The following is a 56,385-nucleotide window of genomic DNA, read 5'->3' as shown; positions in this document are numbered from 1 at the left end:
TCGACAGCCTGGCGGTACGGCACTAAAAAACGCTCCCATTGTTTGTCATCCATCATACATCCCCCAATTCCGAACCAGTTTCTATAAAAACACGCGTTTCACTTTTTCTTCCATTTCTTCTCCGTAGTTTGCATTATCCTTTATATTTTCTAAAAGATATTCCAGCTCCTCATGCAGGCCTGCCAGTTCAATTGTTTGGTCTCCTGCCTCTAAAACAACCGGTATTTTTTGTGCATGGGCCTGCTTCAGTTCCGGCCATACATGTTCCTTTATAATGACATATTCAAAAGAATCAGCTAATTCAAGTATGTATACAAAAGCAAAGTGGTCAGAATCAACAAGCATTTGACCTGACGGCTTACGTTCCGCTTCGTTTCCTTCTGTCTGACAGGCAAGGCGAAGCTGATCATCCGATAATGTTGCATTCAAAATTTCGATTCTGTTTTGCATAATGCTCTCCTTTTTTAAACAAAGTACAGATTCATTTTATCATATCGAGCTCGATATTGATAAACCTAACATCTAAAGAGATAATAGTAAAAATAAGATTTACAGGGCGGAAAGGAAGAGCATCATGAGCCAAGAAATTGAAATCGAATTTAAAAACATGCTGACCAAACAAGAATTCAAAAACATAGCAGCGGCACTCCAGCTGACAGAAAAAGATTTTACAGATCAAAAGAATCATTATTTTGATACAGACAGCTTCGCGCTGAAACAAAAACAAGCTGCGCTTCGTATCCGCAGAAAAAACGGAAAGTATGTCCTTACATTAAAGGAGCCTGCTGATGTGGGGCTTCTGGAAACGCACCAGCAGCTTTCAGAGGTATCAGATCTCGCTGGATTTTCAGTTCCCGAGGGCCCCGTGAAGGACCAGCTGCACAAGCTTCAGATCGATACGGATGCCATTCAATACTTTGGATCTTTAGCAACAAACCGTGCGGAAAAAGAAACAGAAAAAGGCTTAATAGTTTTAGACCACAGCCGATATTTAAATAAAGAGGACTTTGAAATTGAATTTGAGGCGGCGGATTGGCATGAGGGCAGACAAGCCTTCGAAAAGCTGCTTCAGCAATTCAGCATTCCTCAGCGCGAAACCAAAAATAAAATTCTGCGTTTTTATGAAGAAAAACGAAAGTCTATATAAGGTGGAATGACATCGTGAATGTAACGAATTGGGCAGCTTTACTTCAGCTTCAGGCACTACAGTCCATATCTAATGCACGCAGCAGCTCGGACACTCAGAATACGGAAAGCCCGCTTTCAAGTTTTAGCTCTTTGCTCAGCCAATATACAAACGGCCTGGCATCTCAGCAATCAGCACCTTCTTCATCGCCAAGCCCGCTCAGCATGCTGAACAGCGCGAATACAACAGCGCCGTCACTGCTTTCAGCGTATGGGCTTAACTCATATACGAGCAGCAATTCAGGTTCAATCACAAAAGCGGCAGAAAGCACTGAAACAGCTGCTGCAGATTCAGCTTCAAACAAACATGAAGCAAATCAGATCAGTTCGGGAGACTTTTCTATTGACAGTGCGATTAAAAAAGCCGCTGATAAATATGGCGTTGATGAAAAACTGATCCGCGCCGTCATCAAACAGGAATCAGGCTTTAATGCAAAAGCGGTCAGCGGAGCAGGTGCGATGGGCCTCATGCAGCTGATGCCGTCAACAGCAAGCTCACTTGGCGTTTCCAATCCGCTTGATCCGCAGCAAAATGTGGAAGGCGGAACGAAATATTTAAAACAAATGCTGGATAAATACGACGGCAATGTGTCTATGGCATTAGCGGCTTACAACGCCGGACCGGGGAATGTTGACCGATACGGAGGCATTCCTCCTTTCCAAGAAACGCAAAACTATGTAAAAAAAATAACTTCAGCTTATTACGCGTAACCAGAGGTGCTCTTTCCCTCTGGTTTTTTTGCGAAGTGAAATCTTACGCATTCCTGATTTTTATGTGATATGATATGAAATACAAACCCCGGCTGTTAGCCGAAATGAGTCATCAAACGCATAAAAGGCAGTTTGTTTGTAGAAATGATGCCTTGTTGCTAAAATAAATCTAGATGAAACAATGAAATACAGAAAATTACTTTTTGCAATAGGATTTATGATTCCTATTAGCCATATTTAAAGGAGTAGTCAACATGGGACAATCGTTTAACGCACCTTATGAAGCGATTGGAGAGGAACTTCTATCGCAACTTGTTGATACTTTTTATGAGCGTGTCGCGTCTCATCCTTTGCTGAAGCCGATTTTTCCAAGCGATTTGACAGAAACCGCCAGGAAACAGAAGCAATTCTTAACTCAGTATTTAGGCGGGCCTCCTCTTTATACTGAGGAGCACGGCCATCCTATGCTCAGAGCAAGGCATCTTCCCTTTCCAATTACAAACGAGAGAGCTGATGCGTGGCTCAGCTGTATGAAGGACGCAATGGACCATGTAGGGCTGGAGGGCGAAATTCGTGAGTTTTTGTTTGGCCGGCTGGAGTTGACAGCAAGGCATATGGTGAATCAAACGGAAGCGGAGGATCGATCATCTTGACAAACTATCAGCATGAGCTATACTTCGCCCATTGCCACGGTCATCCAAAAAAACCGCTTGAAATTTATATGTTTGTAGACCCTTTATGTCCTGAATGCTGGTCCTTAGAGCCCGTCATCAAAAAGCTGAAAATCAGATACGGACGTTTTTTCACCTTACGCATTATCGCTTCCGCAAGCCTTACCGCTTTAAATAAAAAGCGAAAAAAACATCTTCTCGCAGAAGCATGGGAAAAGATCGCGAGCCGCTCTGGCATGTCATGTGACGGCAATGTCTGGTTCGAACAGGATCAGCCGCTTTCATCGCCTTATATGGCTGCTCTCGCTTTTAAAGCAGCCGAACTGCAAGGACGAAAAGCCGGCATGCAATTTCTCAGAAATATGCAGGAGAGCCTATTTGTTTCAAAGAAAAATATTACGGATGAAAACGTGCTTTTGGAGATTGCTGAAAATACAAGTCTCGATCTTGAAGAATTCAAAAAAGATCTGCATTCTCAAAGCGCGGTCAAGGCGCTTCAATGTGACATGAAAATTGCTGCTGAGATGGATGTTTCTGTTAATCCGACACTGACGTTTTTTAATACGCAGCATGAGGATGAAGGGCTTAAAGTTCCTGGCAGCTACTCATATGATGTATATGAAGAAATTTTATTTGAGATGCTTGGCGACGAGCCGAAGCCGTCGGAAACACCGCCTTTAGAATGTTTTATTGAATATTTCCGCTTCGTTGCCTCGAAGGAAATTGCTCTTGTATATGACCTGAGCCTTGAAGAGGTAGAAAAAGAAATGAAAAAACTGGCGTTTGCTAAAAAGGTTGCCAAAGTGGAAGCCAAACACGGAATGTTTTGGAAGTCTCTCAGCACTTATTCTGATGAATATCAATCATGTGAAAAATAGCCGCAGGCGTGCATATGCTTGAGGCTGTTTTTTTATGCCATAACCAAACGTACGTTCTATTTTTAGCACTAAAGAAACCGCGCCGGGATAAGCGCGGTTTCATATGTCTTAACGACAACAAAGGGGATGGGAGAAATTTTTCACGGTCAAACAAAGGGGTAATGTTTGTTTGTGATCAATTTCACATCCTTATGATAACAAAAGATGTCGACTTTTGACAACCTCTATGCTTAATGTTCATATTTTTGTCACAAAACATAACGAAGTGCATTCACTCATATCCTTATAAGGAAAAAGGACGAGGAGGACCGCCATGATGTCTACTTTGATCTCAATTGTGTGCATTGCCGTTTTTTTCTGCTTGAATATCTTAGGCATGATGCATATGCTGCCGCTTTATATTACCTCTCCTCTGCTGTTTCTGTCTATTTTGTTTACCCTCTACCGCTTGAATCACCGGAAAACCTTTAAAGGGTTTTAAAAAAGCCTGTGCGTCATTTCCGCACAGGCTTACTTTTTTAAGACTGCTTGACTTTCATCAGCAGCTCTTCCATTTCATCAAGTTTTTCTTCAAACATTTTGCACGCGGCTTCGATTGGCTCTGGGGACGTCATATCAACACCCGCTTTTTTCAAGACATCAATCGGGTATTGTGAGCTTCCTGCTTTCAGGAATTCAATATAACGGTCAACCGCCGGCTTTCCTTCCTTCAAAATCTGGCTGCTTAATGCTTGGGCAGCGCTGTACCCTGTCGCATACTGATACACATAGTAATTGTAATAGAAGTGCGGAATACGCGACCATTCAAGGCCGATTTCCTTATCAATCACCATGCCGTCTCCAAAATACTTTTTATTCAGGTCGTAATAGACATTTGTCAGAAGCTCAGGTGTAAGCGGCTCGCCTTCTTGAGCCTTTGTATGGATCAGATGTTCAAATTCAGCGAACATCGTTTGTCTGAAGACCGTTCCCCTGAAGCCCTCAAGCATATGGTTGAGAATATATAAGCGCTGTTTTTCATCCTCTAAATTGTTCAGCAAATATTCGCCAAGGAGCGCTTCATTTGTCGTAGAGGCAACTTCCGCGACAAAGATACTGTAATTGCCGTATGGATAAGGCTGGTGCTTTCTCGTATAGTAGCTGTGTACGGAATGTCCAAACTCGTGCACGAGCGTAAAGAGATTATTGACGTTATTATGCCAGTTCATCAAAATATACGGATTCGTGCCGTAAGCTCCTGATGAATAAGCCCCATTGCGTTTGCCTTTATTCTCGTAAACGTCCACCCAGCGGTTTTCCAGTCCTTCTTTTAGGATAGAGGCATATTCTTCCCCTAAAGGTTCAAGGCCTTTCAGCATGTAATCTTTGGCTTCCTCGTATGTCACCTTCATCCCAGCATCTTTCACAAGCGGTGTATACAGGTCATAGATATGCACTTCATCAAGCTCAAGCACTTTCTTTCTTAGCGCAATATAGCGGTGCAGGAGCGGCAAATGCTTATTAATCGTCTTAACAAGGTTATCGTATACTTCCTCAGGAATACTGTTGTTAGAAAGCGCAGCCTCACGCGCGGACTTGTACTTTTTCACTCTCGCGTAGAAGTTGTCCTTTTTCACAGTGCCGCTTAGCGTCGTGGCCATTGTGTTTTTATATTGTCCGTACGTTTTATACACTGCGTCAAACGCATTTTTGCGGACTTCACGGTTTTCACTTTCCAAGAAATTAATAAAGTTGCCGTGAGTGATCTGTTTCTCATTCCCATCTTCGTCTTTAATGGACGGAAACGTTATATCTGCGTTATTTAACACGCTGAATGTATTTGAAGATGACCCCAGTACCTCGGAGGCTTCAGCAAGCAGTGCCTCTTCCTTCTCGCTCAGCACATGCGGACGTTCCTTTGTAATCTCCTCAATCGCATGAGAGTACAGCTTTAATTCTTCTTTTTCAAGAATGAACTGCTGCAGTTTGTCTTCTTCTATGGATAAAATCTCCGGAACCAAATAAGCTGTCGCGCTTGCGGCCTGTGTATACAGGTTTCCCGCCTTGTCATTCAGCCCCTGGTAAAAGGAGTTCCCAGTATCCTGGTCAGAGCGCATATGCGCATATGTGTACAGCCTACCCAGCCGCTCCATCACTTTATCTTGATACGTAAGAGCCTCGTATAAATGATCAGCTGAATCTGCCAGCTTTCCTTTATACTTAGATAAATTCGGAATTAATTCTTTTACAGCTTGAAATTCTTTATTCCAGGCCTCATCACTAGGAAAAATATCCTCAAGTCTCCATGTGTCTTCTGCCTTTACCTCACTTCTGTCAGGCAGTTGGTTTGCTTTTTTTTCCTCAGCCATGGTGATCCCCCTCGTCTTCTTTGATTCAAGCCAATTGAAAAAACAGCTGTTTCTCAATAAACTTGTATTGTGAATATCTTCCGGTTTTTCACTGCCTTTTGTCAAATCATATGCAGTAATGAAGAGAACGAATGCCAAAAAAGCAGTAAAAACACGAAAAACCTTTCCTTTTGTGCCTTTCACAGCCTGCCCACCACCTTTGTCTTAGGGTGAGCCAAATAAGACAAACTCATTCTATAAAACAGCTGCGGTCTCTTTCTATGAGATCCTGCATGGAGTGTATGCCACCTGCAGGCTGATTCAGCACATATACTTCTTTCTGAGTCTCCCTTAAAAATCCCTTCTTGCACAAAAAATCAATATACTGTTTAACCGCTTCTGAAAGACACTCTTCGCTGCATTCGAACCTGAGTGCAATGTTCTTATTATGAATGTGCAGTTTGCACTGCTGCAAAACGGCTGAAAAACGAATTGGCGCACGTTTATCTCCAAGATCCGTCATAAACAAATAAAGAAATCCTTGCCACACAAAAACCGGACTCTTAAAAACTGCCCCTTTTCTAACAGGAACAAACACTTCAGTCGGCAGAAAAGAAAAAGGCGTCTGCCGTTTCTCATAAAACAGCAGCCTAAGGCGATTTGTTTCCTTTGAGTTAAACCGATGGGGTTTATGGCGAAAACGGTGAATCGCTTTCGTCCAGCCTGAATATTGAATTGAGGGTTTCGGTTCAGTGAAAAAAAGATCGCCTACACCTGCCCGATGAATAGGGATCGTTTGGACTGAGGAATAAGAATGGTTTGTGTAGAATGGAATGATGTGGCTGAGCCGGAGAAAAGAACGCCTTTCAGGACAATAACATATCAGTTCTCTGTATGGACTTGCATTGATAAACTGCCAATGAAAAGTTGAAAGCTGATAAAAGGACGAAGCAGTCCGTTTTAAGCGGCTGTATCCCATAATCCACTGCGGGATGATTCCTTCTTGTTTGAAGCTCTCTGTCCGCTTTTGAAAGACATCTGGAGCGATAGTGGCGCATTGATATTCAACAGCAAGCATATGCTCCTTGATTCTTGCCATGACGTCCGGTCTTTGGTTGATTGTCCTTATATACGGCTCCAATATTGGTGAAGCCCGTTGTGTTTTCAGCCATACATACAGCTGTCTTTTTCCTTCTAAGTGGTAGGCGCTTTCCGGTTCGATGTCTATGGAGCAGGACTTGTTCTGTTTATGGGCAAAATGCGGCGCTTTTTGAAGTCCGAGCTTCACAGCTAGCTCTCCTCCGCATACCGGACAGAAGAACCGTCTCCGCTTTAATTTCTGGTTTTGCTGAGCGCCTAGAAGGTGAAACATTTGGCCGTCTTCAGTCACAGCACTAAACAATTGTCATCTCTCCTTTCCAGATGAAGTATACTTTCTGGAAAAGATGATCAACTCCTGTTCGCTGTATTTTCTGCTTGTCTATATGTTTTTGATTTTTCACATCTCTAAAATGGCATTTTCGTGCATAAAAAAAACCGATTTCCGGAAGGAAATCGGTTTGCTATGATGCAAAGTGTTTTTTTATCGTTTCTAGAGCATGCTCTGAAATAATCAGCTTGCCGTACTCTTCAAGACGGTGTATGCTGATTGAGGATTCATTTGCGTACTCCAGCAGGATGCTTAGCTGATTTTCAACCTCTTCATCAGTCATATTGCAAAAATCTACATATAAATAATATCGGTTCTCAAACGAATATAAAGTCGTTTTGCTTCCGTTAACGTTCAAATTAGATAGAGAAATAACATCCTCAAAATCGCCAAATCGCAAGACAAATTGAAGCTTTTGCTCCTTCTCTTCCTGATTGACGGCTTGCTCTTCTTTCTGGAAATCATCCAGCAAGGCGTCAAGATCCTCAGATGCTGGTTCTTGCTTTTTATCCTCAGGAATCGGCAGTTCGAGCTTTTGTCCGTCTTTGGAAAGCTGGGCTTTTGTGACGATGATTTCTAATCCTTTGTCCAGTGCCTGAACTTGAATCCAAAGTGGGCCTTCCACAGCGAATTCCTCTTCTTCATGAACTTCATCCATGACTTCCCAGAATAGTTCTTCACTGCGCTCACGGTTATACCAAATTTCTTCTCTGTCAAAACCGCGATCTTCAATATCTCCGTAAGACATATAAAATTTTACTGTATGCTCGTTAATTCTTTCAATTTCCATTTGCCAACCTTCCCTTCTATATAAGATGTTGAAGGGACATCTAAGCTCCCGATTAATTGTACTTTACTACACTTTACCCATTCCGTCCACATCTTAACCTTAACCAAGGCCAGTGTGAATTCCTTTGTATTTCTATTTTATGATAAAACAGTCACAAAAGAAATAAAAATGCACCTTTGCCTAAAAAACGGCAGTTCAGGCGGCTGATATCATAAAATACGACCTGTCTCATATAGTAGTAGTACAAGCGAAGGACTGAAAGCGAGGTGCCGCTTCATGGAGCATGACTATCTGATTTCTCTGCTTGTCATTGTTGGGATTGACCTGATCCTCGGCGGAGATAATGCGGTTGTCATTGCCATGGCCAGCAGACATTTGCCGGACAAGCAAAGACAGCAAGCCATTATTCTCGGAACATTTATTGCCGTTGCCATGAGAATCGGATTAACAAGTGCAGCTGTATATCTTTTGAACATTCCGTTCTTGCAGTGCGCCGGCGGAATTTTCCTGCTGTATTTAGGATATCAGCTGCTGATTGAAAAAAAAGACACGAAACACATTAAAAGCAGCACCTCCCTGTGGAGAGCGATACGAACGATTGTGCTTGCAGATCTCTTTATGTCGCTGGACAACGTCATCGCAGTTGCGGGAGCTTCACACGGTGAGTTTTCTCTCGTTGTTATAGGTTTGTGTGTATCGGTTCCGGTTATTATTTGGGGCAGCAAACTCATCCATATTGCACTAGAGAAAATACCGCTTCTGATTTACGCGGGAAGCGGGCTGCTTGCTTATACTGGCGGAGAAATGATTGTCAGAGACAAAAAGCTGTCTCTTTTTATGGCGCAGCACGGCACAGTTGAAACGCTCCTCCCCATTTTGACGGTTGCGTTTGTCATCCTTGCGAGCATTTATTACCAGCAGGTTGAAAAATAAAAGAAGGCTGATCACTCAGCCTTCTTTCAGCGTGTCGACAAACCTTTGCATTCGTTGTCAGACCTGCGCGTCGGTGCTCACGAATAAACATATTCGTTGTGCTCCAATGCTCGGCCTTCCTAGACTTCAAAGGTTTTCAATCACGCTGAACTGAAAAGGTAACAAAATCCTAAAACAAAAAACCGTTTTAGGATTTTGTCAACTATCTAAAAAAGAAGGCTGATGACTCAGCCTTCTTTTGATGATACGATCTATTAGTTTGCCAAACGCTGTGCTTCTCTTAATTGGAAAGAGCGAACTTTTCTTGGCAGGAAACGTCTGATTTCGTCTTCGTTATATCCGACCTGCAAACGTTTTTCGTCAATGATGATCGGACGGCGAAGCAACCCTGGATGCTCGTTGATCAAGCGGTACAAATCTTGCAGCGGCATAGATTCAACGTTCACATTCAGTTTTTGGAATACTTTTGAACGGGTTGAGATGATTTCATCTGTACCATCCTCAGTCATTCGAAGAATTTGTTTTATTTCATCAATTGATAAAGGTTCAGAGAAAATATTTCTTTCTACAAATGGAATATCGTGCTCCTCGAGCCACGCTCTCGCCTTTCTGCATGAAGTACAGCTTGGTGATGTGTATAGTGTAACCATTCATCTTCACTCCTCTAATTAGTAGGATGAACATCTATTTTATTCTTAAATTGAAATTACTCTAAAAAAGGAATCTTTACAGGTATTATACTATAAAAAAGTAAGTGTGAACAGTATCCTAAGAAAAAAATGTGTCAATCCAGCAAATTTTTAATGTTCATGATATGTTCTAATTCTCAATTAGCTTAACTGATCGAAAATATTTTTTTGTTTTTCTTCATCAATGAGTTTCAGGACTTCATCCGTTTTTTCGTACGATTCCCCGTACCATTTCTCGTCTTTATAAGTATGAATGTTTTCATATGTCTGTTTCATGGCTTCAAGAATTTCTTCTTCTGATTCTGTTTTTGGTGACCAGTACAGAATCTCCATCTTGTTTACTTCATTCGTAGCCAATGACCGGCGTCGGTACCCAATTGACTGAGCATGCTTGAAATGCTCTCTTTGATAAAACCTCAGGCGTTTTTCTGTATCAGTATCATCTTCATCCACAGGTTCCACCTCGAGCAATATGGGCTTATTTTTCTTTTTCAGCTTCGCGATCAATTTGCCGCCAAGCCCCTGCCCTCTTGCATCCTTAGACACATACAGATAATCAACGAAGATAAAAGAATCGAATTCCGCAAACATTAAAATATGATGTTTGCCTTCATCTTTATGATAAATATCGCTTCGCTCTTTCAGAAGAGCTTCCATATGCGCTTTTGATTTCATTTCTTCAATTGGAAAGTACTCGCTAAGCTTTTCATACCAGTTCATTGATTTGCTCCTTATGAGTTCGTTGTCTTCATACTTTTAGATATACCCCATTTCTTCTTGTTTAAACAGCCTTACATCTATAAAGACGTGCGAACTTCCTCCATGGTTTCATTTTTTTTCAGCAAAAACCGAGCCATCTGCTCCGTTCATTTTGAATTGTTTCTCATTGAACTCGATTTTCCCGCCTGTAATGAACCAGGCGGGGCTGCGCCAGTGCAATCAGAAATGTCATGATATATAATGCAGCAGCCGCGATAAAAGCTATTTTCGCACCAGCAGCATCAGCTACTAGCCCCATAATGGAGTAGGTGACGCCTGACCAAGGAGTCAAAATCGCATTTTTTGCAGCCATGATTCCGATTCGTTTCTGCTCGGGAATAACCTCCTGCAGCATGGTTTCCTGGCAAATATCACGCACCTGATAAAAAGGCCCCATTGCAGCACAAGCCAGAGCGCATAAAAATGGGACTGGAGAAAATGAAAACAAAAGGGTCAGCGCCGACATTACAAGCGAGCTGAACATAATGGCATAGCCCATATTCCGCTCAAAAAAAGAAGAAAAACGAATGGCAATCACACTGCCGACAATTGCGCCTATAAAATAGGAAGCGTTAAACATCCCCCACCACACCTCTGTTTCATGCAAAACAGCCGCAGTAAATGCGAGGAGAATAGCAGATGACCATACGGAACCCGCCAAAGCTTCTATCATGTCCATTACAGTAATGTCTCTTACAATAGGGATGATCATTAAATCCTTCCATATACTTCTGGCAGATGCTGTTTCAGCAGTTCCTACAGCCTCTTCTTCATTTACATGCAGCACACTGATGGAAGCTCCCGATAGAACAAACAGGCAAATGGCAGCGCCGACAACGAGTTCAAAAGGGACGGCATACGTCAGAAGGCCTCCAAGGCCCCAGCCTGCTGTTAAGAACAATTGATTCGAGAGGGAGATCACACCATTCGCTTTTACATATTGCTTCTTTGGAACAATAATCGGCAGCAGCGCAAATCTTGCCGGCTGAAAAAAAGCGCCCGCGAAGGAAAAACAAAACACAAACAGCAGCGTAATCCAAAAGAATGCCTGTCCGTGATGAGTGACGCTGTATGCCATCAGGATTGTAAAGACCGCTCTCAGCAGATTCGCTCCCGCAAGCACCTTTTTAAAACCGAGAATGCGAAGCACCGGAGAGACGCAAAAGCTTGCTGCTATACTCGCAAACGACATGAACGATAAAATAAGGCCTGCCAAAAAAACGGAGTCAGTCATTTGATAGACCCGGACCATTAAAACGATTGTGACAAGAACTCCTGCTAAGGATTGAAGAGATTGAGACAGCAATAGCGCAAAAACATTTTTGTTATGCAGAAATTGAATTGTATTTCGCCTCCGCTTTTTTCCTCTAATTGTAAATGTCATCATTCTCACTTTCTATGATGCCGTAAAAAAATCCTTCAAGAGATTTCTCTTGAAGGATTGATAAATCATGAAAAAGCTTTAAATTCGGCTTCCGTGCACATCACAAAATGTCCCGGTTTGACTTCACGGAATTCCATCGTTTCCCCATCCTTTAATTGATGGACAGACGGATCATATTTCTGGCGAACGCGATTTCTCTCATAGTCCGGATCAGGAAGCGGAATCGCAGAAAGCAATGATTTTGTATACGGGTGAAGCGGATTCTCATACAGCTCATCTGCCGGCGCAAGCTCAACCAGTTTCCCGAAATACATGACTCCAATGCGGTCACTGATGTATTTGACCATCGATAAATCGTGGGCAATAAACAGGTATGTGAGCCCTTTTTCTTTTTGCAGTTCTTTCATTAAATTCACGACCTGCGCTTGAATGGATACATCCAAAGCGGAAATCGGCTCATCCGCGATAATGAATTCCGGATCAACAGCAAGAGCTCTGGCAATCCCGATTCTTTGGCGCTGGCCGCCGGAAAATTCATGCGGATAGCGGTTCGCGTGTTCCTTGTTTAAACCAACTGTTTCCAATAGTTCATGAACTCGCTGCATCCGCTCTTTTTTCGTTTTCGCCAGCTTATGAATATCAAGGCCTTCAGCAATAATATCAGCAACTGTCATTCTCGGATTTAGGGATGCATAGGGGTCTTGGAAAATCATCTGCATTTTGCGGTTGAATTCCAGCAGCTTTTTCCGCGATTTTCTCCCGTGCACATTTTCACCGTTAAACAGCACCTCACCATCGGTTGCTTCGTACAGCCGGATAATGCTTCGGCCTGTTGTCGATTTACCGCAGCCAGATTCACCAACCAGCCCTAATGTTTCACCTTTATAGATATCAAATGATAAATCATCTACAGCCTTGACCGTTCCCCTTGGTGTGACAAAGTGCTGTTTTAAATGTTTGATTTCTAATAATTTTTCAGTCAATTCATTCACCTTCTCTCACTAAGACAGGTTTTTCATACGTATTTGCCAGTTTACGCATTTTCGCTTTTACCGCTTCAGGCGGCTCTACCTTTGGCGCGTCAGGATGAAGCAGCCACGATTTGACATAATGAGTATCAGATACCTTAAACATTGGCGGCTCCTGTTCAAAATCGATTTTCATCGCATAAGGGCTCCGCAGGGCAAAAGCATCTCCTTTTGGCGGGTTTGTCAAATCAGGCGGTGTGCCCGGAATGGCAGTCAGCTCTTCCTCTCCTGAACTTTCCAGTGTCGGCATGGATGCAAGAAGCCCCCAAGTGTACGGATGTCTCGGATCGTAGAAGATTTCGTCTACCGTACCGGTTTCTACAATCTGTCCCGCGTACATGACAGCGACCCGGTCAGCAACGTTAGCCACAACACCAAGATCGTGTGTGATAAAGATGATGGACGTGTCAATTTTCTTTTGCAAATCCTTCATTAATTCCAGAATTTGCGCTTGAATCGTTACATCAAGTGCAGTGGTCGGCTCGTCGGCGATCAGAAGCTTCGGATTCGCCGCAAGCGCCATCGCAATGACAACCCGCTGCCTCATACCGCCTGAAAATTCGTGCGGAAATTGGTTCACCCGCTTTTCCGGCATTGGGATACCGACTAATTCCAGCAGTTCAACCGCGCGTTTTTTAGCCGCTTCCTTTGAGATCTTTTCGTGTTTAAAAAGCACTTCCGTAATTTGTTTACCGACCTTCATCGTTGGATTTAAAGAGGTCATCGGATCTTGGAATATCATGCCGATCTCTTTTCCCCGGACATTTTGCATTTCTTTTTCGGACAGCGGCACCAGATCCTTTCCTTCAAACAGGATCTCACCGCGTTTGAAATAACCCGGAGGCATTGGAATCAGCTTCATAATCGCTTGAGAGGTTACACTTTTTCCGGAACCTGATTCTCCAACAATGGCCAGCGTCTCCCCTTTATCCAGATGGAAATTCACTCCGCGGATCGCCTGGACCTCTCCGCCATATGTTTTAAATGAAATTGCTAAATCTTTTACTTCTAATAGGCGTGTCACCCGTATCACTCCCTTATTTACGTAACTTAGGATCCAATGCGTCTCTTAATCCGTCGCCGACAACGTTGAAACCAAACATTGTAATGCAGATAAATCCGGCAGGGAAGAATAAACGCCACGGATAATAGGTCAATGCAGGCAATCCGTCAGAAGCCATCGTTCCCCAGCTTGCCAGCGGAGCCGGAACACCAAGTCCCAAATAGCTTAAAAAGGCTTCTGTGAAAATCGCAGTAGGAACTGTCAGTGTCATCGTGACCAAAATAGAACCCATCGCGTTTGGCACGATATGTTTAAACAGAAGACGGGATGTTTTTGCACCCAGTGTCTGTGAAGCAAGCACATACTCCTGATTCTTCAGCTGCAGCACTTGTCCGCGCACGATTCTGGCCATATTAATCCAGCCTGTAATCGTCATGGCAATAATAATCGTAAATAGACCTTTCGGAAGAACAACCATCAGTAAGATAACCATTAATAATGAAGGAACTGCCCAAAGGATATCAGCGATACGCATCATGATTTCGTCCGTTCTGCCTCCGCGGAAGCCTGAAATGCTCCCCCAAATGACGCCGATCAGCAAATCGAGAACAGCAGCTGCAACACCGATAAAGATTGAGATTCGAGCCCCTACCCATGTACGGACGAAAATGTCTCGTCCAAGATCATCTGTTCCGAACCAGTGATCTTTTGAAGGCGGCTTATCCGCATTTAAGAGATTAGTAGTTGAATAATCATACCTTGAGAACATCGGCGCAAAAATTGCCATAAGGATAATAAGTACGATAATGATAAGCCCGACCATTGCAAGCTTATTGCTGCGGAAGCGAAGCATCGCATCTTTCCAGAGGGAAAGGCTCTTTTTACTTATTTTTTCTGCATCGCCGGCATTCGCTGCGGCTGGTTCAAACATGTTTTTTGGAATGTTCTGCATGGCCTAGGCTCCTTTCTTTGCTTTGGAAAGCTTGATTCTTGGATCAATAATGCCGTATAACACATCTACGATTAATACACACAATAGCAGGATGACACTGAAGAACACCGTTACACCCATAATGACCGTATAATCACGGTTTGTAATACTGTTGACGAAGTGTGCACCAAGCCCCGGGATCCCAAAAATGGTTTCAATAATGAAGCTCCCCGTTAAGACCTGTGCGGCCATCGGGCCCATATATGTAACAACCGGCAAAAGCGCGTTTCGAATGGCGTGCCGCACTGTAACCGCTGGGCGGGACAGCCCTTTCGCTTTCGCTGTGCGGATATAATCACTGTTTAACACTTCGATCATGCTTGAACGGGAAAGTCTGGCAATAAACGCCATCGGCATGGAAGCAAGTGCGATTGAAGGCAAAAAGGTGTATGCCCAGGAATCCCACCCCGCGACCGGAAACAGCCCAAGCTTCATGGAGAACACATATTGCAGAACAGCCGCCATGATAAAGCTCGGAACCGAAATACCAAATATCGTTAAAATCGCGACGGTATAATCCTGCCACTTATTATGGTAAAGGGCTGCAATGACCCCAAACAATACACCTAACGCTAAAGCGAGGAGAATAGCTTCTGCTCCAAGAGTAAATGAAACGGGGAAACCTGAACTGATCAGGTCGTTAACACTCTGACCTTTATATTTAAATGACGGTCCGAAATCCCACATTGCAACTGATTTCAAATAACTGACATATTGTACAAACAGCGGCTTGTCCAAGCCATAATGCGCATTTAAATTTGCTTCAATTTCAGGCGGAAGCTTTTTCTCACCTGAAAATGGCCCGCCCGGTGCTGCTTGCATTAAGAAGAATGTCACAGTTACAATCACAAATAGTGTGATAATCATATAGACTAAACGTCTTCCGATATATTTTAGCAAGGGGGAACACCTCCATGGTTTTTACATTTTTATACTCCATCAGTAAGAAAGGTATATGGGGCTTTTCTCCCCATATACCTTGAGGTCTTTTATTTTCAGACGTAGCCTTATTTAAAATATGCGTTTCTGAAATAAACCTCACCAGTACCTGGCATGATAACACCTTTTAGGTTTTCATCCTGTACCCAAGTATCAGTATAGAAATAGATTGGGGCAACCGGCATTTCATCAATGAAAATACCTTCTGCTTTTTTCAGCAGCTCTGCACGTTTTGTTTTATCTGTTTCAGTTTGTGACTGATTCAGAAGCTTTTTGAATTCTGGATTTTCCCAGCCTGTATCGTTATTTCCTCCGTTTTTGTCGCGGAACAATTCAAGGAAGTTGATAGGATCATTGAAGTCGCCGAGCCAGCCCATACGGCCGATTTGATAATCTTGGCTGTGGAGCTTATCAATATAGACATTCCACTCTGAGTTATCAAGCTCAACATCAACGCCTAAATTTTTCTTCCACATTTCTTGTACTGCTTGAGCGATTTTCGCGTGTGCGTCATCAGTGTTGTAAGACAATTTGATTTTTGGCAAATCAGATGCCTTGCTTAAGCCCATTTCTTTTAGGCCTTTATCAAGGTATTCTTTTGCTGTTTTGACATCATTGTCTTTGAAGTATCCTTCTTTGTTATCCTCAAATCCCTTCATTGTAGGCGGCACTGCAGCCATTGCCGGGATTTGCTCTCCTTGCGTAACGTTTTTAACAATCGACTGACGGTCAAGCGAATATGTTAAAGCTTTACGGATATTTACGTTGTCTAATGGCTTAGCTTCAGTGTTGAATTTGTACCAATACACACCTGCAATCGGCTCAACATGTAAAGAACCGTCTTTTTTCAGGGTCGGCAGGGATTCTGTCGGAAGCTGTCCGAGCGGCATACCGGCCCAATCAAGTTCGCCAGCTTGGAATTTTTTCAGTTCCGTATTGTTATTGTTGATCATAACCATATCGATTTTCTTCAGTTTGACTTTGTCTTTATCCCAATACTGGTCATTTTTTTCGAGAGTAATAGAGCCGCTGTGTTTCCATGCCGTCATTTTGAACGGCCCGTTTGATACATAATCATCTCCGGCATTTGTATTCCACTTTTTATTTTTCTCTGCAATTTTCTTATTGATCGGCATATACGTATAGAACGCAGTTAATTCAGTGAAATATGGAGTCGGGTTATTTAATTCAACCTTCAGCGTTTTGTCATTCACAGCTTTTACTGCCACATCATCTAGGCTGCCTTTGCCGGTATTCGCCGCTTCAGCACCTTTTATGTAGTAGAGCTGGTAAGCGTATTGTGATTCGTTATTAGGGTCAAGCGCCCATTTCCAAGCATATTCAAAATCTTGTGCAGTTACAGGGTCTCCATTAGACCATTTCACACCATCACGAATGGTAAATGTATATGTCTTTCCGTCCTTGCTCGTTTCAATTTTAGAAGCCATGCCTTCTTCAGGCTCACCATCTGCATTGATACGTGTCAATCCTTCAAAAGTCTGACGGATAACACCGCCTGATACTGAATCATTTGCCAATCCCGGATGTAAGGAGAACGGCTCAGTTTTAATATTAATGTTAAGTGTCGTCTTTCCTTTACTGTCCTTTTTCCCTTCACCGTTTGATCCGCTGCCGCCAAAGCCGCACGCGCTCAGCACGAGAGTGAAAATGAGCATCAACGTGACAATCGACCAACGTTTTTTCATATTCGCAAACCCCCTAATAATAATTTTCAGCTCCTTACGGCTAAATCCTCAGAAATATCAGACAAATGAACCTGAGTTTCCACAACTTTTATTCTGTTCCGTCTTTTCTGATTATTTTTGTAAAAAAGCTGTAACAATAGAGTGAACAAGTTCATTATAATGAAACAAATAATTTATTGCAATATTATTTTATCAATTTAAAATATTTAAACTTCGTTAGTTTTTCTTCCATGAACATAATATCCTTCTACCATTTAAAGCATAAATTGATTAAAAACTTTTTCATGTGTTTTCTGCCCATATTGCTTTTTACATATAATATCTGCCTGTTTTTACGCTGATAGCAGTTATCATTTAAGGATTTTACAGCACTCGTGTTATTTATATTATTACAATTTTACTGGAAAAAAGAATGTTTTTTCATGATGACAATTGGTTATAATTGATTTATAATGAAGCAATCAAAAGAAAAGCTTGCTATGAAAAAGAGTAGTACACGTTTCACCTGTTTGAAGAGAGTCTGCGGTGCTGGGAGCAGATAACGGGCAATGTGGAATGGACTTTGGAGCAGCTGACCGAACTGGAAAAAAGTAGGCTCAGCCGGAGCAGTCTCCGTTACAAACGTCAGAGTGATTCCATTTTAATGGAATAATCAGGGTGGTACCACGGTTCATTCGTCCCTTTTTCACAGGGGAAGAATGAGCCTTTTTTATTATGTTTTAAGAAATGAGGTTGATGTTTTCATGAAACAAACGATTTTTTCAGGTATTCAGCCAAGCGGCTCAGTGACGCTCGGCAACTATATCGGTGCAATGAAGCAGTTTGTCGAACTGCAGCATGATTATAACAGCTATTTTTGCATCGTCGATCAGCATGCGATAACTGTTCCTCAAGACCGGCTTGAGCTTAGAAAGAATATCCGCAATCTCGCGGCGCTTTACTTAGCTGTCGGACTTGATCCAGAAAAAGCAACATTGTTTATTCAGTCAGAGGTCCCCGCGCATGCGCAGGCCGGATGGATGATGCAGTGTGTCGCCTATATCGGCGAGCTTGAGCGGATGACTCAATTTAAGGACAAATCCAAAGGCAATGAATCTGTCGTCTCCGGCCTGTTAACATATCCGCCGCTGATGGCCGCTGATATTCTGCTGTACGGAACGGATCTTGTACCTGTCGGCGAGGATCAAAAGCAGCACCTTGAGCTGACGCGGAATCTTGCAGAACGCTTCAACAAAAAATACAACGACATCTTTACGATTCCGGAAGTGAAAATTCCAAAAGTCGGTGCACGTATCATGTCTCTGAATGATCCGCTGAAGAAAATGAGCAAATCTGATCCGAATCAGAAAGCTTATATTACATTGCTGGATGAGCCGAAGCAGCTTGAAAAGAAAATCAAAAGCGCTGTAACGGATTCTGAAGGCATTGTGAAATTTGATAAGGAAAACAAACCGGGCGTTTCAAACCTTCTTACAATTTATTCAATCCTCGGCAATACGACAATTGAAGAGCTTGAAGCAAAGTACGAAGGAAAAGGCTACGGCGAGTTTAAAGGTGATTTGGCAGAAGTCGTGGTGAACGCATTAAAACCGATCCAGGACCGCTATTATGAGCTAATAGAATCTGAAGAATTAGACCGGATTCTTGATGAAGGCGCGGAACGAGCGAACCGGACAGCAAACAAAATGCTGAAAAAAATGGAGAATGCCATGGGTCTTGGAAGAAAAAGACGCTAATCAAAAAACCGCTCTTTGCAAAGAGCGGTTTTTTTTAGTTGACCTTTGATTCGTTTTCCATTTCCCACAGCTTTTCGAAAAAAGGCTGTCCTTTTATTAGGTTTTCGCAAAAAGCTAGGTGCTTGTCCGACCAGCCTTCAATTGTTTCGTTATACAGCATGTCCCAAATCTCTTCAAAGCTCATCCTTTTGATTTGTTCATACATATGCGGATTCCACTCTGTGTACCAGTAGCCGATTTCCGCCCGGTTTTTCAGCCCTTTCAATTGGTCAAGCGCCATAAACATCAGCTGCTTGATTTGCCGTTCTTTTCTCGTCAGTCCTCTGACATGTTCTGGTGCTAATGATAAGATGTGATATTCCTTAGAGGATTCCAGCTTCTTTGGCTCAAATTCATATGCTTCAGGCTCTACATCTTTTACCATTTCATAAACGAGCTGCTCCTGTCTTGGGATCAGACGGCTTTTTCTGACAGGGATCGTGTAGCCGATCGTGTCGACAGCTAAAATGCCGATTCCGTCTGTTACGACAAAACAATACTCAAGCTTTGTCCGCTCATGATTTTTCCGAATGTACGATTTCTGATGTACGTCTTCAAGCAAACCTTCCGGAAGCTCTGACAAATCGTTTTCTATGTAATGAAACAGTACTGACGGCACCCTTAACAGCGGCACCTGATCCAAAAGCTCAACCGTATCTTCCTTGCGCCATTCGTGAAAGTGGCATACATTGTAGCCATTTTCTTCCCCTTCAAACCAATTGACCCACACATCATGAAGAAATAACATCTCTAACCCCTCACTTTTATAAAAACTGTTGTCCACAGTATAGGCAAGGGATAGAGAAATTATTCCAAAGAGATTGAGGAAATCTGGAATCACTGGGTTTATGTAAGAATCATAAAAAGCAGATCTCTTTGTATATTTTCTGACAAAAGAAGATCTGCTTTTTTCTGATTTGGTGATATTTTATCACAGATATGATATTCATTTTTATTTAATATTTTTCGGGTCAAGCGCATCCCGCAGGCCATCACCGACAAAGTTGAAGCATAAAACGGTCATTAAAATAAATAGCCCGGGAAATAACGGGTACCACCATGCTTGAATCATTAATGTAAAGTTTTGAGCATCCTGAAGCATGTTTCCCCAGCTAGCAATTGGCGGCTGGATACCGAAACCCAAATAGCTTAGCGTTGATTCAGCTAGAATGACACTGCCTACTTTTAGAGTAGCGGAAACAATAATTGGCCCAATACAATTCGGCAATATATGCGAAAAAATAATTTTGTGATTTTTTGTGCCTATTGTTTTAGCAGCCAATACAAATTCCCTTGACCTTAGAGATAAAAACTCACCTCTGACTAGTCTCGCTGTTGTAGTCCAACCCGTCAAAGAAAAAATCAAAATTAACTTATCCATTCCGGGTTGAAAAATTGTAACCAAGGTAATAAGCAGAAAAATATCAGGAATAGATAAGACTACGTCGACAGCCCTCATTAATACAGCATCTACTATTCCTTTAAAGTACCCTGCTACAGCTCCAACAACCGTACCTATAGTAATCGCACCAATTACGGAAGCAAAACCGACTAATAAAGACACACGAGCTCCATATAACACCCTTGTAAATATATCTCGCCCAAACTTATCCGTTCCCATTAGATTTTTAGGGCTTGGCGGCTTCAGTTTGTTTAAAAGTGATTGACTCTCAGGTGAGTAAGGCGCAATAAAAGGGGCAAAGACTGCCATTAAAATAATAACTGTTAATATGATACCCCCAACAACAGCAAGCTTATTTTTGAAAAATTTCTCAAAAAAGATCCTAGTCATTGTTTCTGGTTTTTTTCTAATATTTTCTTTTAGCTTTACCTCATTAGAGGGAGCCGCAGTGTTTGGATGTGCCATATGTGTCTCCCCCTTTTAATATTCAATTCTCGGATCAACTAATGCATACAAAATATCTGCAATCAAGTTCCCCAGTACAACCAACACAGCAGAAATCACAGTCATGGCCATAATAACCGGATAATCTCGAGAGAATGCCGAATCAATAAATAACTTTCCTAATCCTGGCCAAGTAAAAATCTGTTCCACCACGACCGCACCGCCAATAAATGACGGAATCATCAATCCGAAAATTGTAATAACAGGAAGCAGGCCATTTCTCAAACCATGTTTGAAAATCACTTTATTTTCTTTGAATCCTTTGGCTCGAGCTGTTCTTATATAATCTTGCTTTAATACATCAAGCATACTTGATCTTGTATAACGAGTAATACCTGCCATATCCGCAGTTGCTAAAACAAACGCAGGTAAAATTAAATGATGGAGCCTATCAAAAATGTTAAAGTCAGCGTTTAAAGTGCCGACACCTCCCGTAGGAAACCAACCGAGATTTACGGAAAGAACCATAATAAGAATTAATCCGAACCAGAAATTTGGTATTGCCAGCCCCAAAAATGACGTGACGGTTATACCATAGTCAAGCTTAGAATAAGGGCGTTTTGCAGAAAGAACACCGAAAGGAATTGAAATCAGAAGAGCAACAAGAGTTGAAAAAACCATAAGCACCAGAGTATTTGGCAAACGTGAAAGGATTAGATCGGAAACTGGTGTCCCCTTTTTCACAATAGATGTCCCAAAGTCGCCTTGGAGCATGTTCCCAAGCCATTTTAAGTACTGAACAGGTTCTGGATCATTGAGCCCGTACTTTTCAATAAATTTGGCTCTGTCAGCTTGGCTGATTGTCGGATCCATCATAAGTGACATCGGATCACCTGGTGCCGCTTTCATTATCGCAAATGATAAAATTGTAATGCCCAAAAGAATTGGCAGAGACATTAATGTTCGACGAACAATATATGTAACCATATTCTTGTCCCCTTTTCTAAAATAGGATAAAGAGGAAAGGATGCATAATCCTCACCTCTCTAGGGATTTAACTATTATTGTTCAAGCCACCATTTTTCAATATGATATAAGTCATTTTTCGGATGGAATACATATCCATGCATGTTTGTCGGGATTGCCCTATGATAATTGTAATAAAACAGGAATGAATAAGGCTGGTCCTCAGCAATCAATTTATAGATTTCTTCATATTTTTTCTGATATTCTTCTCTGTTTGTAATTGACTTTGCCTCAACCAAAAGTTTATCAACCTCAGGGTTTTTGTACCAAATATTGTTCAATCCATTTTTAGACTGACTTGAATGGAAGATCGTGTATTGGTCAGGGAACGTAGCTAGACTCCATCCGAGCAACAATGCATCATAATCCCAATTTGGTGGATTTGTCTGTTCGATTAGAGCACTAAATTCCACAATTTGCGGTTTTGCTTCAATTCCTACTTCTTTAAGTTGCTGCTGAACAACAACTGCTAAATCCTCCCGAATCTTATTACCCTGGTTAGTTTTAATGGTAAATGAGAATTTTTTTCCGTCCTTATCAAGGTAACCGTCTCCATCTGTATCTTTCCATCCTGCTTCTCCCAAGAGCTTTTTAGCTTTTTTAGGATTGTAATCAAATGTAGGTACATCACCTTTTGGATAGTTCCAAGAAAGCGGACTTTCAGGAACGTTTGCAACTTTACCATCACCATTTAACACCTGATCTACCATTGCTTTTCGATCAAGCGCATACGTAAGAGCTTGGCGGACTTTTTTGTCTTTAAATAATTCGTTTTTTTCATTCCATCCAATATAGCTGTAGTTCAAACCAAGATCTGATTTAACTTGAACATTATCAAATGTTTTAACTGTCTCAATGTCTGTGCCCGGTACAACAAAGAAGTCAATATCCCCAGCTTTTAACTGAGCAACAGCGGCATTAGAATCAGGAATCGTCTTAACTGTCACTGTATCTAAATATGGTCTTCCGCCATAATAGTCATCATTTGCTTCAAGTTTTACATAATCGCCCTTCTTCCATTCAACAAACTTGAATGGACCCGAACCAATTGGATTCTTCCTGTTAAATTCATTTTCGCCTAAATCTGCAACTGGCACTTTCCCTAAAATGTGTTTAGGCAGAATACCGTAACTGCCTAAAACAACATTGTAAAAATACGCATCCTTTTTCTTTAATTTAAATTCAATTTCATAATCACCTTTTTTTGTAACAGATTTTAGTGATTCAAAACCAGAACCGCGTTCACCATTATAGTCCTTGTTTAAAGGGATGCTATAAGTGAAAACAACGTCATCGGCTGTAAGTTCTTTTCCATCATGGAATTTTACACCTTTTCTAATTTTGACATCATAAGTCAGGCCATCTTTGGATTCCGTTACTTTCTCAGCTAAAGCAGGTTTCACATTTAGTTTTTCATCCGTTTCTAATAATGTACTATAGATCATCCCTTCAATATCTGAACTGGAAACGTCTGTAGAATAGAGTGGATTAAACAACGTTGGCTCCCCAGTAGAACCAACAACCAAATCCCCGCCTTGCTGCGGTTTGCCTGCTGATTTTTTCTCACTGCTGCTGCTCGATTTTGAGCCCGAACAGGCTGATAAAAAGATGGCCAGGACCATCAATACACTTAGCATCATCAGTGCGGTTTTCCGTCTTTTCATTAGATATTCCCCCTCTTGAAATGTTCGTTCTTCTCAGCTGTTGTTTATGTAGTGTGCATACCCCCTCTCAAAGCTGTGCGGGCAACATTAGCTATAAAGGTGACAAGCCACAAAGTGGCTGGGAGCAGCTTCTTTAAATTCTGGTATTTGTTCCTTGCATATCGGTTTTGCAACAGGACATCTTGTGTGGAATACGCAGCCTTTTGGCGGGTTGGCCGGACTAGGCAGTTCTCCCTTCAGGACAATGCGCTCACGTTTGACAGATCCTCTTTTTCTTGTAACCGGAACGGAGGATAAAAGCGCTTGGGTATATGGGTGAAGCGGGTTGTCATAAAGCTCATGCTTGCCGGTCAGTTCCATCATTTTGCCAAGATACATTACTCCGACTCTGTCGCTGATATGGCGTACGACACTCAGATCATGAGAGATAAATAGATACGTAAGATTAAATTCTTCCTGTAATTCCTCCATCAAGTTAATCACTTGGGCCTGAATGGATACATCAAGTGCGGAAACCGGCTCATCTGCAATGATCAGCTCTGGATTCAAAGTGAGTGCTCTGGCAATGCCGATCCGCTGGCGCTGGCCGCCGGAAAACTCATGGGGATAACGGCTGGCAAACGACGGGTGAAGCCCTACTCTTGCAAGCAGCTCTTCAACTTTTTCGTTTCGTTCACGCATGGTATACATGTTGTGCGTATTAAACGGCTCCTTTATGATGGAACGCAGGGTCTTTCTCGGGTTTAACGAAGCAAATGGATCTTGGAAAACCATTTGAATATTTTTGCGGACACTCTTCCGCAGCTTCTCCTCTGAGAGATTGGAAATATCCTGCCCTTTAAAAAGAATTTGGCCCTCTGTCGGTTTGTACAGTCTGATCATCGTTCTGCCGGCAGTCGATTTTCCGCAGCCCGACTCTCCAACGATTCCGAGTGTTTCTCCTTTTTTTAACGAAAATGAAACACCATCCACCGCTTTTACATCACCGACTTTTCTTTGAAAAAGGCCTGACCGGATCGGAAAGTATTTTTTTACGTCACGAAGCTCTAAGATTGTTTCTTGATTAGCTGCTGTCATGATTGTTCGGCACCCTCTTCCTCATATAAAAAGCATCTCACCGTTCTTCCGCTTTTGTGTGTCAAAAGCGAAGGCTGATTTGTCCAGCACTTATCCATAGCTTTCGGGCACCTTGGGGCAAAACGGCATCCCGGCGGCAGATTATCCGGTGTAGGCACACTGCCTTTAATCGCATTTAATTTATCAATCTCTCCATCTATAACAGGAATTGACGTAAGCAGGCCTTCTGTATACGGATGAAGCGGTTCTAAAAATAAGTCATCAACGGTAGCGTTTTCTACGACTTGTCCGCAGTACATGACAATTACTCTATCGGCAGCCTCAGACACGACACCTAAGTCGTGTGTGATCAGAAGAATCGATGTATTGAACTTCTGACAGAGATCTTTCATGAGCTCCAGCACTTGGGCTTGTATTGTCACGTCCAGCGCTGTCGTTGGTTCATCAGCAATGAGCAGTTTAGGATTACAGCTCAGTGCGATGGCAATCATCACCCTCTGTCTCATACCGCCGGACAGCCGATGCGGGTACTCTTTCATAATTTGCTCCGCCCGGGAAAAACCGACCATCTGCAAGAGTTCAACAGCTCGTTGACGGGCTTCTTTTTTCTTCATGTTTTTATGGTAAATCAGCACTTCGGTAATTTGTTCTCCGATTGTTAACACCGGATTAAGGGAGGTCATTGGTTCCTGAAAGATCATGGATACTTCGTTACCGCGGATTTTGCAATAATCGTTTTCAGTGAATGAGGTGAGGTCTTTGTCTTCGAGTTTAATAGAGCCGTCCATGATTTTTCCGCCTGAGCTTTGGACGAGGCCCATAATTGATAAAGAAGTAATGCTTTTTCCGGAGCCCGATTCACCTACAAGCGCGACGGTTTCGCCTTTGCTGATGTGAAAATCGACTCCGTCAACCGCAGGGATCGGCTCCTTTTTCCTGAAAAAATAAGTCTTTAAATTATTCACTTCTAAAAGTGTGCTCATGCTAGCTCCCCTTTCCCCCCTCTTGTTGTCAAACGTTTTCAAGAGAAAGCAATCCCTTTATTCAGAAATAATAAATAATATTGAATTATCGAAAAATTTTATAGTTGTATATTATTACAATCATTTTGCAAAATCAAGAATTTTTTAGGATAAATGTAATATTATTAATGAAATTCCATTATTTTATCCTTTTAAAGCATTGCATCCAAAAAGGTTTCAGCAGGAATGGACAGTCCGTCTGCGGTGCTTGCCTTACTGGCAGTTAAATATTTTTTTACAATATTGAATCCAACTGCGTATCCAAGCATTTTTGGCTGATATCCTTTGCCGAATAACAGCTGGGGAAATAATCGATTATCCCGTTTGATATCCCGATGGGGCGCAATCTTTTTTTCATATAAAGCCTGAAGCTGCTCCGGTGTATACCAAGTCGTCCATTCAGCCGTTTGACTTCGGCCGAACCTCTCATAAACAGCATATTCCGCCAGCCCTTCCATGATGATTGTATCAAGTAATGTGACATCCTTTTCCTCTTTTGTCAGATGACCTAACCGGCAAACGTGATGATACTCATGCGTCATAAGGGCAGATACCGACCCAAAATCTAAATCTGACGAAAGAAAAAGGAACATTTTGTCTTGAAAGGCGAGTCCTGATTTTGATCCGAATTCTAAACGGATTCTCCTGTTTCGTTCATCAACCGGCAGCGTAACAATTGGTACATCAGGACCTTGCCATTTGTTTTTGAGGTACTGTTCTTCCTTTTGGATATGTCCGTAAAAACCTTTTTCCTTCAGCTTGGAAACCGTCTGAATACCCTCTTTTATGTTTTTAAACATCCCATGATGCTGAAGGTGTCCCAGAATGCCCTTCCAGTTCTTTTTCTCCGCACCTGAAAAAAGCGGGATAATATAGTGCGCCAAATCATCTATTGAACCGGCCTTCCTGAGCCAGCTATATGTTTGTTCTACACTCATGTGATCGCCTCCTCTTTTAATCCTATGCACACAAAAAAAACCGGCTACCCTTTAAGGGCAGCCGGTTTGGCTTGATTATGATTGATATTTCTTAAAGATTAATGTTGCGTTATGTCCGCCGAATCCTAATGAGTTGCTGAGAACATAATTAAGTTCCTGTCTGCGGGCTTCATCAGGCACATAATCCAAATCACATTCTTCGTCAGGTGTTTGAATATTGATTGTCGGCGGAATCACGCCTTCTTTAATGGCAAGGATAGAGAAAATGGCTTCAATACCGCCGGCTGCTCCTAAGAGGTGGCCTGTCATCGATTTTGTAGAGCTTACCGCAAGTTTATGCGCATGCTCGCCAAAAACGGTCTTAATCGCCATTGTTTCGTATTTGTCGTTGTAATACGTGCTTGTCCCGTGAGCATTGATGTAATCAATTTCCTCCGGTGCAATGCCTGCATCTTTAATGGCTTCTTGCATCGCTCTCGCTCCGCCTTCGCCGTCTTGGGCCGGCGCTGTGATGTGATAAGCGTCTCCGGTTGAGCCGTAGCCGACAATTTCTCCGTAAATTTTAGCGCCGCGGGCCAGGGCATGCTCAAGTTCTTCAAGAACGATAATCCCTGCACCTTCCCCCATGACAAAGCCATCACGGTTTTTATCAAACGGGCGGCTCGCTGTTTTCGGATCTGGATTAGTAGACAGCGCTTTGTTGGCACTAAAGCCGGCGAATGACATTCTTGTCAGCGGCGCTTCTGTTCCGCCTGTGACCATCACGTCTGCATCACCGCGCTGAATAACCTTAAACGCGTCACCGATGGAGTTCGTTCCTGTAGCACATGCTGTAACCGTACAAGAGTTCACCCCTTTTGCTCCTAATGCAATAGAAATCTGGCCTGTCGCCATGTCAGGAATCATCATTGGCACGAAAAACGGGCTTACCCGTCTTGGGCCTTTTGTTAAGAAGATTTCAAATTGAGACTCTAATGTTTCAAGTCCTCCGATACCGGAGCCTACCCAAACACCGACTCTCGGCGCGATCTCATCGGTAATGTTAAGATCTGCATCTTCAACCGCCATTTTCGCAGCCACAACCGCATATTGTGTAAAGCGGTCCATTTTTCTGGCTTCTTTTTTATCCATATAATCTTCAACATTAAAATCTTTTAATTCAGCGGCAACTTTTGCCGGATATTCTTCAGCGTCAACACGAGTGATCGGACCGATTCCGGACACACCGTTGATTGCGTTATTCCAACTTGTATCGACGTCGTTGCCAAGTGGAGATAATGCTCCAAGTCCTGTAACAACTACTCTTTTTTTAGTCATCTTGTGTGCACCTCACCTTTTTTTATCGGCCCCAGCGGATTGCAATGGCGCCCCATGTTAGTCCTCCGCCGAACCCTACCATAACGACCACATCGCCGTCTTTGATTTTACCGGCTTCCAATTCTTCTACAAGAGAGATCGGAATGGATGCGGCAGAAGTATTTCCATATTTATGAACAGTTTTAGACATCTTTTCGACAGGAAGCTCTAAACGCTCGCGAGCAGCTTCCATGATGCGGATGTTCGCCTGATGCGGAATCAAAAAGTCGACATCCTCTTTTGAAAGTCCGGCTTTTTCAATGACATTTACGCATGATTCTCCCATTTGGCGGACTGCAAATTTGAAAACTTCTCGTCCATTCATGATTGTATGTCGTTTTTCATTCAGATACAAGTGCTGACCGCCTGTGCCGTCGGCTCCTAGTTCAAATGAAAGGATTCCTCTGTCATCACTGACTGGCCCGACTACCGCAGCGCCTGCTCCGTCTCCAAACAGAACGGCTGTATTGCGGTCTTCCCAGTCGGTAATGCTTGAGAGCTTCTCTACACCGACAACTAGAACATGCTTGTAGGTTCCGGATTCAATAAATTGTTTACCGGTTACAACCCCGTACATGAAGCCCGCACAAGCCGCGCTGATATCCATAGCACACGCTTTCTTCGCGCCGAGCTGTTCTTGAATCATACAAGAGACCGTAGGAAATGACTGATCAGGTGTAACAGTTGCAACCAAGATCATATCCAGATCCTCAGCAGCCACTTCAGCTTGTTCCAGCGCATTTTTCGCTGCTGCAACAGCCATATGTGATGAAAACACATCATCTGCTGCGATTCTTCTTTCTTCTATTCCTGTTCTTGTACGAATCCACTCGTCAGAAGTTTCAACCATTTTTTCAAGATCATGATTTGTTAAAACCTTCTCAGGAATGTAACGTCCAACACCAAGTATTCCAGCTTTCATAAGGGAAGACTCCTTTATATCTTAAATTTAGAAGATCAATCAGGTTGTGATCAATTATTAGTATCAGGTACTAATTCTATCCTATTTTTTTTCACATGGCAATATATTCGTCTAAACTATCAGTTCATCTTACTCATAGAGTATGGTATATGGAAAGGAGGCGTATGCAGTTGGATGTGTTTTCAAGAATGATGTTCGGCGATGCAGCAAAACCAACAGAAGAGAAGGAGGAGGAACAGCAAGAGGAAGTTTCTCAGGTTTCTCAGACAAACGACGAAGAGACGATTAATTACATGCATATTATGGACCAAATCGGTTCAATTATGAACTCTCTTGATCAAATCAAGCCCGCTTTAAAGGAGCTTGCGCCCATGCTCTCCGCTATTAAAAAGAAAATCATGTGAAAAGCCACTTTCAAAAAAGTGGCTTCTTCTTATTCTGTTTCAGATTTAGCGTCAGACTTGCCAAGCTCATAAGCTTCCGCCATTACCGTTGTAAATAGATTCATAAACGGCTGGATGGCCTCCATTGAGAGCTCAATGCCTGATTTCTCAAGCTGTTCTTTCGCTTCAGGGAGATATTTCATGGCAATTTGCAAGAATTCAAGTGATTTTTCGTGCTGCATGTGACGTCACTCCATTACTCGTTTTTTGGCAGCTCGCCTGTTTTGTTGTATGTTTTGATCAGCTTGGCGATTCTTTGCTGAAAGTCTTTGTCGACGAGCGGGCTGAATGTTCCCATCTCAACGACTCCCGTATTCAGGTCGTAGTAATGATCGCCGCCCTCAAGGGTGCCTTTATTAAATTGTTCAGCAATGATTTCATAGGCCTTGTCCACATTTTGCACCGTGCTGGTTAATACGGTATTCTCGCCCAGATCCGATTGATCTGTGACGTAGCCAATGGCATAAAGACCGTCTTTTTTGATTTGCTGAATAACAGGAACATTATACCCGTCTCCGGCGGGATACACAACATCCGCGCCTTCGTTCTTCATTTTCTGATAAAGCTTTACTGCTGTTGTATCATCATCCCAATGATCCGTATATTTCGTATTTACCTCTATATCCGGATTTTCATACTTGGCCCCTTTGATAAAACCGTCAACCTCAGGCTGCCACGTAAAGGAAGCAATTACACCGACCTGATTCGTTTTCGACATATGGGCAGCAGTCATTCCTCCAAAAAAGCCCATTGCTTCCCCGCTAAAATGGACACTCGTTACATTATCAGCTTTCGCTTTCGCATTGGAAATGACGAATTCCATATCTGGATAATCTTCGCCGACCAAGTTAAACACCTCAGCATATTCACTCCCATGGCCGTAGAGCAGATTGACGCCCCTCTTATGAAAATCCTCAATCGCATTTATGATATCTTCTTCTGTTTTAACGCCTTCTTTATAATAGACGTCCACATTGTATTTGGATTGTATATTCAGTAATCCTTTATACCCTTTTGTACCCCATACGAGGTCATTAATCGTATCAGGAAAGAGCATGCCGACCTTCTCAATTTTTCCTTTGAACGGAGTTTGTCCACATCCACTCAATAAAAGGAGGACAGAAAAGATCATGACAAGCCTTGTGATCAAGTCATGTTCAACTCCTTTTGACAAGCTATAACATGTTTATTTTTATACGTTTATTGTATCTAGAAAACTCGAAACATGGAAGGTTTTTCTTAATATTTGTCGAAAATTGATGAAAATTGTCTTTTCCACTCGATAATTTTTGTTTTTGCTTCATCTTTTGAGGTTTTTTCTGTGACTTGCAATTCAAAAAGCTGATCTTTGCTATGACGACTTGGTTCTAACAGGAATCTCAGCAACTCGTCAGCGACGTCGTTTGTGTAATAGCCGTCTTCCTCTGTTTCTTCTTTCCATGGCCCATACATTTTCGGCAGGATCACGGTTTTTTCCGAGCCTGTTTTTTCACGTTTTTCCCATTCTTTTCGGTCTTCTTCATATACTAAAATATAAGGAGAATCACATTGGTCTAAAGGCAAAAAACTTCCGAACTGGATACAAATTGTATCATACTTTTGATCTCCAATGTGTTCAAGCTGGCGAAAGAGTTCATTTCTCCCAAGCCACATGAGTCTTTCTTCTAAGTACATTTGTCTCATTTTATCTTCTGTTTCCGCCAGAACAACGTCAACATGTATGCCTTCATCCATCATTCGCTCACATAATGAAAGGCCGAAAAATTCGTCCGCACCTACAATCAGCGTTGATTCCATTGCATCTGCCGCCCTTCCGGTTTTTCATTTCCCAAAACAAAACAGCCTCCGCAAAAGAGAAGGCTGTTGTCATTATATTCTCTATAATTCTTTTTCATGACTATGAAAGAATTTGCAAATTGATGCATAAATTCTGCTTGGATGCTCAAATAAATGAAATGTCATGTCGACCGGTGAGCCTTGCTTTTGCTGTTTTTCCTTGAAAACTTCCGCATGTACGCTGTAGGGATATGGAGCTCCGGTCATACGCTGCCATATATGAACCGGTACGCCGCTCGGGTAGCTTTGAATTGTTTTATAACGAATCGCTTCCGCTTCTTTTTCAGAAATTCCGTAGCTTTTCGATACTTCTTTCAAAAATTGCTTATAGAAAAATTTATTTTCTTTTTCCGATTCATAATGTGCCTGAAGATCGAGACAAGGATTCAACATTGCGGCTGAGCGGATATGATCCGGGGAAAAACGAAGCAGTTCATCGGCCACGAGAGCACCCATGCCTTCTGCTAAAATATGAATCTTCGGATTGAGGATTTCCTGCTTCAGCACAGAATGTATCAGCTGTTTGGCATAGGTGACTGCTTTTTCCGCCCCCCAATGCCTTCCGAACAGATTGCTGTTAAAAAGAGTGTATCCTTCATTCATCAACATGCTCAGAAGCTGATTTCTGCCATAATGCTGCTGCCAAAAGCTTGAATCATGTCCGACAAAGTGGGTTCTGTCCCCCAAGATAAAGATGCCGAAGCCGTTCGGGCGATAGGGCAGATGAATGACATTATGCTCCGTTCCCAGTTGAAAGTATCTTTCCGTTATTCCCATCGCTTGCCCGCCTCCTTTCACACTTCATCTCACGCTATCTTATGTAAATAGAAAAGAAACGAATAAGGTAAAGTCCTAGCCTTTTACATTTTTGGCTATTATACTGATTGACGTTTTATATTTTACCATTAAAGTGTGACGAATCAGACTCTTTTGTCACCTCACTTTCTGCTAAAATTGGATTCCCCCTTCGCTTTTTGTATGGTATGATAACTTTTAGAATAGAATGAGAAGGACGAGGTGGAAACGTGCGATATATTATTGCCTTTATTTGGACGTTCCTTTTATCACATATGGCATGCTACTTGGTTGCAAGCATGAACAGCGTTACGTATAATTTCAAAACATCATCTGTCATTGCTGTTGTACTGTATGTCTTAATCATGGTTTTAGCAGAAATCATGCCTATGAACAAAAATGCAAGCCAGCATTAAAAAGCCAAAAACCCAAAACATTTATTGTTTTGGGTTTTTTAGTGGTCACGGCTTTCTTTTGTAGGTCCACAGCCGGTTGTGGTTTGATGTTTCGGGGAACATTTCCCCTGCTGACAGATGGACCTTTTGAGGGTTTTTAACCATGCTCCCTGTCTCGCCGATTTCTACGTAGACACCGTTATTAGGCGCTTTCTGTCCGGGCCGGAATTGGTGCTGCTGTCCCACTGTTTTTCCTCCTTTTCCTTTTTGCTGTAGTATGCGCCTAAGCGGCTGTGAATATGTTGCCATCAAAAAAACTGCTGAGTTTGGCTCAGCAGTTTTTTGATGATTCCCCTTTATATAAAATGGCCTTCAGCAGTGCTTTTTGCACATGAAGACGGTTTTCCGCCTGCTGGAACACTGCAGAGTTCGGCCCGTCAATAACCTCTGCAGTCACTTCTTCCTCACGATGCGCAGGGAGACAATGTAAAAATGTATAGTCAGGCTTGGCATGGCTGACCAGCGCCGCATTTACCTGATAAGGCGCAAAGACAGCAAGACGTTCTTGCTCTTCCGCTTCCTGCCCCATGCTTGTAAACACATCAGAATAAATCACGTCCGCGTCTTTTACAGCTTCAACCGGATCATCTGTCAGTGTGATAGAAGAGCCGGATTGAAGTGCGTATGTTTTTGCCGCTTCAGCTGCTTCATCTAACACTTCATATCCCTTTGGCGAAGCGATCGAGATATCACAGCCCATTTTCGCACAGCCGATCATCAAGGAGTGCGCCACGTTATTTCCGTCACCGATGTATGCGACTTTTACGCCTTTAAGCTTCCCTTTTATCTCCTTAATCGTCAAGAGATCCGCCAGCGCCTGGCATGGGTGGTATTTATCGGTAAGTCCATTGATCACCGGAATGTCAGCTTCTTTGGCAAGTTCCTCCACCTTTTCATGTTCAAAGGTCCGGATCATAATGGCATCCACATAGCCTGACAGCACTTTCGCCGTATCAGCGACAGTCTCACCGCGCCCCAGCTGCAGATCTTTCTGGCTTAGAAAGAGGGCGTTCCCGCCGAGCTGCGCCATGCCCGCTTCAAATGAAACACGGGTCCGCGTTGATGATTTTTCAAAAATCATCGCCAAGGTTTTGCCATGGAATATAGGCTGAATTTTGTTTTGTTTCAGCTCACTGGCTTCTGTGAGCAAGGCGTTTATATCCTCTTCACTAAGGTCCTTTAACGTTAATAAATCTTTTCCGTATAAACTGGTTTGCGTCACTGTGTGCATGATGCCACTTCCTTTTTATAGAGGTCTTTGAGAGATACAGGCTGCGGATGGCCTGAACCGCTTTGTAAAAACGCCCGCACAGTTTCTTCTTCTGTAAAGACGGGGATGCCGTGCGTCATGGCTTCCAAACGTTCTTTGCGTGCTTCTTCAGAACCGCTCAGATTAATGTGGAGCGAGTTTCCTTCCTGTTCCATCCATGAGGCAAATGTTCCTTCATGTATTGTAAAACCTGCGTTTTCTGCTAACTCCTTCACATCTTCCGGAACGTTTTGCAAATAAATGCTTCCTTTTTGACTCCAGACTCTTGTATAGATTTTTTTCAAGGCGCTGTTAGCATCATATGCGACACACATGCCTTCTCCCGTTGATTTCATTTCCGGCCCAAGCTTGACATCCACATCCTGGATCGCATGAGAAGAAAAAACAGGGAACTTCACGGCAACTCCATGATGATTTTGAACTGCCGGATCTAGATCTTTTAAGGACGCTCCCGCCAGCAGACGTGTGGCGAGCGGAATCATCGGAACGCCCATTACTTTGCTGACGACAGGAACCGTGCGGCTCGCTCTCGGATTCACTTCAAGAACGAGTATGTTTCCATTGTCGATCACAAATTGAATGTTCATGATGCCTTTAAATGAAAGTTTTCGGGCAATTTTTTGTGCCGCATCTTTCATGCCCTGCTGCAGCCCGCTCATGATGGACGGCCCGGGAAGAATGGCAAAGCTGTCCCCTGAATGGACACCTGCCCGTTCAATATGCTCGGTATATGTCGGGATAAAGACATCCTCGCCGTCGGAAATCAAATCAATTTCGACTTCCTTTCCAGACACATACTGATCAATCAAAATCGGGTATGGCATGCTGTCCTCATCATTCAGCAGCTGAGAAAGCTGGGCTTGCGAGTCAACAATGATCATGCCCATACCGCCGATAACGTAAGATGGGCGGATTAACACCGGATAGCCGATCTCACTCGCTTTTGAAGCGGCTTCTTCTTTTGTATAAGCAATTTCTCCTTTTGCGTGCTTCAATCCCAGCTCGTCAAGAAGCTGATAAAATTGATCCCGATCCTCTAACACGTCGAGCGTTTGAAATGATGTGCCAAGAAGAGTAATGCCGGCTTTTTCGAGCGCTTCAGCAGCATTGATTGCAGTTTGGCCGCCGAATTGCACAATTGCAAAATCAATATTTTCCTGCTCCGCCACGTTTACAATATGCTCCGTTGTCATCGGTTCAAAATACAGGCGATCCGCAATTTCATAATCGGTGCTGACCGTTTCCGGGTTATTGTTAATCATGATGGTTTCGAATCCAAGCTCTTGCAGTGTCAGCACACCGTGAACAGCACTATAATCAAATTCAACGCCTTGGCCGATCCGAATCGGGCCTGATCCGATAATGAGCGCGCGTTTTTTCTCTTTGCAGCTGATGTCTCCATCGGTTTCTCCGAAATATGTGGAGTAAAAATAGTTTGTTTTCGCATCAAACTCTGCCGCGCATGTATCTACGATTTTAAAGGAAGGCGTAATGCCCATCTCCTTGCGAAGCGCGCGCACCTCTTCCTCTGTTTTGCCGATCAGTGAGGCAATCGTTGCGTCTGAGAATCCCTTTTCCTTTGCTTTCTTCAATAATTCAAAAGAGAGATCGCTCCCTGCTTCCATCAGGCGGTTTTCCAATTTGATGATGTTGTCAAAGGTATGAAGGAAAAACGGATCAATTTTTGTTTTTTCATGGATGTCATCAATCGAGACGCTGCGGCTCAACAGCTCCATGACAACGAAAAATCTGCGGTCATCCGGAGTGATTGCCAAATCCCATAGCGTATCAATTGACAACCCGCTGAGCTCTGGAAGGTGTGTCCCGATATTTTTTAATTCAAGCGACGCGGCTGCCTTTTGTATCGCTGCTTCTAAATTCCGTTCAATCGCCATCACTTCACCGGTGGCTTTCATTTTTGTGCCAAGCTTGCGGTCTGCGTTTTTGAATTTATCAAACGGCCAGCGCGGAAATTTGACGATCACATAGTCCAGTGCCGGTTCAAAGCTTGCGTAAGTCGACCCTGTGAGCGGATTTTTCAGCTCGTCAAGGGTGTATCCGACTGCCAGTTTCGCGGCCATCTTCGCAATCGGATAACCGGTCGCTTTAGACGCGAGAGCCGATGACCGGCTTACACGCGGATTCACTTCAATGACGTAATATTGCTTGCTGAATGGATCAAGCGCGAATTGAATGTTGCAGCCGCCTACAACATCAAGTGCTGAGATGATCGTCAGACTTGCTGTCCGCAGCATTTGATAGTCTTCGTCTGTCAATGTTTGTGACGGCGCCACAACGATAGAGTCACCTGTATGCACGCCGACCGGATCGATATTTTCCATATTGCAGACGGTAATGCATGTGTTATTGCTGTCACGCATGACTTCATATTCAATTTCTTTAAAGCCGGCAATGCTTTTTTCGACAAGGCATTGATTGATCGGGCTTGCTAATAGCGCCTGCTTAATCATAGCTGTAAAGGCTTCTTTATCAGGGGCGATTCCTCCGCCCTTTCCGCCTAATGTGTAAGCCGGTCTGATAATAACAGGAAAACCGATGGATTCCGCAAAATGGAGGGCATCGGCCTCGTTATCAACAATTTCACTCTCCGGCACGGGCTGTTTTAATTCATTCATTAACGAACGGAATTTTTCCCGGTCCTCTCCTTTTTGTATCGTTTCAACGGATGTGCCGAGGAGTTTGACGCCGTGCTCTTTTAAAACACCCGTTTCTTCAAGCTCCACCGCTAAATTCAACGCGGTCTGACCGCCTAAATTGGCAAGAAGCCCATCAGGCCGTTCTTTCTTAATGATGGCTGTCAGGCTTTCTGCTGTCAGAGGCTCAAAATAAATTTCATCAGCAAAGGCTTCATCAGTCATAATTGTCGCCGGATTGCTGTTGACGAGAATGACACGGTAGCCCTCCTCCTTCAGCGCGATGCACCCTTGAGTGCCTGAATAATCAAATTCTGCCGCCTGCCCGATGATGATCGGGCCTGAGCCGATTACTAATATGCTTGAAATACTGGTGTCTTTAGGCATGCGCGATTTCTCTCCTTGCTGGTATCACATTCTTTAGATAATCATCAAAAATCCATTCGCTTTCCGCAGGTCCGGGATGGGCTTCCGGGTGGAATTGAACACTCATGACAGGCAGTTTTTTATGGGCAAGCCCTTCAACTGACGTATCATTGACATGATGAAACCTGATCGTGAGCTCTTCTTCATTAATCGACTGTTCATCAACCACATAGCTGTGGTTTTGGCTTGTCATAAAGACCCGTTTCGTCTCACGGTCGATGACCGGATGATTAGCTCCCCTGTGCCCGAATGGCAGCTTAAAAGTATTCCCTCCAAACGCGAGCGCGATCAGCTGATGTCCGAGACAAATGCCGAGAGTCGGAAAGCGGCTGATGATGCTTTTGATCTTTCCTAAATATGGCTGGATTGCTTTCGGATCTCCAGGTCCGTTCGATAGCACAATGCCATCGGGTTTGATGTTGTATACGGCCTCCATTTGCTGGTATGGCACCACAGTAACCTTGCAGCCTCTTTTGACAAGTGATGATGCGATTGACTTTTTATAGCCAAAATCAATGAGAGCGATATGTTTATTCCCGTCGCCGAATGTGCTGATTTCCTGGGCTGAAGCCTGCTCTGCCACATTCTCTGGCTGAAGGGCCATCTCAGCTCCTTCTTTAGAGGCTGTGACTGTTGCACCCATCGTCCCGTTTGCCCGGATTTTCTTCACGACAGCCCTCGTATCAACATGGGTTAACAGCGGAATGTTCCATTTCTGTAAATACTCCTTGAGGCTGTATACCGCTTCATAATGAGAAAAGTGATCACACGCCTCATAGACAACCGCTGCTTTTACTTGCGGTTTCTTGCTTTCAAAATCCTTTTCATTTATGCCGTAGTTGCCAATCAGCGGGTAGGTAAATACAATAATCTGTCCCTTATACGATGGATCTGTCAGCACTTCCTGGTAGCCTGTCATTCCTGTGAAAAAAACAGCTTCTCCCGTACAGTTTTCATGACCGTCCAGCTCGCCGCTGAACGATGTCCCATCTTCTAACACTAAATAACCTTCCATCTAACAGCCCACCTCTTGATGAATAATTAATTATAAAAATGAATTTTTATGCTTTTATATCGAAAAAAAATCACTGGTTTACAGCGGAATGATGAGCGATTGCCTGTTTCAGCTTGCTGACGGCTTCTGCTATTTCATCCTTAGTCACGGTGAGCGGCGGCAGCAGCCGAATCACGTTCGGGCCGGCCGGCAATACAAGCAAGCCTAATAACTGCAATTCAGCAATAATGTCAGCAACCGGGCCATCACACTCAATTCCAAGCATTAATCCTTTACCTCGGATTTGTTTAACAAAAGGGCTCTTTAGCTCTGCCTCAAGCTGTCCTTTTAAAAACGCTCCTTTGTCAGCAGCCTCTTGCAAAAAGTCAGGCTGGAATACAATTTGCAATGTGGAATTCACAGCAGCCATCGCCAGCATGTTTCCTCCGAAAGTCGTTCCGTGAGAACCAGGGGTAAACGCTTCTCCAAGCTGTTTCTTTCCGATGACAGCGCCGACCGGAAAGCCGTTTCCCAATCCTTTGGCGACTGTGATGATATCCGGCGAGAGTCCGAAGTGCTCATATGCGAAGCCTTTTCCCGTCCGTCCGATGCCGGTCTGGATTTCATCAATGATGAGAAGGGCTTGCTTTTCCTTGCAAAACGACTGTACGGCTGATAAAAATTCAGCACTTGCCGGATTGACTCCTCCTTCTCCCTGCACTGTTTCAAGCATCACCGCGGCAATATCGCCTTCCTCCCCAAGAGCTTTAAAAACGGAAGGATCATTGTATGGCAGGTAGTGAAAGCCTTCAAGCATCGGGCCGAAGCCTGTTTTGATTTTATCCTGTCCGGTCGCAGCCATCCCTGCATACGTGCGGCCATGGAACGACTGAAGAAAAGTGATGATTTTTGTTTTTCCAGTTGCTTTTCTGGCAAGCTTTATCGCACCTTCATTCGCCTCCGCGCCGCTGTTGCAGAAAAAGACAAGATCTCCCGCACTATGCGCCGCCAGCTTCTGTGCCGCTTGCTCTTGGAGACTGTTTTGAAACAGGTTTGATACGTGCCATACGCTGTCAAGCTGTTTTTTGACTGCCTCTGTCACCGCTTCATGGCAGTGTCCTAGATTTGATACCGCAATCCCCTGAATGAAATCAAGGTACGTTTTGCCGTTTTTATCCTCAACGTACGTTCCTTTTGCTTTTTTGATGTCAATATCCCAACGGCCGTAGGTTTGAAACAAGCTGCTCATGAAACAGCCTCCTTTGCTTTGACAATTTTTGTCCCTTGAAAGGTTTGTTCTGCGAAGAATGATCCTTTTCCGTTTACGATTATGACTTCAGACACCTGATCTGATAAAGCTGACAAGGCTGAATTGACCTTCGGGATCATCCCTCCTGTGATCACTTCCTGCTTGATCAGCATCTGAATCTCCTTAGGGGTCAGGACGTCCAGACGCTGCTTTTCCTTCATGATTCCATCGACATCCGTGACGAACATCAGCTTATCGGCTTCAAGCGCTCCGGCGACTGCTGAAGCAGCCAGATCAGCATTTACATTCAGCGTTTTGCAGTCGCTTGTCATAGACAGCGGCGCAATAACGGGGATGATGCCATTTTCCATCAGCGCGTTCACCATGGACGCATCGACTTTTTTGATTTCTCCCACTTCTCCGTATGTTTCCGGATCTAGATAATCAGCCTCCAAAAGACCGCCATCCTTACCAGAAATGCCTGCGGCTCGCAGTCCGTGTTTGGCAAGCTCAGCAACGAAAAATTTATTGACAGAACCGGATAAAACCATTTCCGCCACTTCCAGCACCGGCTTCGTTGTTTTCCTCTGTCCGCCCGAAAACTCTGTCTTGATATTTAACCGTTTCAGCATATTCGTGATTTCCGGTCCCCCGCCATGTACGATCGCCAGCTTCCAGCCTGACGCCATCAGCTCTTTCAGATTTTGAAAAAATTCCTCCGACAGCTCACGGATGACGCTTCCCCCGCATTTAAAAACGATAGTTTTCTTCATTTCGCTCCCCTTTATTACGTGCGATAGCTCGCGTTAATTTTGATATAGTCATAGGTCAGGTCACAGCCCCACGCTCTCCCGTTTCCGTCCCCTTCATCCATCTTGATGACAATGGTGATTTCATCTCCTTCAAGGTATTCCTTGGCGAGAGATTCAGAGAATGGCTGAGGTTCGTTATCCTTAAACAGGCATTGGCCGCCAAGATAAACCTCTACTTCTTCTGCCGTCACCTGTGCTGCGGAGTGTCCGATGGCTCCGATGATCCGCCCCCAGTTGGCATCTGTTCCGTATACTGCCGTTTTTACAAGATTTGAGCCGACAATCTTTTTGGCAATGACGTTTGCATCAAGATTGTTTTTCGCTCCCTGTACTTGGGCTTCAATTAGTTTTGTCGCGCCTTCTCCGTCTCTGGCAATCTCTTTAGCTAGATCCTCACAAGTGAGCAAGAGCGCTTTTTTAAAGACCGGCCAGTCTGGATGGTCTTCTGTCAGGCACTCGTTTTCGGCGCAGCCATTCGCCATAACTAATACCATATCGTTCGTGGATGTTTCTCCGTCAACTGTGATTTGGTTAAATGAAACGTCAGTGATTTCCCGAAGCGCCTTTTGCAGCGCTTTTTCTTCGATTGCCGCGTCAGTTGTCACAAATCCCAGCATCGTGGCCATGTTCGGGTGTATCATCCCAGAGCCTTTGGCCGCTCCGCCGATCGTGACTGTTTTGCCGCCGATTGCCAGCTCATAGCACGTCTGCTTGATTACCGTATCAGTTGTTAAAATCGCTTCCTCAAAATCGCCTGATCCCGCAGGTGTTTCTTTCAGCAGCTCGATCCCCGCGTGGATTTTTTCCATGTCTAAATGCTCGCCGATGACACCCGTTGATGAAACAGCGACAAGCTCCGGCTCAATGCCAAGCTGTGAAGCAAAGCTCTCCCGCATTGTGTATGCGTCCTTTAGGCCTTGTTCTCCCGTGCAGGCATTGGCAATGGCACTGTTGACGATAACGGCTTTCAGTGTCGGTCCGTGCTTTAAGCTGTCTTGTGTCACTTTGATCGGAGCAGCCTGAAAGTGGCTTTGGGTATAAACTGCTGCACTCACAGCCGGTGTCTCGCTGATAATGACACCGAGGTCTTTTTTCGAGTAGCGCAGCCCGCAATGCACACCCTTTGCCTGAAACCCTTTTGGCGAGGATACATCACCTGTTACTTTTACAATTTGATCTTCACTTAACTGAATCATGGTTCGATTCTCTCCCGTTCTATGGATAAATTGGCGTGATGGTGAGTCCAGTTTCTTCATTCCAGCCATTCATCAAATTAAAGTTTTGCACTGCCTGACCGGCGGCACCCTTCATTAAATTATCGATTACCGAGACGATCGTGACTCTGTTCGTTCTCTCATCGAGGGTCACGGCGATATCACAGAAATTGCTGCCGTACACTTCTTTCGTTTGCGGGTACTGACCTTTTGGCCTCACTCTCACAAAATATGAATCTTGGTAAAATTCCGAATATAAATCATGCAGGTCATCTGCGGATAGGTCACAGGTTAATCTGGTATACATCGTCGCCATGATGCCCCTTGTCATCGGAACCAAGTGAGCCGAAAATGTAATGGGCCCGAGACCTGGCTGCCATTCATTCAGCGCCTGCTCAATTTCCGGCGTGTGCTGATGTTCATTGACTTTATAAATTTTAAAATTGTCGTTCAGCTCAGAAAAATGAGTTCCCATGGATGCTTTTCTTCCCGCTCCGGAAACACCGGTCTTCGCGTCAACGATAACAAAAGATTCATCGAGCAGATTCTTTTGAGCCAATGGCGCGAGGCCAAGCAAAACAGCTGTTGGAAAACAGCCTGGATTGGCAATGAGTTTCGCCTGTTGAATTTGTTGTTGATTCAGTTCTGCCAGACCGTATACCGCCTCTTGAATCACTGCCTTCGGTGCCGCTGTCCGTTTATACCATTTTTCATATTCAGCCGGTTCTTGTATCCTCAGATCACCTGACAGATCAATAACCGGAATTCCCGCGTCTGCCAGCTTTGGAGTCAATTCACTTGATACTCCGGGCGGCGCAGCGAGAAACATGATATCTATTTCGTGTTTGATCGTATTCATATCAATCGGCTTCAGCTTCTGATCCGCTAAGCCGGTAAGATGAGGATAACCCTCGCTATAGACATTCCCTTCTCCGCTGGATGAATAAAGTATGCATTCCTCTGCATGAGGATGATGCGAAAGAATCCTGACAAGTTCGGTGCCTCCATATCCTGTAGCACCTACAATTCCTATTTTCAAAACAAGTTCACCCTCTTGGTCTTTGTGAAATTATTTAACATTATAACATGAATAAAAATTAATTCAATCGTATATTTAATATTTTTATTCATTTATAAATTTTCTGTTCAATGGAAATTCCGCTCAAAAAAATCAGCACGACTCCAGCACAAAAACGTTGATGCGGCGCCGCATTTCAGCCGCATAAAAAAACAGGCTGACCGCGTCAGCCTGTTTTCATCATCATCAATCCACTCAAAAAGTATAGAATAGAGCTTGCATAAAAAATCATTTGCACTGTGAAAAAGTCAGCGAGAAAGCCCCCAAGCATAATGGCTGCTGCTGAAAAGACAGCTGTCCAAAAATGGTAATTTCCAATCTTTTTTCCACGCTCTCCGCTGTCTGTAAAATTAGCGATCAGCACTTTTTCTCCATGCTTTTGCATCGCTCCAAAGAGCCCTAACAGCACTTGGACGATATACACTTGAACGACGCTTCCGATATGCGGGACATATAAAAGCAGAACAGCCATCCCCCACGAGTTCAGAAGCAGAAAATAACGGCTGTCAAACCTTTCAGACAGCCGTCCGAGGAGCGGGTAAATGAGCGCTCCGCTCAACCCGAACAATCCGTAGGAAAAACCGAACTGTGTGTAGCTTGAGCCGATATTTTTCACAAACAGAATATAAAACGGAAAGATTAAGCTGCTTGCGAAAAACACGCTGCTTTGTGATAATGTCAGCCATTTTAATTTGTTTTTCCCCATTATTTATACCTCTGATAAAAGTAATTCATAAAGCGCTCATCCGGGTCATAGGTTCGTTTTTTCTGAAAAAACGCTTCACTTTTCGGATATGCCTGTCTCATTTGCTCTTTTGTCTGGTAGGTCATATAAGGCAGATAATAGCTTCCGCCGTGCTTGATGGCAACGTCTGTCATGCGCCTGATGATTCGGGCAGTATCTGCCTGGTCTTCTTTTGAAAAGCCCTCGTTTATTAATAGCACGAGCGAAAACATATCGTCCTTCGCATAGGAAAGGTCGGCCTTTTCATTTTTCTGCACGTAGCGGATCGTAATGTTCAGCAGGTTCAGATCTTCGTCCGACAGCGTTTGTCTCAGGTCATCAATATAGGACCCATACTCCTTCACGGGCACAAAGTATTCTTGCAAAACATCTGTGTTGTCATTGTTTTCATACTCAAGAAACTTTGATTCGGACCGCATGACGTTATTGCGTGAAATCTCTGTGCCGTTTTGGCTCAGGAAATAGGATTGCTGTGTGTCCCACAGCCAATTCCTGCCCCATTCATATCGTCTTGACAAACCGAGTGCAAACTTTGTGGCTCCCGTATACTCATCTTCTTTGAGATCGCTGTATGATGGCAGTTGATCCTGATGATCAGCCAATACGTAATTTGTGACATACATGTCTTTCAGAAATCCTTTTTTCGCTGTTGAAATTCGCGCCAGATGCATTCGGACATCTGGATTTCCTTTTACATGCTTTGAAAAATAGTCTGCGTATGTACTATAATTCATTTTTTCTGTCTTCATGACATACAGCTCATCATCTGTCAGCTCAAGCGTTACATCAAGAATCACGCCAAAAAGGCCGTACCCTCCGATGACCGCCGTAAACAAATCATCTTTTGGAGTGACAGTGATAATCGTCCCGTCAGCTTTTAAAAGCCGGAATGATTTGACTGTATCAATCAGCGAGCCGTAGCGAATATCACGTCCGTGTGCATTTGCACTGAGAGATCCGCCGATTGTAAAAATGTTTTGTGACTGCATGACTTTTACCGCGAGTCCGTATGGATTCACGTATTTCTGGATATCATTCCACGTTGCACCGCTTTGCACCCTGATGGTTTTCTTCTCTTGATCGAGTGACAGGATTTTGTTGTAGCCCGTCATGTCGAGAACGATGCCGTCCTCATAATATGTATGGCCGCCCATGGAGTGCTGGGCCCCGGCGATTGAAATTTTTATGTTTTTTCGATTTGCCTCTTTGACTGTGTCAATGAGCGTTTCCTCTTCCTGCCCTTTCACTGTCTGCTTTATTTTTACAGGCATCAGGCGGCTGACATCCGTCATCTCGCTTGTGGCTGTTTTTTGCTCTGAGTTCACAGAGTACGCAAACAGGGCCGCATACGCGCCAGTACAAAGCGCGAATGCAAGCAATTTCTTTTTCATAGTGCTCTCCCTGCTGTTTTTATGACCATTATACCATGACTGCGTCCTCATTTTTCCAAATTATCTTCTTGCCCGTTTTTCGGCACGGCGGTCGGCGACGATAAAGCAGGCGTGAATCGCGCCCGGCAGCCAAAAGATACAGGTCAATATGAGATTCAGCAAGGCCTGAAACGGTTTTCCCGAAAACAAAACAGCAAGCGGCGGGCATAAAACTGCCAGCAGGTACATCATTTCCTTTCACTCCTTTCAGCTGTAAAAAAGGACAGCCTCACATGTCAGGCTGTCCTTTTTTGTTTTATTGAATGCCAAGCGCAATTTTTGCGTATCTGGACATTTTATCCCTAGTCCAAGGCGGATTCCATACAATGTGAACCTCTGTGTCTTTCACTTCAGGAAGGTCCGCTAATGCTTTTTTCACCTCATCCACGATAATCGGCGCTAAAGGGCATCCCATTGATGTTAGCGTCATGGTGATGTGCGTCAAGCCATCTTCATCCATATCAACGTCATATACCAAGCCGAGGTTCACGATATCAACGCCAAGCTCAGGATCGACAACCTGTTCCAGGGCGCCCATGATGTTTTCTTTTAATGCTTCTTCCACGTTCCCTCACTCCTTTTTTCTACAGTATAACGTAAATTCAGCTCTTGTTAATAACTTAGTGCTTTATAAGTACGTTTCAAACCATTCAATCGTTTTTAACACAGCTGCCCGCGGGACTTTATGGTCAGCGTTTTCATCTCCGATAAATTGCAGGCGTTCCGGCTGCTCGCTGTAATGGGATTTAATCGTGTCATAAAATTTCCGGGTCGGCGCGTAAGGCACAACTTTATCTTTTGCGCCGTGCCAAAATAAAAGCGGGCGCTGTTGCAGTTTCTCCGGCTGAAGGCTGAGATCCCGCAACTCGAGACGTTTCATCAGCTGCTGTACCTTCTCTTCCGGCACATCGATTTCAATGCCCTGAGATTGAATATGGTCAATCTGCTGCTGAAACAGCTCCACGTAATTGGGGCTTCCCATCAGGCTGACGCCGGCTTTTATCCAATCATATGCAGTCAAAGCGCCAAGCGTTGTGATGCCGCCCATTGACGTGCCTGCGAGACCGATGCGGCCGCCGTCTACCAGGCCTACTTTTTCAAAATGGTTTTTAAGCACGCCGATCTCTTCAATCTCGTTTAGGACGATGTCCCAAAAATGGCCCGCCAGCTCTTCGACAGCCATTTCTTCTCCCCGTTCCCCATGGTGCAGAGCCTCCGGCAGAACGGCTCTGAAGCCCTTCTCCGCAAGCAGGTAAGCAATATGAAGGTTGTGTTCCTTCGCGCTTGTAAAACCATGGATAAAGAATACGAGAGGAACAGCGCGGTGCCTGTTCTCTTCCTTTACAATATGTAAAAACGGAATACCGGAAACGGTTTGATTCTCAATTTGTATCACAATGTGCCCCTCCTTAGGATAACCATAATCATAAGTGTAACATGTAGACAATAAAGATGGTAAAAAGCTACACTGTAAGTAAGGAAAAACAAGCAAAATCTAAGGTTAAAGGAGCTTTTCATGGAGACAAAACCCTATTTAATCGCATTAGATTTAGATGGAACATTATTAAAGGATGATAAAACCATATCTGAAAACACCCTTCAGACGATACAGCGTCTAAAAGATGACGGGCATTATGTCTGCATCTCAACAGGCCGTCCGTATCGTTCAAGTTCCATGTACTACCAGCAGATGGAGCTGACAACGCCAATTGTCAATTTTAACGGAGCATTTGTCCATCATCCGCAAGACGACAGCTGGGGACGGTATCATACGTCACTGCCGCTTGATGTTGTCAAACAGCTCGTGGATATCAGCGAGAGCTACAACGTACATAACGTGCTTGCTGAAGTGATTGACGACGTATACTTTCATTACCATGATGAGCACCTGATAGATGCCTTTAACATGAACACAACAAATGTAACGGTCGGAGACTTGCGGGAAAATCTTGGTGAAGATGTGACTTCTGTACTCATACATGCAAAAGAAGAGGATGTGCCGGCAATACGCTCATATTTATCGGATGTGCATGCCGAGGTAATCGACCATAGAAGATGGGCCGCACCGTGGCATGTCATTGAAATTATCAAAAGCGGCATGAATAAAGCGGTCGGCCTGCAGAAAATCAGCGATTATTACGGCGTGCCGAGGGAGCGGATCATTGCTTTCGGGGATGAGGATAACGATTTGGAAATGCTTGAATTTGCAGGCTGTGGCGTTGCAATGGGAAATGGAATTGACGCGGTCAAGCAGATTGCCAACCGAACAACGGCTACAAATGAAGAGGACGGCGTTGCAAGGTTTTTGAAAGAATATTTCTCACTTTAAAGGAAGGTCCGTATTAATTTTTCCCACTCATAAACCTTACTTTGCCCCACCATACTATTGAAGACGACTCATCTCGTCAAAGTATGGAAGGGGGCAGTCTCAAAATGGGTAAACGAAGCAAATCCAGAAGGTTTATTCAGCAGGGTAAAGACTCCATCGGGCTACACGCCGCAAGATTTCCATATCGGTCTACTTTAGAAGAAGCTCACCAGCATGCCGCGGCACGAGACTCGGCCGAAAGCCAGGTTGAATATTAAATGAGAAATGAACTGTTTCAGCAGGCAAAATCATTTGTTCAACAGGCGGTCATGGTGACAAACGGCTTTGAGGAAGGCGATCAGGAGCAAGCGATTCTGAGAGCCAAAAATGCTGTATCTTCTGCGTATGCCAATTCGACAGATGCGGAACGTCAACAGCTGCATCAATTTCAAAATCAGCTGGACAAACTCCAATAAAAAAAGGCTATGGCGACTCGCCATAGCCTCTTATTTGACTTCAAACTGCTGAACAGCCTGAACCTGCTTGAGATTTTCCGCCCTGCCCTTAAATGTCACCTTTACCTCATAGGTTCCGGGCTCAGGGACTTCCTTCCACACATCAGAGAAATCATATGTTTCTCCAGATTCAAGCGTCAGGTTTTGAAAAGCCTGCGTAAACATTTTGTCTTTCGAATAACGGTATCTTTCTTTGTGCTCAGAATCATACACGACAAGTTCAAATTTTTGCCCTGTGCTGAATTGAAACTCAATAGCACGTTCGCTTTGGTTCTTCAGCGACATGTTAAACTTGATTTGTTCAGGCTCCTGAATTGCGTCAATAGATAAAACAACCTCTTGATTCTCCATTCCGCCTGATACCTCCTTATCGGGTTCTGTCTGCTCATCTTTCCCGCAGCCTATCAAAAGCAGCACGGGGAGGAGCATCACAAGCAGCCGTTTCACGACTTCCACCTGCTTTCGTCAGTCTTTTCTAAAGAAACCAAAAATCCCTGTCGTTTGAACAATGTTCGTAAATGCTTTCGGATCAACTTCTTTGACGATCTTTTCTAAATCGTACAGTTCATACCTAGTGATGACGATAATCATCATTTCTTTCTGTTCGTTCGTAAAAGCTCCTTTTGCCGGAACAGTTGTGATGCCGCGCACCATTTTTCCGTAAATGGCTTCCTTGATTTCGTCCGCCTTTTTCGTCACGATCATTGCCGTGAGCTTCATGTGGCGAGTGTGAATGGCGTCGATCACCCTTGTTGTCACATACAGCGTAACCAGGGTATATAATGCTTTCTCCCAACCTTGCAATAATCCTGCCGTCAAGATGATAATCCCGTTCAGAATGAAGAAATACGTGCCGACGGGTTTATCCTTCCACTTTGCAAGCACCATGGCGACGATATCAAGCCCGCCTGTCGAAGCTCCGTATTTTAATGTTAAGCCGATACCGACTGCGGAAATGACGCCGCCGAACACCGCGTTCAGCAAAATGTCATGTGACAGGCTTGTTTCCGGCAGGATCCCCATAAACAGAGTAGTGAGTGCGACACTTAAAATGCTGTACACTGTAAACGATTTGCCGACCTTCAGCCATCCTAAAATACCGACCGGAATGTTTAAGAGGAACAAGAGCGTTCCCGTCGATATGTAAAAGGGGGCATATTGATCAACGACGCTTGATAAAAGCTGGGCAACACCTGTAAATCCGCTGGCATATACATCTGCAGGTATCAAAAATAAGTTCAGCCCGGCAGCATTGAGTAAAGCGCCGATGATGACAATGAGTAATTTTTTTGTTTGATCTAGTACCATGGCATGTTCCTCCGCTCTTTCTTCTTTATTATGTTTTCCCTTAAAACAAATATTTGAACACGATTTTGGCAAATTAATATGATATAGTTGGCTTAACTCTCATGATAACGAGCGATAACGGAAAGAAGGGAAGCAATATGACAGTTCATCTCATCGCTGACAGCGCCACTGATTTGCCTCGTTCTTATTTTGAAGAAAAAGGCATTGGCTTTATTCCGCTCAGGGTTTCTCTCGGCGATAAAGAATTCGAAGATGCAGTCACAATTCATGCGGATCAAATATTTGAAGCGATGCAAAATGGAGAAACACCTAAGACGTCCCAAGCCTCACCGCAAACGATTAAAAATGTGTTTTTGCAATATGCCGAAACAGGTGATCCCGCTCTTTACATTGCCTTTTCCTCAGGTCTCTCCGGCACGTATCAGACAGCTGTAATGATCGCCAATGAAGTGAAGGAGGAATTCCCCGATTTCGATTTGCGGGTCATTGATTCCAAATGCGCTTCATTAGGATACGGTCTGGCTGTCCAGCATGCTGCCGATCTCTGTATCAACGGGAATACAATACAAGAAATTGAAACGTCTGTAAAGAACTTTTGCAGCCAGCTTGAACACATTTTTACCGTTGATGATTTAACATATCTCGCGAGGGGCGGCCGGATATCTAAAACGTCCGCTTTTGTCGGCGGCCTGTTGAATATTAAACCGCTGCTTCAGATGGAGGACGGCAAGCTTGTGCCTCTGGAAAAAATCCGCGGACAGAAGAAACTTTTCAAACGGATCATCGAGCTTATGAAAGAGCGCGGGAATGATTGGAGCGATCAAACCGTCGGGATCAGCTACGCCGCGAACAAAGAAAAAGCCACGGACATGAAACACCTGATTGAGGAAGCGTTCAAGCCGAAAGAAATCATTATGCATCCAATCAGTTCAGCAATCGGCTCGCATGCCGGTCCAGGTACATTGGCGATATTCTTTTTAAGAAAATGAGCAAACAAAAACAGTCAGACTCTGTGTCCTGACTGTTTTTGTTTGCTCATAGAATGCCGACAGCCTCATACGCCTTTTCGACTGAAGCTGATTGCTTCGAGCCTTCACCGTATAAATCATTGGCAGCTTCAATCGCCGCTTGCTTCATCATGCTGAAATCTGTAGATGCCGTTACATAATATGTTAAAGCCCGATAGTAAATTTGTTCACTTGCTTCACGCCCAATCCCTTCAACCTGTACACCGTGGTGCACGCCTCCTTCTGCAAGAAGATAAGCTGCTTTATTGTGAATGGACGAATTGATATGGACTCCGCCATAATCCTCTGTTCCTGTGTAGCGGTTCGAGTAATGATCTGGATTTCCCTGCTTAGATGGGTCCTCCAATGACCGCAATGAATCTCCTGCAATACCAGGAGTATAGACATCTTCGCCGATCTCCCAATCATCACGGTCAGCCATCGCGCCCATAATGTCAGAAATGGACTCATTTAATGCACCGGGTTCTCCTTGATATAAAAGACCGGCGGAATACTGTGTGACTGCGTGTGTGATTTCATGCGCGACAATGTCGAGCGATCCAGACAGCGGCTTAAATTTCGAACCGTCTCCATCCCCGTATACCATCTGGACACCGTTCCACGCAGCATTGTTCCATTGTTTGCCGACATGCACGGTAGACGTAATCCTTGCTCCGTTTTGATCAAAAGAATCACGGCCAAATGTCTTGCTGTAATAATCGTAAACGGCTTGCGCATTTGCGTGTGCGTCTACAGCCGCAGGTTCATTAAATACGGACGTGCCGCTGACTATTTCTTTGCCCGTATACCCAATCAGTTGAGACAAAAGCGTAAACAAGGTTTCGTTCAGGTTCTTCGCGTCAAATGTATTGATCCCTTTTCCCCTTGTTTCGTCAGCCAAATAAAAGCGCCCATTTTGTTCTGTGACGTCAAAGCTTTTTTCATCACCTGACACGCCGATTCCTGTACCTGCCGCTTCATGAATGGCATTAAAGGACTCGATGACCTTTCCGTTTTTGGCATCGATGAAATAATGCCAATAGCCAGGCTCAGGTTCAGATGTCGAGAGTCTCACAAGGTAGGCGAGATCATATTCACCGTCGTGTGGATAGATATATAATTCGCCTTTTGGTTCCCCATCAAGATATTCGATTTTTCCAATGGAAGCCTCGAGCTCACGCCTTGCTGTATGTATTGCTTTTTTCTCAGAAATAGACGGTGTGACGGAGACGTCCTTGATTTGCGGATGCACCTTTCCAAAGAAACTTTTCACTTGTTTGTTTTCCTTCATCGCGACCGCTTGTTCAAAGCCGTAAATCGGAATTCCTTTGTAAACCTCCGTTAATTTAAAAAACGTTTGTTTTGTCTTTGGATCCTTTATGGTTTTCGAAACGCGAAAATGGCTGTTCGCATTCCCTTTGAGCTTAAACTGCGTTTGATGCTTGTCAAGATAGGAAAATAGCGATTCTTTCTGGGTTGTGTTTTGTACCGGCTTCTGCGATGACTTTTCGATGATGTATGAAGGGGTTTGATACGTATGGTCGTATTCGATGCTTTCTTCAGCTGAGGCATGTGTTACAAAAACCATTTGGGCCGCTGTGCATAAGCCGGCCAGTAATAGAGATGTCTTGGTCAGGTTGCGCAAAACACCACATCCTTCCTATTTTGGAATCTACCATTTTTCTTCATCCTATCAAAAATACAAAAACTTGTATGTGGTGCTTCGTTCTTATTTTCCCAAAAAAGAAGGGCGGAGATATTTCGCTCTGCCCTTCTTTTTCTACTCTACTAATTTTTTATTGACATAAATAATAACCCCTGCTCCATATGCCAGTATAAGCGGAGGTATGAGCTGCTCCTGACCTTGAAATGAGATAAAACTATTCAGCAAAATGAACAAACCGGAATTCAAGAAAAAGTAGCCTGCTATTCTGGCCAGCCGGTCTTTATCCCGTATACGCGCCTCGTTAAACCCAGCCAGCATCCAGGTTTGTTTTTTGATTCCGACAAAATAGGCAACCACAAAGAATAAAAGCGCGATGACAATTAATAGATAATTGATGCTGATTTCCATCTTACAGCCTCCTACAAGATTACTTGATGTTAAGAAAAAGAAAAAAAGCGGCGCAGCTTACTGCAATCAGCAGCAGGACGACAAGCGCATTGAGGAACGGGCTCAAAAGAAGCAGCACTGCTAAAAACAGCAGATAAACCGCACCGACTCGCGAAATCGTAACAATCTCCTTTTGAGAGCGCATTTTGTTTTTTCTGACACCTGCAAACATCATCAATTTTTTTCGCTTCCATACATATCCGGCGAGCACCATTAAATAAACAGCCAGCGGCAGCTGTCTGAAGTCGGACGGCAGCAGCGGCAGGGCGATAATCGTGACAATGAGAAGGACCGAAAGCCAGCTTTTGCCCAATAAAGACCTCCTCCTTTTCGTCTCTCCCCCATCACCCATCATCAATTCGGCAAGCTCCTTCGGATGAGAAAATTCAGATTCAACAGCTTCCTGCAGTTCCTCTTCACTAAGGCCGGCTTTGATTCTGTCTTGAACGAAAGCGGTGATATGCCCCTTTAATTCGTCGATAGCGTTTTCTCTCTCTACATCAGGCATATTCGCCAGCTCTGCATTTAGTTCCTCCATGTATCGGTCAATGATAAGCTGTCCATTCATAGCAAATCCCCCGATAAAGACAGTAAGGCTTGATGGGTTTCCAGGTATTTCTCCAGCCGTTCTTTTAACATTTCTTCTCCTTTTTGCGTCATTTTGTAATACTTTCTTTTCGGGCCGTCCAGTGAATCTTCCCAAAAAAATTCGATCCATCCCTTCTCGGTCATACGTTTCAGAATCGGATAAATCGCTCCCTCTGAAATAGCCAGCGCCGAGGTGGTTTTTAAGGATGACGTCAGCTCATAACCGTACATCGGTTTAGAACGCAGAAGGGATAGGATGGCCAGCTCGAAAATCCCTTTTCGAAATTGAACAATCCAGCGGTCATTAACTTGATTCGTTTTCATGGTTTAAATATATCGAAAAAACCACTATATATCAATCACATATAGCAGTGTAAAATGTCCTGTTTTTTCTTTTAACAAAAATGGGATTTCTCATACTTTTTAACCTTTTTATTACATAAATGTTTTTATATTATGAAAAGTGTAAAAACGATTCTTCAGGTTAAAAGGAGCAGTCGAATGCAGAAATCGATATCATTTTTTTTCATTTTTTCAATCCTTTGGGGTTCGCTATTTCTGTTTTCTATTATTGGCAGCTTAGGGACAACCCCGATTCCGCTGACAAAGGACTCCAAATTTCTCATGTCCAGCATCCTCCCTCAGGGCTGGGGCTTTTTTAGCAAAAATCCGCGTGATACTGCAATCGGCTTATATGAGGCTGAAAATGCCAGCACCAAGGTCAGATGGCCCAATATGAGGGCTGACAACCTATTTGGCCTGTATCGGTATGGGCGGTCACAAGGCGTTGAAATGGGCGTGATCTACAGCCAAGTCGGCAAGGAACAGTGGACAGCATGTAAAGAAAAGGACCTCGGCGCATGCAAAAGCAAAGCCAAAACCGTGCAATTAAAAACACCCGCTCCCCGCCCGCTGCTTTGTGGAAGCTACTATTTGACGAAAGAGGATATTGTTCCTTGGAGCTATTCTAAATACACCCCTTCGTCTTATCAGGTAAAAAGCATAGTCAAGGTTGTGATCTCATGCTCGAAAACATAAAACAGACCATCACCAGATGGGACGAAAGAAACCCGTGGACAAATGTATACGGCCTCGCGCGAAGCATCATTGCGCTATCCAGCCTGCTGACGCTGCTCATCAATCACCCGAGCCTCATTATGAAGCCAGCCAGCGGGATCAGCAGCTATCCAGCTTGTAAAATGAATCTCAGTCTCTTTTGCCTCGGCGAAAATAACTATATGATGTTAAATCTTTTCAGATGGGTCTGCATTGCCATTCTGGTGCTTGTTGTCATTGGCTGGCGCCCCAGAATCACCGGGGTTCTGCATTGGTATGTCAGTTACAGCCTGCAGTCATCGCTGATCGTCATCGACGGAGGCGAGCAGGCAGCAGCCGTCATTACCTTTTTATTGCTTCCCATCACGCTGACCGATCCGAGAAAATGGCATTGGAGTACGAGACCTATAGAGGGCAAAAGAACACTTGGAAAAATAACAGCTTTTATTTCTTATTTTGTGATCAGAATCCAAGTGGCGGTGCTTTATTTTCACTCTACCGTCGCTAAGCTGTCTCAGCAGGAATGGGTGGACGGAACGGCCGTCTATTATTTCGCCCAGGAAAAAACCATAGGCTTCAACGGCTTTTTTCAGGCGTTAACGAAGCCAATTGTAACAAGTCCGTTCGTGGTGATTCCGACATGGGGGACGCTGCTGGTTCAAATTGTCATCTTCGCGGCGCTGTTTGCGCCGAAGAAGCATTGGAGATTGATTTTGATCATCGCTGTTTTTATGCATGAGATTTTTGCAGTCATGCTGGGCCTCATCAGTTTTTCGATTATCATGGCCGGCATTTTGATATTGTATCTCACTCCTATCGATTCCACGATTCAATTTACATATATTCGCAGACTGTTGTGGAATAAAAAACACAAGAAGGGAGAGGTTTCAGTTTGAAGAAGGCGTTTCTAGTATTTTTGTCGGTTGTATTGGTGACGACTGTGTTTTTGGTGAAGCAGCAAGAAAGTGTGGCACAGGCAAAGCAGCTTGAGTATTCAGGTGAGGAAATTTTTAAAGGCTTTGTGTTTGCCCAAGGGGAAGTTGGCAAACAGCTTCCAGAGGTCTTTAATAAAGCGATGACAGACAAACTCAACACAAAACAGGCAAAGGCTTTTGCCAATCAGGTTGTCGCTGATATTAAAAAAGAGGATGCTGACTTTTTTGATAACCTGAAGAAAGCTGTTTACAGCAAAGATGCATTGAAAGTGGATGAACTGCTGAAAAAAGCAGGTCAAATCGTTGAAGAAAAAGTAGAAGCTGCAAAGGAAATCGCCGCTTCTAAGGATGATACATCCAGAGTTCAGGCCGAGCTTGTCAACACTGTTGATACCGCTAACTATTTCTATTATGTTTCCTATGTTGCTGCAGCCGGTGCCCTGATTCTGATCATTCTCGCCATTGATATTACGCCGATAGCGATTTCAGACAATGTGGATCGCGAAATGGCAATCAGAACACTGGTTGATGAATTAAACTAGACATAAAAAAACGGCTCGCTCCGCAGTCTGCTGCAGGCGAGCCATTTTCATGCTATTTTTTCTCGTATGTCCATCCATTTTCCTGATACACTTTTCCGTTTTTCATCAAATGGCCCAGCGCGCGTTTAAAGGCGGCTTTGCTCATATTAAAACGTTCTCTGATATCGTCAGGCTGGCTTTTGTCACTGTACGGCATGGCACCGTTTCTCATTCTCATATACGTTAGAATGCACTCAGCATCAACTGACATTGCATCCTGTTTTCTTGGAAGCAGCGACAAGTTGACTGAACCGTCTTCTTTCACTTGAATCACCCGGCCTGTGACTCTTGAACCCAGTCTTGGCTCCTCTTTTCTTTCTGACGGGTGAATAAAACAGCGGATACCGTCATCCGTGATCACGAATGAACCCGATGCGATCAGCCTGTACACCGTACCTGTCAGCTCTTTATTCATCAGATCTTCTGAAGCGTCGGTAAACAGTTCGCTGATGATATCTTCCGGCGCTGGTTTCGCAAACATGCGCCCCCGGTTCGTCACCTTCAGCATACAGTAAAGTTTGTCCCCTTTTTGCGGCCAGACATCTTCGTACGGCGGCAAATGCTCAGTTGCGACTAGTGCGTCCTTCGATAAACCGACATCAACGAAAACGCCCATATCCTCCACTTTATCCACCACTTCAACCCAGCCATATTCATCCGCGCTGATGACCGGAATTTTCATCGTGGCCGCAAGCCTTTCCTGCTGGTCGACGTATATAAAGACTTCTACTTCGTCTCTGTCCTCGATATCCTCAGTCATTTCACTGTTATGTAAGAGAATCGTATCTTCCCCATCGGTTAAAAAGTAACCGAAGTCGGTTTGGTGATCTATACTCAAGGTTAATTGCTGCCCTGGTCTCATGCTATCGTCCTTCCTGTTCCGCTTATTCTCTGCGGATTTTGTTAACATTTTTTCCAATCATCACAAATTGATTCTTTGTTCTGTTGGAAGTTTCTCTTTATTCTACTATAATCAACACATAAGTTAAATGTTATGGAGGTTTTCATATGGCAAAAGAAAGTTCATTTGATATTGTATCCAAGGTGGAATTGCCTGAAGTGCAAAACGCAATCCAAATTGCACTGAAGGAAATCAGTACCCGATATGACTTTAAAGGCAGCAAAAGCGACATTTCTTTAGATAAAGAGGAGCTTATCCTCGTTTCCGATGACGAATTCAAATTAAGCCAGCTGAAAGATGTGCTGGTCAGCAAATTGATTAAACGAAACGTACCGACAAAAAACATTGAGTACGGCAAGGTTGAAAACGCGTCAGGCGGAACGGTACGCCAGCGTGCAAAGCTTGTTCAAGGCATTGACAAGGACAACGCAAAAAAAATCAATACGATCATCAAAAACTCCGGACTGAAAGTAAAGTCTCAGGTGCAGGATGATCAAGTGCGTGTCACCGGAAAAAACAAAGATGACCTGCAGCAGATTATCTCAGCTGTGCGGGGAGCAGATCTGCCAATTGACGTTCAATTTATAAATTTCAGATAAATTTTCTGATTCCTATTGATTATT

General features: G+C 43.7%; 65 protein-coding genes and 1 other annotated feature (1 of these 66 running past the window's edge). Of the genes, 18 read left to right on the top strand and 47 right to left on the bottom strand.

Features of this window, described 5'->3' with window-relative positions; translation table 11 throughout:
- Positions 1–53 carry the 5' portion of a GTP diphosphokinase gene (yjbM, locus tag NST79_RS06335; RefSeq protein ID WP_003245294.1) on the bottom strand. Its footprint begins 583 nt before the window's first position, so 53 of the gene's 636 nt are visible here — the first part of the coding sequence; its start codon is at positions 51–53; the stop codon falls past the left edge of the window.
- 28 nt (positions 54–81) lie between these two features.
- Complete coding sequence (locus tag NST79_RS06330; RefSeq protein ID WP_003232922.1) at positions 82–450, bottom strand: hypothetical protein; 369 nt, start codon at positions 448–450, stop codon at positions 82–84.
- Between the two features lie 124 nt (positions 451–574).
- On the opposite strand from NST79_RS06330, the gene NST79_RS06325 reads away from it, so the two are divergent.
- From NST79_RS06325 to NST79_RS06305, 5 genes are all read left to right on the top strand, one after another.
- Positions 575–1,147, top strand: coding sequence for a CYTH domain-containing protein (locus NST79_RS06325; protein WP_069703692.1), 573 nt, complete (start codon positions 575–577; stop codon positions 1,145–1,147).
- Positions 1,148–1,161: 14 nt separating this feature from the next.
- A complete protein-coding gene (cwlQ, locus tag NST79_RS06320; protein WP_041340378.1) occupies positions 1,162–1,896 on the top strand; it encodes a bifunctional muramidase/murein lytic transglycosylase in 735 nt (244 codons plus the stop codon).
- A gap of 254 nt (positions 1,897–2,150) precedes the next feature.
- The gene (locus tag NST79_RS06315) at positions 2,151–2,549 is read left to right on the top strand and encodes a group 2 truncated hemoglobin YjbI (protein ID WP_003232928.1); all 399 of its coding nucleotides are present in this window, start codon (positions 2,151–2,153) and stop codon (positions 2,547–2,549) included.
- A complete protein-coding gene (spxH, locus tag NST79_RS06310; RefSeq protein WP_003245184.1) occupies positions 2,546–3,445 on the top strand; it encodes a protease adaptor protein SpxH in 900 nt (299 codons plus the stop codon). The genes NST79_RS06315 and spxH overlap by 4 nt, the downstream gene beginning before the upstream one ends.
- Positions 3,446–3,758: 313 nt before the next feature.
- Positions 3,759–3,926, top strand: coding sequence for a hypothetical protein (locus NST79_RS06305; protein ID WP_003244944.1), 168 nt, complete (start codon positions 3,759–3,761; stop codon positions 3,924–3,926).
- A 37-nt stretch (positions 3,927–3,963) separates the two neighbouring features.
- On the opposite strand, the gene pepF is transcribed toward NST79_RS06305, so the two are convergent.
- Together pepF and coiA are read right to left on the bottom strand one after the other, a co-directional pair.
- A complete protein-coding gene (gene pepF / locus NST79_RS06300) occupies positions 3,964–5,793 on the bottom strand; it encodes an oligoendopeptidase F (protein ID WP_212059658.1) in 1,830 nt (609 codons plus the stop codon).
- Positions 5,794–6,022: 229 nt separating this feature from the next.
- Positions 6,023–7,174, bottom strand: coding sequence for a competence protein CoiA (coiA, locus tag NST79_RS06295; RefSeq protein WP_212059660.1), 1,152 nt, complete (start codon positions 7,172–7,174; stop codon positions 6,023–6,025).
- Positions 7,175–7,217: 43 nt separating this feature from the next.
- Between coiA and NST79_RS06290 the strand changes: the two genes are divergently transcribed.
- Complete coding sequence (locus NST79_RS06290; protein WP_003245684.1) at positions 7,218–7,340, top strand: hypothetical protein; 123 nt, start codon at positions 7,218–7,220, stop codon at positions 7,338–7,340.
- Here the strand turns inward: NST79_RS06290 and mecA are convergent.
- The gene (mecA, locus tag NST79_RS06285; protein WP_003232942.1) at positions 7,335–7,991 is read right to left on the bottom strand and encodes an adaptor protein MecA; all 657 of its coding nucleotides are present in this window, start codon (positions 7,989–7,991) and stop codon (positions 7,335–7,337) included. The two genes, NST79_RS06290 and mecA, sit on opposite strands and share 6 nt — an antisense overlap.
- Positions 7,958–8,098, bottom strand: coding sequence for a hypothetical protein (locus NST79_RS06280; protein WP_119122854.1), 141 nt, complete (start codon positions 8,096–8,098; stop codon positions 7,958–7,960). Before NST79_RS06280 ends, mecA begins: the two co-directional genes overlap by 34 nt.
- A 169-nt stretch (positions 8,099–8,267) precedes the next feature.
- Between NST79_RS06280 and NST79_RS06275 the strand changes: the two genes are divergently transcribed.
- Positions 8,268–8,924: a TerC family protein gene (locus tag NST79_RS06275; protein ID WP_003232944.1), complete on the top strand. Its 657-nt coding sequence runs from the start codon at positions 8,268–8,270 to the stop codon at positions 8,922–8,924.
- A 254-nt stretch (positions 8,925–9,178) separates the two neighbouring features.
- Here the strand turns inward: NST79_RS06275 and spx are convergent, their stop codons facing one another.
- The 8 genes from spx to oppA form a co-directional block, all read right to left on the bottom strand.
- Entirely contained in the window at positions 9,179–9,574 is a 396-nt protein-coding gene (spx, locus tag NST79_RS06270) for a transcriptional regulator Spx (RefSeq protein ID WP_014476435.1), read from the bottom strand.
- Between the two features lie 180 nt (positions 9,575–9,754).
- The gene (locus NST79_RS06265) at positions 9,755–10,333 is read right to left on the bottom strand and encodes a GNAT family N-acetyltransferase (RefSeq protein WP_003224597.1); all 579 of its coding nucleotides are present in this window, start codon (positions 10,331–10,333) and stop codon (positions 9,755–9,757) included.
- A gap of 163 nt (positions 10,334–10,496) precedes the next feature.
- Positions 10,497–11,714 (bottom strand): MFS transporter, encoded by a 1,218-nt coding sequence (locus tag NST79_RS06260; RefSeq protein WP_153255904.1) that lies wholly within the window; start codon positions 11,712–11,714, stop codon positions 10,497–10,499.
- A gap of 107 nt (positions 11,715–11,821) precedes the next feature.
- Positions 11,822–12,739, bottom strand: coding sequence for an oligopeptide ABC transporter ATP-binding protein OppF (gene oppF / locus NST79_RS06255; protein WP_003245567.1), 918 nt, complete (start codon positions 12,737–12,739; stop codon positions 11,822–11,824).
- Position 12,740: 1 nt separating this feature from the next.
- Positions 12,741–13,817 (bottom strand): oligopeptide ABC transporter ATP-binding protein OppD, encoded by a 1,077-nt coding sequence (gene oppD, locus NST79_RS06250; RefSeq protein WP_015252358.1) that lies wholly within the window; start codon positions 13,815–13,817, stop codon positions 12,741–12,743.
- Between the two features lie 4 nt (positions 13,818–13,821).
- Positions 13,822–14,739, bottom strand: coding sequence for an oligopeptide ABC transporter permease OppC (gene oppC, locus NST79_RS06245; protein WP_003232954.1), 918 nt, complete (start codon positions 14,737–14,739; stop codon positions 13,822–13,824).
- Positions 14,740–14,742: 3 nt separating this feature from the next.
- Complete coding sequence (gene oppB / locus NST79_RS06240; RefSeq protein ID WP_003245554.1) at positions 14,743–15,678, bottom strand: oligopeptide ABC transporter permease OppB; 936 nt, start codon at positions 15,676–15,678, stop codon at positions 14,743–14,745.
- A 107-nt stretch (positions 15,679–15,785) separates the two neighbouring features.
- A complete protein-coding gene (gene oppA, locus NST79_RS06235; protein WP_015252360.1) occupies positions 15,786–17,423 on the bottom strand; it encodes an oligopeptide ABC transporter substrate-binding protein OppA in 1,638 nt (545 codons plus the stop codon).
- A gap of 470 nt (positions 17,424–17,893) precedes the next feature.
- Positions 17,894–18,108: a binding site (T-box leader), on the top strand.
- 58 nt (positions 18,109–18,166) lie between these two features.
- Between oppA and trpS the strand changes: the two genes are divergently transcribed.
- Positions 18,167–19,159, top strand: a complete 993-nt coding sequence (trpS, locus tag NST79_RS06230) for a tryptophan--tRNA ligase (RefSeq protein WP_212059877.1) — start codon at positions 18,167–18,169, stop codon at positions 19,157–19,159.
- 34 nt (positions 19,160–19,193) lie between these two features.
- Here the strand turns inward: trpS and NST79_RS06225 are convergent, their stop codons facing one another.
- From NST79_RS06225 to fabH, 9 genes are all read right to left on the bottom strand, one after another.
- Positions 19,194–19,946, bottom strand: a complete 753-nt coding sequence (locus tag NST79_RS06225) for a YjbA family protein (RefSeq protein WP_003232959.1) — start codon at positions 19,944–19,946, stop codon at positions 19,194–19,196.
- A 204-nt stretch (positions 19,947–20,150) separates the two neighbouring features.
- A complete protein-coding gene (gene opp4C, locus NST79_RS06220; protein ID WP_015383348.1) occupies positions 20,151–21,065 on the bottom strand; it encodes an oligopeptide ABC transporter permease in 915 nt (304 codons plus the stop codon).
- A 15-nt stretch (positions 21,066–21,080) separates the two neighbouring features.
- Entirely contained in the window at positions 21,081–22,031 is a 951-nt protein-coding gene (locus NST79_RS06215) for an ABC transporter permease (protein WP_015252362.1), read from the bottom strand.
- A gap of 74 nt (positions 22,032–22,105) precedes the next feature.
- Entirely contained in the window at positions 22,106–23,734 is a 1,629-nt protein-coding gene (locus NST79_RS06210) for a peptide-binding protein (protein ID WP_015252363.1), read from the bottom strand.
- A gap of 87 nt (positions 23,735–23,821) precedes the next feature.
- Positions 23,822–24,811: an oligopeptide ABC transporter ATP-binding protein AppF gene (gene appF, locus NST79_RS06205; protein WP_014476428.1), complete on the bottom strand. Its 990-nt coding sequence runs from the start codon at positions 24,809–24,811 to the stop codon at positions 23,822–23,824.
- Positions 24,808–25,794: an oligopeptide ABC transporter ATP-binding protein AppD gene (gene appD / locus NST79_RS06200; protein WP_003232965.1), complete on the bottom strand. Its 987-nt coding sequence runs from the start codon at positions 25,792–25,794 to the stop codon at positions 24,808–24,810. The genes appF and appD overlap by 4 nt, the downstream gene beginning before the upstream one ends.
- A 191-nt stretch (positions 25,795–25,985) precedes the next feature.
- Positions 25,986–26,771, bottom strand: coding sequence for a DUF2268 domain-containing protein (locus NST79_RS06195; protein WP_003232967.1), 786 nt, complete (start codon positions 26,769–26,771; stop codon positions 25,986–25,988).
- A gap of 75 nt (positions 26,772–26,846) precedes the next feature.
- Positions 26,847–28,088 carry a beta-ketoacyl-ACP synthase II gene (fabF, locus tag NST79_RS06190; RefSeq protein WP_003244890.1) on the bottom strand — a complete coding sequence of 414 codons (1,242 nt, stop codon included), beginning with the start codon at positions 28,086–28,088 and terminating at the stop codon, positions 26,847–26,849.
- Between the two features lie 22 nt (positions 28,089–28,110).
- The gene (fabH, locus tag NST79_RS06185) at positions 28,111–29,049 is read right to left on the bottom strand and encodes a beta-ketoacyl-ACP synthase III (RefSeq protein WP_003232971.1); all 939 of its coding nucleotides are present in this window, start codon (positions 29,047–29,049) and stop codon (positions 28,111–28,113) included.
- A 164-nt stretch (positions 29,050–29,213) separates the two neighbouring features.
- Here fabH and yjzB point away from each other — a divergent pair, with 164 nt between their 5' ends.
- A complete protein-coding gene (yjzB, locus tag NST79_RS06180; protein ID WP_003232972.1) occupies positions 29,214–29,453 on the top strand; it encodes a spore coat protein YjzB in 240 nt (79 codons plus the stop codon).
- A gap of 29 nt (positions 29,454–29,482) precedes the next feature.
- On the opposite strand, the gene comZ is transcribed toward yjzB, so the two are convergent.
- The 4 genes from comZ to NST79_RS06160 form a co-directional block, all read right to left on the bottom strand.
- Positions 29,483–29,674 (bottom strand): ComG operon transcriptional repressor ComZ, encoded by a 192-nt coding sequence (gene comZ, locus NST79_RS06175; protein ID WP_003224559.1) that lies wholly within the window; start codon positions 29,672–29,674, stop codon positions 29,483–29,485.
- Between the two features lie 14 nt (positions 29,675–29,688).
- Entirely contained in the window at positions 29,689–30,642 is a 954-nt protein-coding gene (gene med / locus NST79_RS06170; RefSeq protein ID WP_014476425.1) for a transcriptional regulator Med, read from the bottom strand.
- 89 nt (positions 30,643–30,731) lie between these two features.
- Positions 30,732–31,289 carry a hypothetical protein gene (locus NST79_RS06165; protein ID WP_015252365.1) on the bottom strand — a complete coding sequence of 186 codons (558 nt, stop codon included), beginning with the start codon at positions 31,287–31,289 and terminating at the stop codon, positions 30,732–30,734.
- Between the two features lie 81 nt (positions 31,290–31,370).
- Entirely contained in the window at positions 31,371–32,105 is a 735-nt protein-coding gene (locus tag NST79_RS06160; RefSeq protein WP_003245223.1) for a hypothetical protein, read from the bottom strand.
- Positions 32,106–32,353: 248 nt separating this feature from the next.
- Between NST79_RS06160 and NST79_RS06155 the strand changes: the two genes are divergently transcribed.
- A complete protein-coding gene (locus NST79_RS06155) occupies positions 32,354–32,539 on the top strand; it encodes a DUF2929 domain-containing protein (RefSeq protein WP_003245236.1) in 186 nt (61 codons plus the stop codon).
- A gap of 45 nt (positions 32,540–32,584) precedes the next feature.
- Here NST79_RS06155 and NST79_RS06150 read toward each other — a convergent pair whose 3' ends face one another.
- From NST79_RS06150 to NST79_RS06090, 13 genes are all read right to left on the bottom strand, one after another.
- Positions 32,585–32,764 carry a YjzC family protein gene (locus tag NST79_RS06150; protein ID WP_003245356.1) on the bottom strand — a complete coding sequence of 60 codons (180 nt, stop codon included), beginning with the start codon at positions 32,762–32,764 and terminating at the stop codon, positions 32,585–32,587.
- An 85-nt stretch (positions 32,765–32,849) separates the two neighbouring features.
- Positions 32,850–33,809 carry an ornithine carbamoyltransferase gene (gene argF / locus NST79_RS06145; RefSeq protein ID WP_088325579.1) on the bottom strand — a complete coding sequence of 320 codons (960 nt, stop codon included), beginning with the start codon at positions 33,807–33,809 and terminating at the stop codon, positions 32,850–32,852.
- Entirely contained in the window at positions 33,797–36,889 is a 3,093-nt protein-coding gene (locus NST79_RS06140; protein WP_029317605.1) for a carbamoyl phosphate synthase large subunit, read from the bottom strand. The genes argF and NST79_RS06140 overlap by 13 nt, the downstream gene beginning before the upstream one ends.
- Positions 36,882–37,943, bottom strand: coding sequence for a carbamoyl phosphate synthase small subunit (locus NST79_RS06135; protein WP_029726276.1), 1,062 nt, complete (start codon positions 37,941–37,943; stop codon positions 36,882–36,884). Before NST79_RS06135 ends, NST79_RS06140 begins: the two co-directional genes overlap by 8 nt.
- A gap of 70 nt (positions 37,944–38,013) precedes the next feature.
- The gene (locus tag NST79_RS06130) at positions 38,014–39,171 is read right to left on the bottom strand and encodes an acetylornithine transaminase (protein WP_212058997.1); all 1,158 of its coding nucleotides are present in this window, start codon (positions 39,169–39,171) and stop codon (positions 38,014–38,016) included.
- A complete protein-coding gene (gene argB, locus NST79_RS06125; RefSeq protein WP_116315455.1) occupies positions 39,168–39,944 on the bottom strand; it encodes an acetylglutamate kinase in 777 nt (258 codons plus the stop codon). Before argB ends, NST79_RS06130 begins: the two co-directional genes overlap by 4 nt.
- A gap of 14 nt (positions 39,945–39,958) precedes the next feature.
- Positions 39,959–41,179, bottom strand: a complete 1,221-nt coding sequence (argJ, locus tag NST79_RS06120) for a bifunctional ornithine acetyltransferase/N-acetylglutamate synthase (protein WP_212058995.1) — start codon at positions 41,177–41,179, stop codon at positions 39,959–39,961.
- A 19-nt stretch (positions 41,180–41,198) separates the two neighbouring features.
- The gene (gene argC / locus NST79_RS06115; RefSeq protein WP_033883600.1) at positions 41,199–42,236 is read right to left on the bottom strand and encodes an N-acetyl-gamma-glutamyl-phosphate reductase; all 1,038 of its coding nucleotides are present in this window, start codon (positions 42,234–42,236) and stop codon (positions 41,199–41,201) included.
- A 205-nt stretch (positions 42,237–42,441) separates the two neighbouring features.
- Positions 42,442–42,981: an MFS transporter gene (locus NST79_RS06110; protein ID WP_003232993.1), complete on the bottom strand. Its 540-nt coding sequence runs from the start codon at positions 42,979–42,981 to the stop codon at positions 42,442–42,444.
- A complete protein-coding gene (locus NST79_RS06105; RefSeq protein WP_029946354.1) occupies positions 42,981–44,411 on the bottom strand; it encodes an FAD-binding oxidoreductase in 1,431 nt (476 codons plus the stop codon). Before NST79_RS06105 ends, NST79_RS06110 begins: the two co-directional genes overlap by 1 nt.
- Positions 44,412–44,471: 60 nt before the next feature.
- A complete protein-coding gene (locus NST79_RS06100) occupies positions 44,472–44,642 on the bottom strand; it encodes a YqaE/Pmp3 family membrane protein (protein WP_003232996.1) in 171 nt (56 codons plus the stop codon).
- Between the two features lie 64 nt (positions 44,643–44,706).
- The gene (locus NST79_RS06095; RefSeq protein ID WP_003232998.1) at positions 44,707–45,015 is read right to left on the bottom strand and encodes a metal-sulfur cluster assembly factor; all 309 of its coding nucleotides are present in this window, start codon (positions 45,013–45,015) and stop codon (positions 44,707–44,709) included.
- A 63-nt stretch (positions 45,016–45,078) separates the two neighbouring features.
- A complete protein-coding gene (locus tag NST79_RS06090; protein WP_076457870.1) occupies positions 45,079–45,846 on the bottom strand; it encodes a prolyl oligopeptidase family serine peptidase in 768 nt (255 codons plus the stop codon).
- A gap of 120 nt (positions 45,847–45,966) precedes the next feature.
- Between NST79_RS06090 and yitU the strand changes: the two genes are divergently transcribed.
- The 3 genes from yitU (at position 45,967) to NST79_RS06075 (ending at position 47,234) form a co-directional block, all read left to right on the top strand.
- Positions 45,967–46,779 carry a 5-amino-6-(5-phospho-D-ribitylamino)uracil phosphatase YitU gene (gene yitU / locus NST79_RS06085; protein WP_014476412.1) on the top strand — a complete coding sequence of 271 codons (813 nt, stop codon included), beginning with the start codon at positions 45,967–45,969 and terminating at the stop codon, positions 46,777–46,779.
- Between the two features lie 104 nt (positions 46,780–46,883).
- A complete protein-coding gene (locus NST79_RS06080) occupies positions 46,884–47,036 on the top strand; it encodes a hypothetical protein (RefSeq protein ID WP_017695668.1) in 153 nt (50 codons plus the stop codon).
- The gene (locus NST79_RS06075) at positions 47,037–47,234 is read left to right on the top strand and encodes a DUF3813 domain-containing protein (protein WP_003245613.1); all 198 of its coding nucleotides are present in this window, start codon (positions 47,037–47,039) and stop codon (positions 47,232–47,234) included.
- 30 nt (positions 47,235–47,264) lie between these two features.
- Here NST79_RS06075 and NST79_RS06070 read toward each other — a convergent pair whose 3' ends face one another.
- Positions 47,265–47,720 (bottom strand): BsuPI-related putative proteinase inhibitor, encoded by a 456-nt coding sequence (locus NST79_RS06070; RefSeq protein WP_014479419.1) that lies wholly within the window; start codon positions 47,718–47,720, stop codon positions 47,265–47,267.
- Positions 47,721–47,738: 18 nt separating this feature from the next.
- The gene (locus NST79_RS06065) at positions 47,739–48,581 is read right to left on the bottom strand and encodes a YitT family protein (protein ID WP_003245017.1); all 843 of its coding nucleotides are present in this window, start codon (positions 48,579–48,581) and stop codon (positions 47,739–47,741) included.
- 137 nt (positions 48,582–48,718) lie between these two features.
- On the opposite strand from NST79_RS06065, the gene NST79_RS06060 reads away from it, so the two are divergent.
- Positions 48,719–49,570 (top strand): DegV family protein, encoded by an 852-nt coding sequence (locus NST79_RS06060; RefSeq protein WP_167408049.1) that lies wholly within the window; start codon positions 48,719–48,721, stop codon positions 49,568–49,570.
- Between the two features lie 46 nt (positions 49,571–49,616).
- On the opposite strand, the gene nprB is transcribed toward NST79_RS06060, so the two are convergent.
- From nprB to NST79_RS06040, 4 genes are all read right to left on the bottom strand, one after another.
- Positions 49,617–51,233, bottom strand: coding sequence for a neutral protease NprB (nprB, locus tag NST79_RS06055; protein ID WP_167408048.1), 1,617 nt, complete (start codon positions 51,231–51,233; stop codon positions 49,617–49,619).
- A gap of 135 nt (positions 51,234–51,368) precedes the next feature.
- Positions 51,369–51,662 carry a DUF3784 domain-containing protein gene (locus tag NST79_RS06050; RefSeq protein WP_003233021.1) on the bottom strand — a complete coding sequence of 98 codons (294 nt, stop codon included), beginning with the start codon at positions 51,660–51,662 and terminating at the stop codon, positions 51,369–51,371.
- 19 nt (positions 51,663–51,681) lie between these two features.
- On the bottom strand, positions 51,682–52,269 hold the full coding sequence (locus NST79_RS06045; protein ID WP_046160269.1) for a hypothetical protein: 588 nt from the start codon (positions 52,267–52,269) through the stop codon (positions 51,682–51,684).
- Positions 52,266–52,613, bottom strand: coding sequence for a PadR family transcriptional regulator (locus NST79_RS06040; RefSeq protein WP_003245674.1), 348 nt, complete (start codon positions 52,611–52,613; stop codon positions 52,266–52,268). Before NST79_RS06040 ends, NST79_RS06045 begins: the two co-directional genes overlap by 4 nt.
- 177 nt (positions 52,614–52,790) lie before the next feature.
- Between NST79_RS06040 and NST79_RS06035 the strand changes: the two genes are divergently transcribed.
- Genes NST79_RS06035 through NST79_RS06025 form a run of 3 tightly spaced genes read left to right on the top strand, consistent with a single transcriptional unit; the run spans position 52,791 to position 54,822 of the window.
- The gene (locus tag NST79_RS06035; protein WP_101172495.1) at positions 52,791–53,327 is read left to right on the top strand and encodes an SdpA family antimicrobial peptide system protein; all 537 of its coding nucleotides are present in this window, start codon (positions 52,791–52,793) and stop codon (positions 53,325–53,327) included.
- Positions 53,312–54,241 carry a sporulation-delaying protein SdpB family protein gene (locus NST79_RS06030; RefSeq protein ID WP_167408047.1) on the top strand — a complete coding sequence of 310 codons (930 nt, stop codon included), beginning with the start codon at positions 53,312–53,314 and terminating at the stop codon, positions 54,239–54,241. Before NST79_RS06035 ends, NST79_RS06030 begins: the two co-directional genes overlap by 16 nt.
- On the top strand, positions 54,238–54,822 hold the full coding sequence (locus NST79_RS06025) for a sporulation delaying protein family toxin (protein WP_003244950.1): 585 nt from the start codon (positions 54,238–54,240) through the stop codon (positions 54,820–54,822). Before NST79_RS06030 ends, NST79_RS06025 begins: the two co-directional genes overlap by 4 nt.
- Positions 54,823–54,874: 52 nt before the next feature.
- On the opposite strand, the gene NST79_RS06020 is transcribed toward NST79_RS06025, so the two are convergent.
- Entirely contained in the window at positions 54,875–55,771 is an 897-nt protein-coding gene (locus NST79_RS06020) for a S1 RNA-binding domain-containing protein (protein ID WP_015252384.1), read from the bottom strand.
- Positions 55,772–55,869: 98 nt separating this feature from the next.
- Between NST79_RS06020 and NST79_RS06015 the strand changes: the two genes are divergently transcribed.
- The gene (locus NST79_RS06015; RefSeq protein ID WP_021479576.1) at positions 55,870–56,361 is read left to right on the top strand and encodes a YajQ family cyclic di-GMP-binding protein; all 492 of its coding nucleotides are present in this window, start codon (positions 55,870–55,872) and stop codon (positions 56,359–56,361) included.
- The last annotated feature ends 24 nt before the right edge of the window (positions 56,362–56,385 follow it).

The organism is Bacillus sp. PS196, assembly GCF_037963555.1.
Classification (GTDB): Bacteria; Bacillota; Bacilli; order Bacillales; family Bacillaceae; genus Bacillus; species Bacillus subtilis.
The sequence above is the reverse complement of the archived record's forward strand: the minus strand, read 5'-3'. Positions and strand labels throughout refer to the sequence as shown.

What these genes read in the sequence shown, in the direction of transcription:
- NST79_RS06330 (WP_003232922.1), bottom strand. Translation starts at nt 450, where the DNA reads ATGCAAAACAGAATCGAAATTTTGAATGCAACATTATCGGATGATCAG.
- NST79_RS06325 (WP_069703692.1), top strand. Translation starts at nt 575, where the DNA reads ATGAGCCAAGAAATTGAAATCGAATTTAAAAACATGCTGACCAAACAA.
- NST79_RS06315 (WP_003232928.1), top strand. Translation starts at nt 2,151, where the DNA reads ATGGGACAATCGTTTAACGCACCTTATGAAGCGATTGGAGAGGAACTT.
- NST79_RS06305 (WP_003244944.1), top strand. Translation starts at nt 3,759, where the DNA reads ATGATGTCTACTTTGATCTCAATTGTGTGCATTGCCGTTTTTTTCTGC.
- pepF (WP_212059658.1), bottom strand. Translation starts at nt 5,793, where the DNA reads ATGGCTGAGGAAAAAAAAGCAAACCAACTGCCTGACAGAAGTGAGGTA.
- NST79_RS06290 (WP_003245684.1), top strand. Translation starts at nt 7,218, where the DNA reads ATGATCAACTCCTGTTCGCTGTATTTTCTGCTTGTCTATATGTTTTTG.
- mecA (WP_003232942.1), bottom strand. Translation starts at nt 7,991, where the DNA reads ATGGAAATTGAAAGAATTAACGAGCATACAGTAAAATTTTATATGTCT.
- NST79_RS06275 (WP_003232944.1), top strand. Translation starts at nt 8,268, where the DNA reads ATGGAGCATGACTATCTGATTTCTCTGCTTGTCATTGTTGGGATTGAC.
- spx (WP_014476435.1), bottom strand. Translation starts at nt 9,574, where the DNA reads ATGGTTACACTATACACATCACCAAGCTGTACTTCATGCAGAAAGGCG.
- NST79_RS06265 (WP_003224597.1), bottom strand. Translation starts at nt 10,333, where the DNA reads ATGAACTGGTATGAAAAGCTTAGCGAGTACTTTCCAATTGAAGAAATG.
- oppC (WP_003232954.1), bottom strand. Translation starts at nt 14,739, where the DNA reads ATGCAGAACATTCCAAAAAACATGTTTGAACCAGCCGCAGCGAATGCC.
- oppA (WP_015252360.1), bottom strand. Translation starts at nt 17,423, where the DNA reads ATGAAAAAACGTTGGTCGATTGTCACGTTGATGCTCATTTTCACTCTC.
- trpS (WP_212059877.1), top strand. Translation starts at nt 18,167, where the DNA reads ATGAAACAAACGATTTTTTCAGGTATTCAGCCAAGCGGCTCAGTGACG.
- NST79_RS06225 (WP_003232959.1), bottom strand. Translation starts at nt 19,946, where the DNA reads ATGTTATTTCTTCATGATGTGTGGGTCAATTGGTTTGAAGGGGAAGAA.
- opp4C (WP_015383348.1), bottom strand. Translation starts at nt 21,065, where the DNA reads ATGGCACATCCAAACACTGCGGCTCCCTCTAATGAGGTAAAGCTAAAA.
- NST79_RS06215 (WP_015252362.1), bottom strand. Translation starts at nt 22,031, where the DNA reads ATGGTTACATATATTGTTCGTCGAACATTAATGTCTCTGCCAATTCTT.
- NST79_RS06210 (WP_015252363.1), bottom strand. Translation starts at nt 23,734, where the DNA reads ATGAAAAGACGGAAAACCGCACTGATGATGCTAAGTGTATTGATGGTC.
- appF (WP_014476428.1), bottom strand. Translation starts at nt 24,811, where the DNA reads ATGACAGCAGCTAATCAAGAAACAATCTTAGAGCTTCGTGACGTAAAA.
- appD (WP_003232965.1), bottom strand. Translation starts at nt 25,794, where the DNA reads ATGAGCACACTTTTAGAAGTGAATAATTTAAAGACTTATTTTTTCAGG.
- NST79_RS06195 (WP_003232967.1), bottom strand. Translation starts at nt 26,771, where the DNA reads ATGAGTGTAGAACAAACATATAGCTGGCTCAGGAAGGCCGGTTCAATA.
- fabF (WP_003244890.1), bottom strand. Translation starts at nt 28,088, where the DNA reads ATGACTAAAAAAAGAGTAGTTGTTACAGGACTTGGAGCATTATCTCCA.
- fabH (WP_003232971.1), bottom strand. Translation starts at nt 29,049, where the DNA reads ATGAAAGCTGGAATACTTGGTGTTGGACGTTACATTCCTGAGAAGGTT.
- yjzB (WP_003232972.1), top strand. Translation starts at nt 29,214, where the DNA reads ATGCAGTTGGATGTGTTTTCAAGAATGATGTTCGGCGATGCAGCAAAA.
- comZ (WP_003224559.1), bottom strand. Translation starts at nt 29,674, where the DNA reads ATGCAGCACGAAAAATCACTTGAATTCTTGCAAATTGCCATGAAATAT.
- NST79_RS06165 (WP_015252365.1), bottom strand. Translation starts at nt 31,289, where the DNA reads ATGGAATCAACGCTGATTGTAGGTGCGGACGAATTTTTCGGCCTTTCA.
- NST79_RS06160 (WP_003245223.1), bottom strand. Translation starts at nt 32,105, where the DNA reads ATGGGAATAACGGAAAGATACTTTCAACTGGGAACGGAGCATAATGTC.
- argF (WP_088325579.1), bottom strand. Translation starts at nt 33,809, where the DNA reads ATGCACACAGTGACGCAAACCAGTTTATACGGAAAAGATTTATTAACG.
- NST79_RS06140 (WP_029317605.1), bottom strand. Translation starts at nt 36,889, where the DNA reads ATGCCTAAAGACACCAGTATTTCAAGCATATTAGTAATCGGCTCAGGC.
- NST79_RS06135 (WP_029726276.1), bottom strand. Translation starts at nt 37,943, where the DNA reads ATGGAAGGTTATTTAGTGTTAGAAGATGGGACATCGTTCAGCGGCGAG.
- NST79_RS06130 (WP_212058997.1), bottom strand. Translation starts at nt 39,171, where the DNA reads ATGAGCAGCTTGTTTCAAACCTACGGCCGTTGGGATATTGACATCAAA.
- argB (WP_116315455.1), bottom strand. Translation starts at nt 39,944, where the DNA reads ATGAAGAAAACTATCGTTTTTAAATGCGGGGGAAGCGTCATCCGTGAG.
- argJ (WP_212058995.1), bottom strand. Translation starts at nt 41,179, where the DNA reads ATGATTCAGTTAAGTGAAGATCAAATTGTAAAAGTAACAGGTGATGTA.
- NST79_RS06110 (WP_003232993.1), bottom strand. Translation starts at nt 42,981, where the DNA reads ATGGGGAAAAACAAATTAAAATGGCTGACATTATCACAAAGCAGCGTG.
- NST79_RS06105 (WP_029946354.1), bottom strand. Translation starts at nt 44,411, where the DNA reads ATGAAAAAGAAATTGCTTGCATTCGCGCTTTGTACTGGCGCGTATGCG.
- NST79_RS06100 (WP_003232996.1), bottom strand. Translation starts at nt 44,642, where the DNA reads ATGATGTACCTGCTGGCAGTTTTATGCCCGCCGCTTGCTGTTTTGTTT.
- yitU (WP_014476412.1), top strand. Translation starts at nt 45,967, where the DNA reads ATGGAGACAAAACCCTATTTAATCGCATTAGATTTAGATGGAACATTA.
- NST79_RS06080 (WP_017695668.1), top strand. Translation starts at nt 46,884, where the DNA reads ATGGGTAAACGAAGCAAATCCAGAAGGTTTATTCAGCAGGGTAAAGAC.
- NST79_RS06075 (WP_003245613.1), top strand. Translation starts at nt 47,037, where the DNA reads ATGAGAAATGAACTGTTTCAGCAGGCAAAATCATTTGTTCAACAGGCG.
- NST79_RS06065 (WP_003245017.1), bottom strand. Translation starts at nt 48,581, where the DNA reads ATGGTACTAGATCAAACAAAAAAATTACTCATTGTCATCATCGGCGCT.
- NST79_RS06060 (WP_167408049.1), top strand. Translation starts at nt 48,719, where the DNA reads ATGACAGTTCATCTCATCGCTGACAGCGCCACTGATTTGCCTCGTTCT.
- NST79_RS06050 (WP_003233021.1), bottom strand. Translation starts at nt 51,662, where the DNA reads ATGGAAATCAGCATCAATTATCTATTAATTGTCATCGCGCTTTTATTC.
- NST79_RS06045 (WP_046160269.1), bottom strand. Translation starts at nt 52,269, where the DNA reads ATGAATGGACAGCTTATCATTGACCGATACATGGAGGAACTAAATGCA.
- NST79_RS06040 (WP_003245674.1), bottom strand. Translation starts at nt 52,613, where the DNA reads ATGAAAACGAATCAAGTTAATGACCGCTGGATTGTTCAATTTCGAAAA.
- NST79_RS06035 (WP_101172495.1), top strand. Translation starts at nt 52,791, where the DNA reads ATGCAGAAATCGATATCATTTTTTTTCATTTTTTCAATCCTTTGGGGT.
- NST79_RS06030 (WP_167408047.1), top strand. Translation starts at nt 53,312, where the DNA reads ATGCTCGAAAACATAAAACAGACCATCACCAGATGGGACGAAAGAAAC.
- NST79_RS06020 (WP_015252384.1), bottom strand. Translation starts at nt 55,771, where the DNA reads ATGTTAACAAAATCCGCAGAGAATAAGCGGAACAGGAAGGACGATAGC.
- NST79_RS06015 (WP_021479576.1), top strand. Translation starts at nt 55,870, where the DNA reads ATGGCAAAAGAAAGTTCATTTGATATTGTATCCAAGGTGGAATTGCCT.